This window comes from Pseudomonas sp. LFS074, from assembly GCF_047978165.1.
Taxonomy (GTDB): Bacteria; Pseudomonadota; Gammaproteobacteria; order Pseudomonadales; family Pseudomonadaceae; genus Aquipseudomonas; species Aquipseudomonas putida_P.
Genome location: NZ_JBFPFV010000001.1, coordinates 1,370,017 through 1,426,019, shown reverse-complemented (window position 1 = coordinate 1,426,019; position 56,003 = coordinate 1,370,017). Strand labels below are relative to the sequence as shown.

Below are 56,003 nucleotides of genomic sequence, written 5' to 3'. Positions count from 1 at the left end.
CGTCACCCGGCGCAGGTGCTGGGCGATGGCAAGCACAGTGTGCGCCAGTTGATCGAGGCCCAGAGCCGCCGGCGCCAGGCCGCCACCAGTGGCGAAAGCCGCATCCCGCTGGACGACGAAACCGAGCGCACCTTGCGCGCGGCGGGCTTGGGCTATGACGACGTGCTGCCTGCCGGCCAGCGTCTGGCCGTGCGGCGCACCGCCAATCTGCACACCGGCGGCACCCTGGAAGACGTCACCGAGCGCCTGCACCCGGTACTGGCCGACGCTGCTGTGCGCGCTGCTCGGGCGCTGGAAATTCCGGTGGTGGGGCTGGACTTCATGGTGCGTGACGCCGGGCAGCCGGAGTACGTGATCATCGAGGCCAACGAACGTGCCGGCCTGGCCAACCATGAACCGCAGCCAACGGCCGAGCGCTTTATCGACTTGCTGTTTCCGCATAGCCGACCTTTGGCCTGACAACTGCTCGGCGTTTTGTAGGAGCGGCCTTGTGTCGCGAAAGGGCCGCAAAGCGGCCCCAGCAATCTAAGCAGCGAAGCTGAAATCCTGGGGGCGCTTCGCACCCCTTTCGCGACACAAGGCCGCTCCTACAAAGACCGCGCCACAGCCTGGAATATCAACCCGACCGGAGGCCTGGACATGTCCGAACGACTCCCCGAACCCGATCTCGACTACCTCAAACGTGTGCTCCTGGAAATGCTCGCCATCCCCAGCCCCACCGGGTTCACCGATACCATCGTGCGCTACGTTGCCGAACGCCTGGACGAACTGGGCATCCCCTTCGAGCTGACCCGCCGTGGCACCATCCGCGCCACCCTCAAGGGCCGGCAAACTTCACCCGACCGGGCCGTGTCCGCCCACCTCGACACCATCGGCGCCAGTGTGCGCCAGCTGCAGGACAACGGCCGCCTGGCCCTGGCGCCAGTGGGTTGCTGGTCCAGCCGCTTCGCCGAAGGCAGTCGCGTCAGCGTGTTCACCGATACCGGGGTGTTCCGCGGCAGCGTTCTGCCGCTGATGGCCAGCGGGCATGCCTTCAACACCGCCATCGACCAGATGCCTATCAGCTGGGATCATGTGGAAGTACGCCTGGACGCCTACTGCGCCACCCGCGCCGACTGCGAGGCACTGGGCGTGAGCATCGGTGACTTCGTGGCCTTCGACCCTTTGCCCGAGTTCACCGAAAGCGGCCACATCAGCGCCCGCCATCTGGACGACAAGGCTGGCGTAGCCGCATTGCTGGCAGCATTGAAGGCCGTGGTGGAAAGCGGCCGGCAACCTTTGATCGATTGCCACCCGCTGTTCACCATCACCGAAGAAACCGGCTCAGGGGCAGCCGGTGCCCTGCCTTGGGACGTCAGCGAGTTCGTCGGCATCGACATCGCCCCGGTGGCGCCCGGGCAGGCGTCCAGCGAGCATGCCGTGAGCGTGGCCATGCAGGACTCGTCGGGGCCTTACGACTACCACCTGTCCCGGCACCTGCTGAAACTGGCCGGCGACCACGACTTGCCCGTGCGGCGTGACCTGTTCCGCTATTACTTCAGCGACGCCCATTCGGCCGTGACGGCGGGGCACGATATTCGCACTGCGCTGGTGGCGTTTGGCTGCGATGCCACCCATGGGTACGAGCGTACCCATATCGACAGCCTGGCAGCGCTGAGCCGGTTGTTGTCGGCGTACCTGTTGAGCCCACCGGTGTTCGCCAGCGATTCGCAACCGGCCAATGCGTCGCTTGAACGCTTCAGCCATCAGCTGGAGCATGATGCGCAGATGGAGAGCGATACGCGGGTGCCGACGGTGGATAGCCTGGTTGGCAATAAAGGCTGAAGGCCCTGGGGCTGTTATGCAGCCCCAAAACTCGAATGTTTCGCGTAGCATGGCCACACCTACTTCAGACACCACCCACCATGCTGATCCCCTACGAGCAACTGCAAGCCGAAACCCTGACCCGCCTGATCGAGGACTTCGTCACCCGCGACGGCACCGACAACGGCGACGACACCCCGCTGGAAACCCGTGTGCTGCGGGTGCGCCAGGCCCTGGCCAAAGGCCAGGCGTTCATCCTGTTCGACCCGGAAAGCCAGCAGTGCCAGTTGCTGGCCAAGCACGATGTGCCCCGTGAGCTGCTCGACTAGCAGCTCTTGCCTTGTTTGGCCTCCTGGATGCGCTTGTATACCTCGGCCCGATGCACCGGGACCTCGCGCGGCGCATCCACGCCAAAGCGCACCACCCCCTCACGGGTTTCCACCACCCTGATGCGAATATCATCGCCAATCACGATGGTCTCACCCACTTCGCGTCCTATTACCAGCATGGTCCGGTCCTCCACCGAAAGGGAAAACCGGAGCCTGCCGTGTCGGCATTCCCCTACTCAATAGCTCTGCAGTGAATCAGAAGAACCCTACTCCGCCAGGTAAAATCTCCTACAGATTATTCATCGCGCCTGGGCCTTGGTGCGCATTTTCACCGCCATTTCCGCCATCTCGTCATACAGCCGCTCGGGGGCCTGGCGCTTCAATTGCCAGGCTTGGCGCCCTGCTTCGTGGGGCAGTATCAGAAACTCACCCGCGGCGACCTGCTGATGGATGTAATCGGCAATGTCCGCCGCGCTGATCGGCGAGCCTTCCAACAGCTTGCCAACCTGCGCCTTCATCGCCGGGTTCGGCCCACGGAACGAGTCCAGCAGGTTGGTCTGGAAGAACGACGGGCACACCACATGCACGGCCACTTCCAGCTGGCGCAGCTCCACCAGCAGGCTCTCTGAGAGTGCCAGCACGCCGGCCTTGGCTACGTTGTAGTTGCTCATGCCCGGGCCCTGCATCAACGCGGCCATCGAGGCGACGTTGATGATGCGCCCCTTGCTGCGCTCCAGCAGCGGCAGGAACGCCTTGCAGCCCTTGACCACGCCCATCAGGTTGACCGCGATCTGCCAGTCCCAGTCCTCAAGAGACAGCTCGGCGAAGAATCCGCCCGAAGCGACCCCGGCGTTGTTGACGATCACGTCGATGCCGCCGAACTGCTCGGTGCAGGCCTGGGCCAGTGCGGTGAGCTGGCTGTAGTCGCGTACGTCGCAACGCTGGACAAACCCTTCGCCGCCGGCTTCGCGCACCCGCTCCAGGGTTCCGCGCAGGCCGCTTTCGTTGACATCGGCCAGCGCCAGGCGCCAGCCCTCGCGCGCCCAGCGCAGGGCGATCTCGCGACCGAGGCCGGACCCGGCGCCGGTGATCATGATGCGGTTTTGCATGGTGGCTGGCCTTGTTTCAAGTGGTTGTGCCACGAGTCTAATCAAGGCCGAGTAGGCAGGCAGGGTTCATCAGGGTAGTGAATGGCCGGGCATGACCATGCGGTCAGTCCCGGCCCAGCCAGCGACAGGGCCAGTGCAGGCAGCACACAGATGGAATCTTTCATAAGCGGCACCGGTCCGAACATACAAGAGGCCAGCAGTCCGAGGCCCTTGACCCTCAACCACGCAAGGATTCTGTCATGACCACGATTCTGATCATCATCCTGATCCTCCTGCTGATTGGTGGCTTACCGGTCTTCCCGCACTCGCGCAGTTGGGGTTATGGCCCGTCGGGCATCGTTGGTGTGGTGCTGGTGATTCTGCTGGTGTTGTTGTTGCTTGGCATGATTTGACGCCACACCTGGCGCAGGACCAAAACGACAACGCCCCGATTGACGGGGCGTTGTGTTCAAGCAAGAAGCGTTTTTTTAGTGGGACACCGCCCCACTGGCACCCAGGCCCGTCTGCGAACGCACGAACTGCGGGTAGAACAGCGCACGCTCGTCATCAGCAGCCTTGGACTTGTCGGTGACCGAGAAGAACCAGATGCTGACGAAGGCAATGGCCATCGAGAACAGCGCCGGGTACTCGTACGGGTAGATTGGCTTCTCGTGGCCAAGGATCTGCACCCAGATGGTCGGGCCGAGGATCATCAGCGTCACCGCACTCACCAGGCCCAGCCAGCCGCCGATCATGGCGCCGCGGGTGGTCAGTTTCTTCCAGTACATCGAAAGCAACAGTACCGGGAAGTTGCAGCTGGCGGCGATGGAGAAGGCCAGGCCTACCATGAAGGCGATGTTCTGCTTCTCGAACAGGATGCCCAGGCCGATCGCCAGCACGCCCAGCGCGACGGTGGTGATCTTCGACACGCGGATCTCGTCCTTGTCGTTGGCCTTGCCCTTGCGCCAGACGCTGGCGTACAGGTCATGGGACACCGCCGAGGCACCGGCCAGGGTCAGGCCGGCAACCACCGCCAGGATGGTGGCGAAAGCCACCGCCGAGATGAAGCCGAGGAACACGCTGCCACCTACCGCATTGGCCAGGTGCACCGCTGCCATGTTGTTGCCACCCAACAGTGCGCCGGCGGCGTCTTTGAAGTCCGGGTTGGTGCTGACCAGCAGGATCGCGCCAAAGCCGATGATGAAGGTGAGGATGTAGAAGTAGCCGATGAAGCCGGTGGCGTACAGCACGCTCTTGCGCGCTTCCTTGGCATCGCTGACGGTGAAGAAGCGCATCAGGATATGCGGCAGGCCAGCGGTACCGAACATCAGAGCCAGGCCCAGCGAGAACGCCGAGATCGGGTCTTTGACCAGGCCGCCGGGGCTCATGATCGCCTCGCCCTTGGCATGCACCTTGATGGCTTCGGAGAACAGCGTGTTGAAGTCGAAGCCCACGTGCTTCATCACCATCAGCGCCATGAAGCTGGCACCGGACAGCAACAGCACAGCTTTGATGATCTGTACCCAGGTGGTGGCCAGCATGCCGCCGAACAGCACGTACAGGCACATCAGGATACCGACCAGGATGACCGCCACGTGGTAGTCCAGGCCGAACAGCAGCTCGATCAGCTTGCCGGCACCCACCATTTGCGCGATCAGGTAGAAGGCCACCACCACCAGCGAACCGGAGGCCGACAGGGTGCGGATTTCCTTCTGCCCGAGGCGGTACGAGGCCACGTCGGCAAAGGTGTACTTGCCCAGGTTGCGCAGGCGTTCGGCAATCAGGAAGAGGATGATTGGCCAGCCGACCAGGAAACCGATCGAGTAGATCAAGCCGTCGTAGCCAGAGGTGAACACCAACGCGGAAATACCCAGGAACGAGGCCGCCGACATGTAGTCGCCAGCAATCGCCAGGCCGTTCTGGAAGCCGGTGATCTTGCCGCCGGCCGCGTAGTAGTCCGCTGCCGACTTGTTGCGTTTGGAGGCCCAGTAAGTGATGCCGAGGGTGAAGGCGACGAAGGCCACGAACATGGCGATGGCGGAAACGTTCAGCGGTTGTTTCTGCACCTCGCCGGTCAGGGCATCGGCGGCCCACACGGCGGGTGCGAAGGCTCCGCAGGCCAGTACGGCCAGGGCTTTGGCGTGGCGAATCATTGTTGCGCCTCCTTCAGGATTTCCTTGTTCAGCTCATCGAATTCGCCGTTGGCGCGGCGTACGTAGATGGCGGTCAGGACGAATGCCGAAACGATCAGGCCGACGCCCAGGGGAATGCCCCAGGTAATCGACGACTCAGGGCTGAGCTTGGCGCCCAGTATGTGAGGACCGTAGGCGATCAGGAGGATGAAGGCGCAGTACAGGCCGAGCATGATCGCCGAGAGCACCCAGGCGAACCGTTCGCGTTTGGTAACCAGCTCCTTGAAACGGGGGCTGTTTTGTATCGAGAGGTAAATGCTGTCGTTCATTGTTTTTGTCCTAGCAGCACAGATAGGGGATGGAACCCACGCCCTTACTTTATGCGGCTGTTGAACGCCAACCAGACGACCTTAGTCTTAGATGCAACGGTGTTTTACCGATTGCGTAACAAAGTGGCGGCCCTTTCGCGGGTAAACCCGCTCCCACAGGGATCACACAGGCGTTGAAACCTGCGCAGTACCTGTGGGAGCGGGTTTACCCGCGAAGAAGCAAAATTGGCAGTAACGGGTTGTTACTTGCCAGTCCACTCCTTCACACGATCAGGGTGCTTGGCCACCCAATCCTTGGCCGCGGCTTCAGGCTTGGCACCTTCCTGAATCGCCAGCATCACCTCGCCAATCTCGTCCTTGGACTGCCAGTTGAACTTCTTCAGGAACTCCGCCACTTCCGGAGCCTTGGTCGCCAGTTCCTTGCTGCCGATGCTGTTCACGGTTTCCGCCGCGCCATACACACCTTTCGGGTCTTCGAGGAACTTCAGCTTCCACTTGGCGAACATCCAGTGCGGAACCCAACCGGTCACCGCAATCGACTGCTGCTTGGCGTAGGCACGGCCCAGTTCCGCAGTCATCGCGGCGCCCGAGCTGGCCTGCAGCTTGTAGCCGGTCAGGTCGTAGTCCTTGATCGCCTGGTCGGTTTTCAGCATCACACCGGAGCCTGCGTCAATGCCGACGATCTTCTGCTTGAAGCTGCTATCGGTCTTGAGGTCGGCGATGCTCACCGCCTTGACGTACTCGGGGACGATCAGGCCGATCTTGGCATCCTTGAAGTTCGGGCCGTAGTCGACCACGTTGTCCTTGTTCTTGGTCCAGTACTCGCCATGGGTCACCGGCAGCCAGGCCGACAACATGGCATCGAGTTTACCGGTTGCCACGCCCTGCCACATGATCCCCGTGGCCACGGCCTGCAACTTCACGTCGTAGCCGAGCTTTTGCTTGATCACTTCGGCGGCCACGTTGGTGGTCGCCACGCTGTCGGCCCAACCATCCACGTAACCTATGCTTACTTCTTTAGCCATTGCCTGTGCAGCGCTCATGGCCATTACCAGGGCGGTGCCCACACCCAGGAAACGTCGCATTTTTTTCAAAGTCGCCATCAAAGCATCCCCTCGTCAGGTCTTGGAGATTGCATCATCTTCCTGCAACACAGGTCGACCTGATCCAGCTGCGACCTGCACCCGCCCCATATGCGACAGCACTGTGCCATTAGCGCCATCGGCCTACGCCGGCCTGCGCGATCCTTGCATGCCAAAGCATTGGCGCCGGGCTACTATCTACCCTTTTGCGCCTGACGATGGACCGCCCGATGCCCAGTTCTGCCCGCCTGCTGTTGCCGTTGTACCTGCTTGCCTGCCTGTTGGCCCTGCTTGGGCTTGGAGGGCTCTGGTACGGGCTGGGTAAGCCGGTACACCTGGCCGATGCGGCCAGCCCGACGCACAAGCTGCAGTGCGCCTCGTACACGCCGTTCGACAAAGACCAGTCACCCTACGACCAGCCATTACAGCTGCGCCCGGCACGGATGGACGCCGACCTTGCTTTGCTGGCTGAGCGATTCCAGTGCATCCGCACCTATTCCATGAGCGGCCTTGAGGCAATCCCGGCGCTGGCACGCAAGCATGGCCTGAAGGTGATGTTGGGCGCCTGGGTCAACGCTCACCCGGCCGACACCGACAAGGAAATCGACCTGCTGATCGCCACCGCCAACGCCAACCCGGATGTGGTCAGCGCGGTGATCGTCGGCAACGAGACACTGCTGCGCAAAGAGGTGACCGGTGCACACCTGGCCAAGCTGATCGCCCGAGTGAAGCAACAGGTCAAAGTGCCGGTGACCTACGCCGATGTCTGGGATTTCTGGCTGCAGCACCCGCAGGTGGCACCGGCGGTGGACTTCCTGACCATCCACCTGCTGCCCTACTGGGAGGACGAACCGCGCGGCATCGACGATGCCTTGGCCCACGTTGCCGACGTGCGCCGGGTGTTCGGCACGCGCTTCGCGCCCAAGGACATCCTGATCGGCGAAACCGGCTGGCCCAGCGAAGGCCGCCAGCGCGAGACCGCTGTGCCCAGCCGAGCCAACGAGGCGCGCTTCATTCGCGGCTTTGTGGCCATGGCCGAAAGCAACGGCTGGCGCTACAACCTGATCGAAGCCTTCGACCAGCCGTGGAAGCGTGCCAACGAAGGTGCTGTAGGCGGTTACTGGGGGCTTTACGATGCCGACCGGCAGGACAAGGGCGTGCTCGAAGGGCCGGTGAGCAACCTGCATTACTGGCCACAGTGGTTGCTGGCGAGTGCGGTGTTGATGTTGGTCATGTTGATGCTCGCCGGGCGCCCCGCGACTGTGCAGGCGGCAGTGTTGCTGCCACTGCTGGCGGCGTTTGGCGCGGTTTGCCTGGGGCTGTGGGGCGAGTTGATGCGCACCCATGCACGCTTTGTCGGGGAGTGGGTGTGGGCGGTGGCACTGGCCGGGCTGAACCTGCTGGTATTGGCCCATGCGCTGCTGGCCTTGGCGCAACGGGCCGGCTGGCGCGAACGTTTATTCGCCTGGCTGCAGGCGCGGGCCGGCTGGCTGTTGCTGGCGGCGGGTTTTGCCGCAGCGGTGAGCATGCTGGCGATGGTGTTCGACCCGCGCTACCGCAGCTTCCCCAGCGCTGCGCTGGCGTTGCCGGCGCTGGTGTATGTGCTGTGGCCGGTAAGGGCGCGGCGGGCGGAGGTGGCGCTGCTGGCGTTCATCGTCGGCGCCGGGGTGGCGCCGCAGCTGTTCGTGGAAGGGCTGGAGAACCAGCAGGCCTTGATCTGGGCGGTAGTGAGTGTGCTGATGACAGCAGCGTTGTGGCGGAGCTTGCGAATGACTCGAAAAGCCTGAAAACACAGGTAACTGTAGGAGCGGCCTTGTGTCGCGATGGGCCGCAAAGCGGCCCCAGAATTCGAGAAGCAGCACAGATTGCCGGGGCCGCTGCGCGGCCCATCGCGACGCAAGGCCGCTCCTACACAGACCGCGTCGCCTTGGCTTTTCTTACAAGCCGCAGCCCCGCTAGCACCAGCGCAAACACGGCAATGCTGGCGGTGTACAACACCAGCGCAGGCACCGCGAACACCAATGCCACCACCGCCAGCCACCAGCCGGCGCGGCCGGAAACCACCTGTGCCAGCAGCGCCAACGCCAACCCACTCCAGGCCAACACCTGATGATGAATACCCAAGCCCAGCAGCGCGCGTACTTCACACTGCCAATACGCCGCAGGCGACGTGCACAGCCCTACCCACTGGCCATCCTCCATCAGCCCATAGCGCACGCCGTAACTGGCCGCGAGCCACAACCCCAGAAGCAGTACCAGCAGCGCAGCCGGCAGCGAACGAGACATCCAGTTCTCCAATAGCGGTAATCGAATTCATCCATGATCGCTTAAGCCCGGTTGTAAGGCAAAATCACAAACCTGCAGCTATGTTGCAGATAACCAGCACACCAAAGGCCACCGCGCCAGGCAACTTTGCCTGCGTTGATGTGGTCCTAGCCTGCACACTGCTCGACCTTGCGTTCTTTTGGGGGATTACATGCTTCGATCTTTGCGCCTCGCTGCCTTGCTCGGCAGCCTGCTTATGGCTGTGGCCGCTTCAGCGCGGGATATCGACGCCGCGAGCTACGGCTACCCCTTGACCAACCCGTTCGAAGCCACCATCGCCACCACGCCGCCGGACCAGCGCCCGACCCTGCCCAGCGACGACGAAATCAACCAGTCCGACTACAGCCTCAACCTGCGCCCGGAGCGCGAGTTCACTCTGCCCGACAACTTCTGGGCGGTGAAAAAGCTCAAGTACCGCCTGGCCCGCCAGGATCACGAGGCACCACTGATTTTCATCATTGCTGGCACCGGTGCGCCCTACAGCAGCAGCATCAACGAGTACCTGAAGAAGCTGTTCTACCAGGCTGGTTTCCACGTGGTGCAGCTGTCGTCACCCACCAGCTACGACTTCATGAGCGCCGCCTCGCGCTTTGCCACCCCCGGCGTCAGCCAGGAAGACGCCGAAGACATGTACCGGGTCATGCAGGCCGTGCGCGCCCAGCACCCACGCCTGCCAATCAGCGAGTTCTACCTCACCGGCTACAGCCTGGGCGCGCTCGACGCCGCCTTCGTCAGCCACCTGGACGAAACCCGCCGCAGCTTCAACTTCAAGCGCGTGCTGCTGCTGAACCCGCCGGTCAACCTGTACACCTCGATCAACAACCTGGACAAACTGGTGCAAACGCAGGTCAAGGGCATCGACCGCAGCACCACGTTCTATGAGCTGATGCTGCAAAAACTCACTCGCTACTTCCAGGACAAGGGCTACATCGACCTGAACGACGCCCTGCTGTATGACTTCCAGCAGTCGCGCCAGCACCTGTCCAACGAGCAGATGGCCATGCTGATCGGCACCTCGTTCCGTTTCTCGGCGGCCGACATTGCCTTCACCTCCGACCTGATCAACCGCCGTGGCCTGATCATTCCGCCGAAGTTCCCGATCACCGAAGGCAGCAGCCTCACGCCGTTCTTCAAACGCGCCTTGCAGTGCGACTTCGACTGCTACATGACCGAGCAGGTGATCCCCATGTGGCGTGCGCGCACCGATGGCAACAGCATCCTGCAACTGGTGAACCAGGTCAGCCTGTATGCCCTGGAAGACTACCTGCGCAGCAGCGACAAGATCGCCGTGATGCACAACGCCGACGACGTCATCCTCGGCCCGGGCGACATCGGCTTCCTGCGCCAGGTGTTCGGTGACCGCCTGACCCTTTACCCCCACGGCGGCCACTGCGGCAACCTCAATTACCGCGTCAACAGTGACGCCATGCTGGAGTTCTTCCGTGGTTAACAAACTCCTCTTCGCCACTGCCCTGCTGGCCGCCGGCCCAGCCCTGGCCGCCGAAACCGCCCCTCGGGCCAGCGTGATCGAGGCCGACCCGCAAGTGACCGCCGCACCACTGGCGCCCGAAGCCGACGGTTTTCTCGACCCGCTGCGCGAACTGAAATTCAACCCGGGGCTGGACCAGCGCGAGTTCGAGCGCTCCACCCTGGAAGCGTTGAACGTGTACGACCCGCTGGAGTCGATCAACCGGCGCGTCTACCACTTCAACTACCGGCTGGACCAATGGGTACTGCTGCCGCTGGTGAGTGGTTACCAGTACGTCACCCCGCGCTTCGTGCGTACCGGGGTGAGCAACTTCTTCAACAACCTGGGCGATGTGCCGAACCTGTTCAACAGTGTGCTGCAGCTCAAGGTCAAGCGCTCGGCAGAGATCACTGCCCGGCTGATGTTCAATACCATCATTGGTGTGGGCGGGCTATGGGACCCGGCGACCAGCATGGGCCTACCACGCCAGAGCGAAGACTTTGGCCAGACCCTGGGCTTCTACGGTGTGCCAGACGGGCCCTACCTGATGCTGCCGGTGCTGGGGCCATCGAACCTGCGCGATACCACCGGGCTGGTGGTGGACTATGCGGGCGAGCAGGCCATCAACTACCTGAACGTGCCCGAAACCAGCACCGACCACCCGGAAATTTTTGCCCTGCAGGTGGTGGATAAGCGCTACACCACCAAGTTCCGCTATGGCCAGCTGAACTCGCCGTTCGAGTATGAAAAGGTGCGGTATGTGTATACCCAGGCGCGCAAGTTGCAGATAGCCGAGTAACCTGTGCCGGCCCATTCGCGGCGGTTCGCCGCCTCGATGAACCCGCGAATGGGCCGTAACTGACAACGTCAAATCCCCAGGAACTGACACAACTCCCGCTTCTTGGCCAAAGCATCCCGTCGCCCCAACTCGATCAGTTCACTGCAATAACTCGCCTCGAACAGCAGATAGCTCAACACCCCCGCTCCACTGGTCCGCGTAGCCCCCGGCCCGCGCAGGAACAAGCGCAACGCCGCCGGCAGCTCACGCCGGTGCCGGGCGGCGATTTCGTCCAGCGGCTGGCTGGGCGCCACGACCAGCACCTCGACCGGCGCCAGCCCCAGGCGCCGGGCATCCAAGTGCGCTGGCAGCAAGCGGCTCAGGTGGTTGAGCCGCTGCAGCAACTCGATGTCGTCTTCCAGGCTGTCGATGAACGTGCTGTTGAGCATGTGCCCACCGATCTGCGCCAGGCTCGGCTGCTGGCCACTGAACACGCGCTGAGTGGGCAACGGCGGTGCCGGCCGCTGCGGGTTGCCGCTGACCCCGACCACCAGCACCCGGCTGGCGCCCAGGTGCAGGGCCGGGCTGATCGGCGCCGACTGGCGCACCGCACCGTCACCGTAATATTCGTCGCCCAACTGCACCGGGGCAAACAGCAGCGGAATGGCCGCGCTGGCCAGCAGGTGGTCGATGGTCAACGGCGTGGGCACGCCGATGCGGCGATGGCGCAGCCAGGCTTCGATGGTGCCGCGCCCTTGGTAGAAGGTGACCGCCTGGCCGGACTCGTAGCCGAAGGCGGTGACGGCCACGGCGCGCAACTGCTCGGCCGCCAGAGAATGGCCGATACCATCCATGTTCAAGTGTGCCTCCAGCAGGCTGCGCAGTGGGCTGCTGTCCAGCAGCGCCACCGGCGCCTGGCCACCCAGGCCCAGCAGGCTATGGCCAACGAAACGGCTGGCTTGGCGAACGACTCCGGGCCAGTCACTGCGTATGACCAGATGGCTGCGAAAGTTCTGCCAGAAGGCAGTAAGCCGTTGCACGGCCTCGTTGAAATGAGTGGCGCCGCTGGCCAGGGTAACGGCGTTGATGGCACCGGCAGAGGTACCGACAATGACCGGGAACGGATTATGTGCGCCGGCAGGCAGCAACTCGGCAATGCCGGCAAGGACGCCAACCTGATAGGCGGCGCGGGCGCCGCCGCCAGAAAGGATAAGACCGGTTACCGGGGGTGGGGCCATGAAGTCCTTCCTGGATCAGCTATTTTTCAGCGCTTTTTCTTCTCATACAGCCGTGGTGCACCCTCGGGCCGTGACTTGAACCGGCGGTGCGCCCACAGGTACTGCTCCGGACACTCGCGCAACACACCCTCGACCCACTGGTTGATACGCAGGCAGTCGGCCTCTTCGCTTTCGCCTGGGAAATCCGCCAGTGGCGGGTGGATTACCAGACGATAGCCGCTGCCATCCTCCAGGCGCTTCTGGGTGAACGGAATAACCTGCGCCTTGCCCAGCCGGGCGAACTTGGTGGTGGCGGTTACCGTGGCTGCGGGGATGCCGAACAGCGGCACGAAAATGCTCTGTTTGGCGCCGTAGTCCTGGTCGGGTGCGTACCAGATCGCCCGGCCCGAACGCAGCAGCTTGAGCATGCCACGCACGTCTTCGCGCTCCACTGCCAGCGAGTCAAGGTTATGCCGCTCACGGCCGCTGCGCTGGATGAAATCGAACAACGCGTTGCCATGCTCGCGGTACATGCCGTCGATGGTGTGCTGCTGGCCCAGCAGCGCGGCGCCGATTTCCAGGGTGGTGAAGTGCACCGCCATGAGGATGGCGCCCTGCCCCGCCTGCTGGGCGGCCTGCAGATGCTCCAGCCCCTCGATATGGGCCAGGCGCGCGAGCCTGGCCTTGGGCCACCACCAGCTCATGGCCATTTCGAAGAAGGCGATGCCGGTAGAGGCGAAGTTGGCCTTGAGCAAACGCTGCCGTTCGTCGACCGACAGTTCCGGGAAGCACAGCTCCAGGTTGCGCGCGGCGATGCGCCGACGCTCACCGGCGAAGCGGTACATCACGGCACCCAGTGCGGCACCGATTTTCAACAGCACCCGGTACGGCAACTGGACCACCAGCCACAGCAGGCCCAGGCCCAGCCACAGGCCCCAGAACTTGGGGTGAAGGTAATAGGGACGAAAACGCGGGCGTTCCATTGAAGCATCCGGAAAGACAAAGGCCGCGCATTCTACAACGGATCAGCGCATGTTGCGGGCAACCGGTGTTCTCGTTATAAGTCAGGGCACTTTTTTCGCAGCAAGCCGTCTATGCAGACCATGAGCCCAAACCACACACCCGACACCGCCTCCGTGTTCCAGCTCAAGGGCAGCATGCTCGCCATTACAGTACTGGAACTGGCGCGCAATGACCTTGAAGCCCTTGACCGCCAGTTGGCGGCCAAAGTCGCCCAGGCACCGAACTTCTTCAGCAACACGCCGCTGGTGCTGGCGCTGGACAAGCTGCCGGCCGACGAAGGGGCAATCGACCTGCCCGGCTTGATGCGCATCTGCCGCCACCATGGCCTGCGTACCCTGGCCATCCGCGCCAACCGCATCGAGGACATCGCCGCCGCCATCGCCATCGACCTGCCGGTGCTGCCACCGTCCGGCGCGCGCGAACGGCCGCTGGAGCCCGAGCCCGAGGTGGTCAAAAAGCCCGAACCCGCCCCGACGCCACCACCGGCCCCCGAACCCGAAGTGCGCCCGACCCGCATCATTACTGCGCCAGTACGCGGCGGCCAGCAGATCTATGCTCAGGGTGGCGACCTGATCGTTACCGCCTCGGTCAGCCCGGGTGCGGAACTTCTGGCCGATGGCAACATCCATGTGTACGGCGCCATGCGTGGCCGCGCCCTGGCCGGCATCAAAGGCAATACCAAGGCGCGGATCTTCTGCCAGCAGATGACCGCCGAAATGGTTTCAATCGCCGGCCAGTACAAAGTCTGCGAAGACCTGCGCCGCGACCCGCTGTGGGGTACCGGCGTGCAAGTCAGCCTGTCTGGTGACGTGTTGAACATCACCCGTCTTTAACGGATACTTGCCAGCATTTTTAGAGCAACTTTTTTACCGTTGCCGTCATTTACGCTATTTCAGTTATTTGCAGGGACTTGTGTCCCGACTATTTTAGGGGTGAAACACCTTGGCCAAGATTCTCGTGGTTACTTCCGGCAAGGGGGGTGTGGGCAAGACCACCACCAGCGCCGCCATTGGTACCGGCCTCGCACTGCGCGGCCACAAGACCGTCATCGTCGACTTCGACGTGGGCCTGCGTAACCTCGACCTGATCATGGGCTGCGAACGCCGCGTGGTGTACGACTTCGTCAACGTGGTCAACGGCGAAGCCAACCTGCAGCAAGCCCTGATCAAGGACAAGCGCCTCGAGAACCTGTACGTGCTGGCCGCCAGCCAGACCCGTGACAAGGACGCGCTGACCCAGGAAGGCGTGGAAAAGGTATTGATGGAGCTGAAGGAAACCTTCGACTACGTCATCTGCGACTCGCCGGCCGGTATCGAGAAAGGCGCGCACCTGGCCATGTACTTCGCCGACGAAGCCATCGTGGTCACCAACCCCGAAGTGTCCTCGGTACGTGACTCTGACCGCATGCTGGGCATTCTGTCGAGCAAGTCGCGCCGCTCCGAGAACGGCGAAGAGCCAATCAAGGAACACCTGCTGATCACCCGCTACCACCCAGAGCGCGTGGAAAAGGGCGAAATGCTGAGCATCGCCGACGTCGAAGAAATCCTGGCGATCAAGCTCAAGGGCGTGATTCCCGAGTCCCAGGCAGTGCTGAAGGCCTCCAACCAGGGTATCCCGGTCATCCTCGACGACCAGAGCGATGCCGGCCAGGCCTATAGCGATACCGTCGACCGTCTGCTGGGCAAAGAAAAGCCCCTGCGGTTCATCGAAGTGCCGAAGCAAGGATTCTTCGCGCGACTGTTTGGAGGCAAGTAAACCATGAACCTTTTTGACTTCTTTCGTGGCAGACAGAAACAGACCAGCGCGTCGGTAGCGAAAGAGCGTCTACAGATCATCGTGGCGCACGAGCGCGGCCAACGCAGCGAGCCGGACTACCTGCCGGCGCTGCAGAAAGAACTGCTGGAGGTGATCCGCAAGTATGTGAACATCGGCAACGATGACGTGCATATCGAGCTGGAAAACCAGGGCAGCTGCTCGATTCTGGAGCTGAACATCACCCTGCCGGATCGCTGATCAGGCTAAAAGCTGGGGCTGCGTTGCAGCCTTTCGCGACACAAGGCCGCTCCCACAAGGGTTATGCACTCCCCTGTGGGAGCGGCCTTGTGTCGCGAAAGGGCCGCAAAGCGGCCCCAGCGTTTTCTGCTACTTTCGTGAGAACTGCAATGCCGCTGTCGAATGTCCAGATCCTCTTCGAAGACGCCGCCATCCTGGTGATCAACAAGCCGACCCTGCTGCTGTCGGTGCCCGGCCGCGCCGAGGACAACAAGGACTGCCTGATCACCCGCCTGCAGGAAAACGGCTACCCCGACGCACTGATCGTGCACCGTCTGGACTGGGAAACCTCCGGCATCATCCTGCTGGCCCGCGATGCCGACAGCCACCGCGAGCTGTCGCGCCAGTTCCACGACCGCGAAACCGAAAAATCCTACACCGCCCTGTGCTGGGGCCAACCCGCGCTGGACAGCGGCAGTATCGACCTGCCGCTGCGCTACGACCCGCCAACCAAGCCACGGCATGTGGTGGACCACGAGCAGGGCAAGCATGCCCTGACGTTCTGGCGCATCGTCGAGCGCTGCGGCGACTACTGCCGTGTGGAGCTGACGCCGATTACCGGGCGTTCGCACCAGCTGCGCGTGCACATGCTGTCCATCGGCCACCCGCTGCTGGGTGACCGGCTGTATGCCAACCCCGAAGCGCTGGCGGCCCATGAACGGTTGTGCCTGCATGCGTCGATGCTGAGCTTTACCCACCCGGTCTCGGGGGAGCGGTTGAAGTTCGAGTGCCCTGCACCCTTCTGATTTTTGGCTGGCTGTTCCGGCCTCTTCGCGGGCTTGCCCGCGAAGAGGCAGACACAAATTGTCGACATTCTGCGCTAAACTCGCGCCACTGCTGTCTGGAGTGAGCTATGCGCGACGCACTGAATACTGGCCTTATCGACTTCCTCAAGGCCTCCCCCACGCCCTTCCACGCCACCGCCAGCCTGGCCCAGCGCCTCGAGGCTGCCGGCTACCAGCGCCTGGACGAACGCGACAGCTGGGCCACCGTGCCTGGCGGCCGTTATTACGTCACCCGTAACGACTCTTCGATCATCGCCATCAAGTTGGGCAAGCAGGCCCCACTGTTGAACGGCATCCGCATGGTCGGCGCCCACACCGACAGCCCGTGCCTGCGGGTCAAGCCACAGCCCGAACTGCAGCGCCAGGGCTTCCTGCAACTGGGCGTGGAAGTGTATGGCGGTGCCTTGCTGGCGCCGTGGTTCGACCGCGACCTGTCGCTGGCCGGACGCGTCACCTACCGCCGTGACGGCAAAGTCGAAAGCCAGCTGATCGACTTCAAGCTGCCGATCGCGATCATCCCCAACCTGGCCATTCACCTGAACCGCACCGCCAATGAAGGCTGGGCGATCAACCCACAGAACGAGCTGCCGCCCATCCTGGCCCAGGTCGCCGGTGACGAACGTATCGACTTCCGCGCCCTGCTCACCGAGCAACTGGCCCGCGAGCACGAGCTGATCGCCGACGTGGTCCTGGACTACGAGCTGAGCTTCTACGACACCCAGGACGCCGCGTTGATTGGCCTGCACGGCGACTTCATCGCTGGCGCCCGCCTGGACAACCTGCTGTCGTGCTATGCCGGCCTGCAGGCCCTCTTGGCCGCTGACAGCGACGAAACCTGCGTGCTGGTGTGCAACGACCACGAAGAAGTCGGCAGTTGCTCGGCCTGCGGTGCCGACGGCCCGATGCTGGAGCAGACCCTGCAGCGCCTGCTGCCCGATGGCGACTCCTACGTGCGCACCGTCCAGCGCTCGCTGATGGTGTCGGCCGACAATGCCCATGGTGTGCACCCCAACTACGCCGACAAGCACGACGGTAACCACGGGCCCAAGCTCAATGCCGGCCCAGTGATCAAGGTGAACAACAACCAGCGTTACGCCACCAACAGCGAAACCGCCGGCTTCTTCCGCCACCTGTGCATGGCCGAGGAAGTACCGGTGCAAAGCTTCGTGGTGCGCAGCGACATGGGCTGCGGCTCGACCATCGGGCCGATTACCGCCAGCCACCTGGGCGTGCGCACGGTGGATATCGGTTTGCCTACCTTTGCCATGCATTCCATTCGCGAGCTGTGTGGCAGCCACGACCTGGCGCACCTGGTGAAGGTACTGACCGCCTTCTACCGTAGCCGCGAATTGCCTTGATGCAGGCAGGTGCAAGCAGGCCCGGGCCTGCTTACACCTGCTCAAGGTCAATCCCGCCTCGCTTGCCAAGCGCTATGCTTGTTACATGGCCCCACTGCATAAGGATTGCTGTCCATGTCCCCGTTCCTGTCCCTGTTCGTGCCGGTGTTCCTGTTCCTGCTGCTGCTGACCATCGGCTTCAGCATGCGCGAGCGCAATATCGGTGTGCTCATGATGTGGATCGGCACTTTGGGGATCTTCGGCCTCACCTGCTGGAAGATCCTCGAGAAACTGCCGACATAAACCTCTACACTCGGTCAATCGTTTGACCTGAGGTAGATTTGCCAGTGCCTGCCCTCCTGCGTTACCTGTTCCTGCTGCTAGTGCTGTTCATCACCCCGGTACAGGCGGCGGGCCTGCCCGGCCTGCTGGGCGGCAGTGCGCCCGCGCAACCGGAGGCCACCGAGCCGCTGGGCAAGTCGCTGGACGAGGTGATCAAAAACCTTGAAAACGATCAGCAACGGGCCAAGCTGCTGGCCGACCTGAAAAAGCTGCGCGACGCCACGAAGCAATCGCAACCCAGCGTCGAGCAAGGCGTGCTCGGCCTGATCGGCGGCGCCCTGCATGACTTTGAGAAACAGTTCAGCGGCGATGCCAGCCCGTTCCACCGCTGGGCCGCGGAAATCGAACAAGCCCAGGCCGAGCTGAGCGAGCTGATGGTGCCGGTGCACCAGTGGCCTGCGATCCTGTTCGGCTTTGCTGCAGTGATTGCCGTGTGGAGCGTGCTGGCCTACGCCTTCAACTGGGTCGGTCACCGGGTACGCCTGCGCTTTGGCCTGAGTGAAGAACTGCCACAGCACCCGCGCACCTGGGACCTGGTGCGCTTCGCCCTGCGCAAGCTCGGCCCCTGGCTGGTGGCGCTGGTGTTCACCGTGTACCTGAGCTTCGTGCTGCCACCGTCGCTGGGCAAATCGCTGGCGATGGTGTTGGCCTACGCGCTGGTGGTCGGTACCTGCTTCTCGGCCATCTGTGTCATCGCCTTCTCGCTGCTGGACGGCCCACACCGCCACCGCGCCCTGCACATCCTGCGGCACAAGGCGTTCCGCCCACTGTGGCTGATCGGCAGTTTCGCCGCCTTTGGCGAGGCAATGAGCGACCCACGCATGCTGGTGGCCCTCGGTACCCACCTGGCCCACGCCCTGGCCACCCTGGCCAACGTGGTTGCAGCACTGTGCACCGGGCTGTTCATCCTGCGCTTTCGCCGCCCGATCGCCCACCTGATCCGCAACCAGCCATTGTCGCGGCGCCTGACCCGCCGCACCCTCAGCGACACCATCGAGATCCTCGGCAGCTTCTGGTTCATCCCAGCGCTGATCCTGGTGGCCATTTCGCTGTTCGCCACCTTCGTCTCCGCCGGTGACACCAGCACCGCCCTGCGCCAGTCGCTGATGTGCACGGTGCTGGTGGTGGTGTGCATGGTGCTCAACGGCCTGGTTCGCCGCCACGCCGCCAACCCCAAACGCGCCAACAAACGCCAGGCGGTGTACACAGAGCGCCTGCGCAACTTCGGCTATTTGCTGGTGCACCTGTTCATCTGGCTGGTGTTCATCGAACTGGGCCTGCGCGTGTGGGGCGTGTCGATGATCAGCTTCGCCGAAGGCGACGGCCACGACATCAGCCTGCGCCTGCTGGGCCTGGCGGGCACGCTGATCGTCGCCTGGCTGGTGTGGATCCTGGCCGACACCGCCGTACACCATGCCCTGGTGCGCTCGCGCCGGGGGCTGGCCAATGCCCGCGCGCAAACCATGATGCCGCTGATCCGCAACGTGATGTTCGTGATCATCTTCATCATTGCGGTGATCGTCGCCCTGGCCAACATGGGCATGAACGTCACACCGCTGCTGGCCGGTGCCGGTGTCATCGGCCTGGCCATCGGTTTTGGTGCGCAGTCGCTGGTGGCCGACCTGATCACCGGTCTGTTCATCATCATCGAAGACTCGCTGGCCATCGACGACTACGTGGATGTCGGCGGGCACCTGGGCACGGTGGAGGGGCTGACCATTCGTACCGTGCGCCTGCGCGATATCGACGGCATCGTGCATACCATCCCGTTCAGCGAAATCAAGAGCATCAAGAACTACTCGCGGGAGTTCGGCTACGCGATCTTCCGCGTGGCCATCCCGCACAGCATGAACATCGACCAGGCGATCACGCTGATTCGGGAAGTGGGGCAAAAACTGCGCAATGACCCGCTGATGCGCCGCAACATCTGGTCGCCGCTGGAGCTGCAGGGGGTGGAGAGCTTCGAGTCGGGTTCGGCAATCTTGCGGGCACGCTTCAAGACCGCACCGATCAAGCAATGGGAAGTGTCGCGGGCGTTCAACCTGGCGCTCAAGCGGCAGCTGGATGAGGCGGGGCTGGATCTGGCGACGCCGCGGCTGTCGGTGCAGGTGGTGACGGCCGGTGGAGGAACAGTCGCAGACTCCGGTTCCTCCAGTTAGGGCGTCCTAGCCAGCCAGGGCGCGGATGCGGATGGCATCATGCCGCCAGTACTCCAGGTCACAGTCGATCAGGTGCCCATGCTGGTCGCTGTTGACCCGAGTGATGTGCAACCCCGGGCTACCCACCGACACCTTCAACGCCCCCGCCGCCTCCACCGGCAACGCCGTCGGCAAAATTTCAAAGCACACCTGCCCATACTCGATGCCATACACTCGCCCATAAATCTCCGTCAGCGACTGCGCCAGATCCTGTTCGAGAATCTCCGGGAAATACCGGGGGTTGAGGTAGTGCTCGGCATACAGCACCGCCCGCCCGTCAATCCGCCGCAAGCGGCAGATAAGCACCACGCTGGACAACGCCGGCAACTGCAAGCGCGCGCAGATGGCCGCCGAAGCCGGCTGCAGCCGCGCCGACAGCAGTTCGGTACTGGCCACCCGACCCTGCTCGCGCACCATGGCATGGAAGTGACTGCGCTCGATCAGGTCGTAGGTCAACCGCTCGGGCGCGACAAACCAGCCGCGGCGCTCTTCGCGGTAGATCAAGCCCTGGGCCTCCAGCTGGGCTAGCGCCTCGCGCAGGGTGATACGCGTGGTGTCGAACACCTCGCTGAGCCGGCGCTCGGCCGGCAGCTTGCCGCCCGGCGCCAACAGGCCGTGCTCGATCTGCTCCTGCAGGGCATGGCAGATGGCTGTTACCGCTCGCGGTGGCATCGGCTGCATCAAGGGTTACCTATCTGGACTATTCCAGCCCCAGAACAGGGCATTTGGAGAATAGTGCAAGCCTAGGCAGGGCTGATGAACATCCTGTGACAAGGTTGCGCCCAGAGCACTGCCAGAATCGGGCCAGCCCAGCAAAACCGGGGCTGCGCCATGGTCTACGCTGTATTGCCAGGAGCCCTCGGCCACCTGCGCGGGCCCTTCCCTACATCAAACTGTCACGCAAGCGGCCTACCTTGGCTCAAGGTTTGCTGACCTAGACCAAAGGTTCCAGGCAACGGTTTCACTCATAACAACGATCGGTAAAAGGCACCCACCCAAGGAGCTACGGATGAAAAAGTTGTTCATGGCGTCACTGCTCGGCTCTGCCATCGCGTTCTGCACCTCGGCCATGGCCGCGGACCTCAAGGCCCTGGAAGATGCCGCCCGCAAGGAAGGCACGGTCAACAGCGTGGGCATGCCCGATGCCTGGGCCAACTGGAAAGGCACCTGGGAAGACCTGGCCAGCAAGTACGGCCTCAAGCACAGCGACACCGACATGAGTTCGGCGCAGGAGATCGCCAAGTTCGAAGCCGAGAAGGACAACGCCAGCGCCGACATCGGCGACGTGGGTGCCGCCTTCGGCCCGATCGCAGTGACCAAGGGCGTCAGCCAGCCCTACAAGCCAAGCACCTGGGACCAGGTGCCGGAGTGGGCCAAGGACAAGGACGGCCACTGGGCACTGGCCTATACCGGCACCATCGCCTTCATCATCAACAAAGACCTGGTCAAGGAAGGCGAACGCCCGACGTCCTGGCATGACCTGGAAAAAGGCAAGTACAAGGTCGCCATCGGCGACGTCGGCACCGCCGCCCAGGCCGCCAACGGCGTGCTGGCCGCGGCCATTGCCTACAAAGGCGACGAGAGCAACGTGGCGCCGGGCCTGCAGCTGTTCACCAAGCTGGCCCAGCAGAAGCGCCTGTCGCTGGCCAACCCGACTATCCAGACGTTGGAAAAGGGCGAAGTGGAAGTTGGCGTGGTGTGGGACTTCAACGGCCTGAGCTACCGTGAACAGATCGACCCCAAACGTTTTGAGGTGCTGATCCCGTCGGACGGTTCGGTGATTTCCGGCTATACCACGGTCATCAACAAGTACGCCAAGCACCCCAATGCGGCCAAGCTGACCCGCGAGTACATCTTCAGCGACGCCGGGCAGATCAACCTGGCCAAGGGGCATGCGCGGCCGATCCGTGCCGAGCACCTGAAGCTGCCAGCGGATGTGCAAGCCAAGTTGCTGCCTAACGAGCAGTACGGTGCTGCCCAGCCGATCAAGAACGCCGAAGCCTGGGAAGCCACCTCGAAGAAACTGCCGCAGATGTGGCAGGAGCAAGTGATCATCGAAATGGAGTAAGGCAGGACCATCCTGGGGCTGCTGCGCAGCCCATCGCGACGCAAGGCCGCTCCTACAGGGCCCGCGTCGCCCCAGAGGTTTTCGCTGTCCCTGTGGGAGCGGCCTTGTATCGCGAATGGAGGGCGAAGCCCTCCCCGGTTCCTTTGCGGAGTATTGAATGAGCCACAACGTCATCCTGGTCCTGCTGGACGGCCTCAACTACCAGGTCGCTCACCACGCCATGGGCCACCTGCACGCTTACGTCGAGGCCGACCGCGCCGCGCTATACCGGGTGGAATGCGAGCTGCCGTCGCTGTCGCGGCCGCTGTACGAATGCATCCTCACCGGCGTGCCGCCGATCGACAGCGGCATCGTGCACAACAACATCAACCGCCTGTCCAACCAGCGCAGCGTGTTCCACTACGCCCGCGAGGCCAACCTGGGCACCGCAGCCGCGGCCTATCACTGGATGAGCGAACTGTACAACCGCTCGCCCTTCGACCCGCAGCGCGACCGCCACACCCATGCGCCCAAGCTGCCGATCCAGCACGGGCTGTTCTACTGGGACGACCGTTACCCCAACTCGCACCTGCTGGCCGACGGCGAGTACCTGCGCCGCCGTCACGCCCCCAACTTCCTGCTGGTGCACCCGATGAGCGTTGACGACATCGGCCACCGTCACGGCCTGGACAGCAGCCAGTACCGCAACGCTGCGCGCAGCGTGGATATTTTGCTGGCCGACTACCTGCCGGGTTGGCTCGAAGAGGGCTATCAGGTATTGGTTACCGCCGACCATGGCATGAACAACGACCGCTCGCACAACGGCCTGCTGGCCGAGGAGCGCGAAGTGCCGCTGTTCGTGTTTGGCGACGCCTTCAGCCTGGACCCGGCCGCCAAACCGCTGCAGACCGAGCTGTGCGGCACCATCTGCGAGCTGCTGGGCGCCGCGCACGACAAAACGGTTTGCCGGGAGTTGCTGAAGTGAATGGCGGCGCCCGTGGCCGCTACCTGGCCCTGCTCTGCCTGCTGCCGTTCGCCGTGTTCTTCGTCATCTTCCAGGTCGCCCCGCTGGCCTGGGTGGCGACCAACAGCCTGCAATCGGACGCCGGCTGGGGCATCGACAACTTCAGCAAGGTATTCGCCTCGAAGTTTTACCTGCAGGCATTGCAACGCAGCCTGGAAATCAGCTTCTGGTCGAGCCTGTTCGGCATCGTCATCGCCACCCTCGGCGCCTATTCACTGCGCCGGGTGGACTCGAAGCTGCGCGACTTCGTCAGTGCCTTCGCCAACATGACCAGCAACTTTGCCGGGGTGCCGCTGGCCTTCGCCTTCATCATCCTGCTGGGTTTCAACGGCGCACTGACCCTGCTGCTGAAGCAGGTCGGCCTGCTGGAAGACTTCAGCATCTATTCCAAGAGCGGGCTGATCCTGGTGTACACCTACTTCCAGATCCCGCTGGGCGTATTGCTGCTGTACCCCGCCTTCGACGCGCTGCGTGAAGACTGGCGCGAGTCGGCCGCACTGCTGGGCGCCAACCACTGGCAGTACTGGCGGCACATCGGCCTGCCGGTGCTGACCCCGGCACTGCTGGGCACGTTCGTCATCCTGCTGGCCAACGCCCTCGGTGCCTACGCCACCGTGTACGCACTGACCACGGGTAATTTCAACGTACTGCCGATCCGTATCGCCGGCCTGGTGGCCGGCGACATCAGCCTCGACCCGAACCTGGCCAGCGCCCTGGCCATGGTGCTGGTGGGGCTGATGACGCTGGTCACGGTGGTGCATCAATGGCTGCTGAAGAGGAGCTACCATGCGCGCTGACGCCCTTTCCGGCGGCTGGTACCATCGCGTGGTGGTGTACCTGCTGTTCCTGATCCTGCTGCTGCCATTGGCCGGCACCCTGCTCTACTCGCTGGCCACCAGTTGGTCGGCCAGCCTGCTGCCCAGTGGCCTGACCCTGAAATGGTATGCGGCATTGTGGAGCGAGCCGCGCTTTCTGGCAGCCTTCGGCCAGTCACTGCTGGTGTGCGTGGGCGCGCTGTTGCTGTCGGTGGTGCTGATATTGCCGCTGCTGTTCGTGGTGCACTACCACTTCCCCAAACTCGACGCACTGATGAACATCCTCATCCTGCTGCCCTTCGCGGTACCGCCGGTGGTGTCGTCGGTGGGGTTGCTGCAACTGTACGGCAGCGGGCCGATGGCCATGGTCGGCACACCGTGGATCCTGATCGGCTGCTACTTCACCATCGCGCTGCCGTTCATGTACCGGGCCATTACCAACAACCTGCAGGCCATCAACCTGCGCGACCTGATGGACGCCGCGCAGTTGCTCGGCGCCAGCACCTGGCAGGCAGCACTGCTGGTGGTGCTGCCCAACCTGCGCAAGGGCTTGATGGTGGCGTTGCTGCTGTCGTTCTCGTTCCTGTTCGGCGAATTCGTATTCGCCAACCTGCTGGTCGGCACCCGCTACGAGACCCTGCAGGTGTACCTGAACAACATGCGCAACAGCAGCGGCCACTTCAACAGCGCACTGGTGATCTCCTACTTCGCCTTCGTGCTGATACTGACCTGGGTCGCCAACCGCCTGAACAAGGACAAGACCTGACATGAGCTTCGTCAGCGTACAGAAACTGCAGAAGAGCTACGCCGGCAGCCCGGTATTCGAGAACATCGACTGCCACATCGAACGCGGCGAGTTCGTCACCTTGCTGGGCCCGTCCGGCTGCGGCAAATCCACCCTGCTGCGCTGCATCGCCGGGCTGACCCCGGTGGACAGCGGGCAGATCCTCCTCGACGGCCACGACATCGTGCCGCTAAGCCCGCAAAAACGTGGCATCGGCATGGTGTTCCAAAGCTACGCACTGTTCCCCAACATGACCGTGGAGCAGAACGTCGCCTTTGGCCTGCGCATGCAGAAAGTCAAAGCCGACGAAAGCCAGCTGCGAGTGCGCGAGGCCCTGGAGCTGGTTGAGCTGGGCACATTCGCCGGGCGCTACCCGCACCAGTTGTCTGGCGGCCAGTGCCAACGCGTGGCCCTGGCCCGCTCGCTGGTCACCCGCCCGCGCCTGCTGCTGCTCGACGAGCCGCTGTCGGCACTGGATGCGCGTATCCGCAAGCACCTGCGCGAGCAGATTCGCGCCATCCAGCGCGAGCTGGGGCTGACCACCATCTTCGTCACCCACGACCAGGAAGAGGCGCTGACCCTGTCCGACCGCATCTTCCTGATGAACCAGGGCCGCATCGTCCAGAGTGGTGATGCCGAAACTCTGTACACAGCGCCTGTGGACCTGTTTGCCGCCGGCTTCATCGGCAACTACAACCTGCTCGACGCCGACAGCGCCAGCCGCCTGCTGCAGCGCCCGGTGGCCAGCCGCCTGGCGATCCGCCCGGAGTCGATCACCCTGGGCGTGAACGGCGAACTAGACGCAGAAGTGCGTAGCCACAGCCTGCTGGGCAACGTGATTCGCTACCGCGTAAAGGTGCGCGAAGTGGAGCTGGTGGTCGATGTGCTCAACCGCTCGCCGGCAGACCTGCACGCGGACGGAAAACGGGTAAGCTTGTCGATCGACCCCACGGCGCTGCGGGAAGTGGCCTAAGGAGACTCAACACAATGGCACTGGCAATTTTCGATCTGGACGAAACCCTTATCCACGGCGACTGCGCGTCGCTGTGGAGCGAGCAGATGGCCCGGCTGGGCTGGGTCGACGGCAAGGATTTCCTGCGCCGCGACCATGAACTGATGGAAGCCTACGGCAAGGGCCACCTGCAGATGGAGGACTACATGGCCTTCAGCCTGGAGCCGATTGCCGGGCGTACCCTGGAAGAAGTCGAGCACCTGGTGGAGCCGTGGGTGGAAGACGTGATCGAACCGATCATCTATGGCGACGCCTGCCGCTGCATTGCCGAACACCGCAAGCGTGGCGATCGCATTCTGATCATTTCTGCTTCGGGGACGCACCTGGTGGGGCCGATTGCGGCGCGGCTGGGGGTGGACGAGTACCTGGCAATCGAGCTGGAGGCGGTGAACGGGGTGTATACCGGCAAGACCCACGGGGTGCTGACCTACCGCGAGGGCAAGATCACCCGGCTGCTGGAGTGGTTGGATCAGGAGCAGGAAAATCTGGAGGGGGCGAGTTTCTATTCCGACTCACGCAATGACCTGCCGTTGTTACTGAAGGTGGACCATCCGCATGTGGTGAACCCCGATGCGGTATTGCGTGAACATGCCCAGACCAATGGCTGGCCGATCCTGAGCTGGACCTGAAAGTACTTCATTGCCTGTTCTGGCCTCTTCGCGGGTGAACCCGCTTCCACGAAAGGGTGCGATCCCTGTGGGAGCGGGGTACCCGCGAAGGGGCCAGGCCTGCTTACACCAGGCTCGCGTCGATCACCATCACCAGCTTTCCTGACACCTGATTGGTCTCAAGCTCGGCATACGCCGCCTGGGCAAACTCCACCGGGTAGGTATCGACCAGCTGCGGCGACAAGCGCCCTTCGGCAAACAGCGGCCACACCTGCTGCTGCAACTCACTCAGCAGTTCGGCCTTGAAGCCGTCATCACGGTTACGCAGCGTGGAGCCGGTAATCTCCAGGCGCTTGCCCAGCACCTGCGCCAGGTCCAGCTCGAACTTGCGCCCGCCCATCAGGCCGATGATCACCCAGCGCCCGTCACGGGCCAGCAGCTTCAGGTTGAGCTCACCGTAGCTGGCGCCCACCGGGTCGAGAATCACGTCGAACGGGCCAAAACCTTCCAGCGCGTCCAGGTTCTCGTTACGTACCACACCACCCGCGGCACCCAGCGCTTGGCAATAAGCCAGGCGGTCCTGCGAACCGACGCTGACCCACACCGGGCTGCCAAACGCCTTGCACAGCTGGATGGCGGCCGAGCCAACGCCACTGGCACCGGCGTGCACCAACACCTTCTCGCCAGCCTTCACAGCACCGAGCTGGAAGATGTTCAGCCAGGCGGTGGCATACACCTCCGGCAACGCCGCTGCTTCCTGCAGGCTCAGGCCTTCGGGCACCGGCAGTACGTGACGGGCATCGACCACCACTTCCTCGGCCATCGCGCCGCTGGCCAGCAGCGCGCAAACGCGGTCGCCCACCCGCCAATCGGCACCCGCACCTACCTCTTCAACCACCCCGGCACACTCCAGGCCCATGTACGGGCTGGCCCCTGGTGGTGGCGGGTACAAACCTTTCATCTGCAGCAGATCAGCGCGGTTCAGCCCCGCTGCGGCCACGCGAATGCGCACTTGGCCCGCGTCACAGGCCGGGCGTTCGGCCTCGACCCACTCCACATGTCCGTCAACGCCTTGCAATGCCTTCACAGTGCCTCCATAGTTGAATCATGACTGGGCCTGGGGAACGCACACCCCAGGCTTTTTGCAGTATTTGCCCGGTTCCATGGAACCGGCAACGGAAAAGACGGCCTACTATGCGTGATCAATTGCCTCCACGTCGAATCAGCATGAAGCATTTCCTCCCAAGCACCGCCCTCGCTGTCATGATCGGCCTGGGCAGCCTCACGCTCGGCGGCAATGCGGCGGCCGCCAACAAGTGGGACAGCCTGCAACCGGACCGCGACGAGATCGTCGCCAGCCTCAACGTGGTGGAATTGCTCAAGCGCCACCACTACAGCAAGCCCCCCCTGGACGATGCCCGCTCGGTCATCATCTACGACAGCTACATCAAGCTGCTGGACCCGGCGCGCAGCTACTTCACCGCTGCCGACATCGCCGAGTTCGACAAGTGGAAAACGCAATTCGACGATTTCCTCAAGAGCGGTAACCTGGACCCAGGCTTCACCATCTACAAACGCTACCTCGACCGCGTCAAGCAACGCCTGGACTTCGCCCTGGCCGAGCTGAACAAAGGCGTGGACAAGATCGACTTCACCACCAAGGAAACCTTGCTGATCGACCGCAAGGACGCACCGTGGATGAAGGACCAGGCCGAGCTCGACGACCTGTGGCGCAAGCGCGTGAAAGACGAAGTGCTGCGCCAGAAAATCGCCGGCAAGGAACCCAAGCAGATCCAGGAAACCCTGACCAAGCGCTACAAGAACCAGCTGGCGCGCCTGGACCAGACCCGTGCCGAGGATATCTTCCAGGCCTACATCAACACCTTCGCCCAGTCCTACGACCCGCACACCAACTACCTGTCGCCGGACAACGCCGAAAACTTCGACATCAACATGAGCCTGTCGCTCGAAGGCATCGGCGCGGTGCTGCAAAGCGACAACGACCAGGTCAAGATTGTGCGCCTGGTGCCGGCAGGCCCGGCCGCCAAGACCAAGCAAGTGGCCCCGGCCGACAAGATCATCGGCGTGGCCCAGGGCAACAAGGAAATGGTCGACGTGGTCGGCTGGCGCCTGGACGAAGTGGTCAAGCTGATCCGCGGCCCGAAAGGTTCGGTGGTGCGCCTGGAAATCATCCCGGCCAGCAACGCACCTAGCGACCAGACCAGCAAGATCGTGTCGATCACCCGTGAAGCGGTGAAGCTTGAAGAGCAGGCAGCGAAAAAGTCGGTACTCAAGCTCAAGCAGGACGGGCGTGACTACAAGCTGGGCATCATCGAGATCCCGGCCTTCTACCTGGACTTCAAGGCCTACCGTGCAGGTGACCCGGAGTACAAGAGCACCACGCGTGACGTGAAAAAACTGCTCACCGAACTGCAGAAGGAAAAAGTCGACGGCGTGGTCATCGACCTGCGCAACAACGGCGGCGGCTCGTTGCAGGAAGCCACTGAGCTGACCAGCCTGTTCATCGAGAAAGGCCCAACCGTGCTGGTGCGCAACAGCGATGGCCGCGTCGACGTGCTGGAAGACGAAAACCCAGGTGCCTTCTACAAAGGCCCGCTGGCGCTGCTGGTGAACCGGCTGTCGGCCTCGGCTTCGGAGATCTTCGCCGGCGCCATGCAGGACTACCACCGCGCACTGATCATCGGTGGCCAGACCTTCGGCAAAGGCACCGTGCAGACCATCCAGCCACTCAACCATGGCGAACTGAAGCTGACCCTGGCCAAGTTCTACCGGGTTTCTGGGCAAAGCACCCAGCACCAAGGCGTGCTGCCGGACATCGACTACCCGTCGATCATCGACACCAAGGAAATCGGCGAGAGCGCGCTGCCCGAAGCCATGCCGTGGGACACCATTCGCCCGGCGATCAGGCCGGCGTCCGACCCGTTCAAGCCGTTCCTGGCCCAGCTCAAGGCGCAGCATGAAGCACGCAGTGACAAGGATGCCGAGTTCACCTACATCCGCGACCGGCTGGCCCTGACCCAGAAGCTGATGAATGAAAAAACCGTCAGCCTCAACGAACAGGAACGCCGTGCACGCCATGATGAAATCGAGGCCAAGCAACTGGCGCTGGAAAACGTCCGCCGCAAGGCCAAGGGTGAAGAGCCGCTGAAAGAGCTGAAGAAAGAGGATGAAGACGCGCTGCCGGCCGAAGATGAAAACACCAAGCCGGAAGACGACGCCTACCTGTCGGAAACCGGTCGCATCCTGATCGACTACCTCAGCGCCAGCACCAAGGTGGCCAAGAAGTAAGGCAACGCGGCAATGATGGCAAATTAATGTGACCTGTCATCAAACAGTCATCGCGCTGTCGTGAAATACGAGGGCCGGGCATGCAGATGCCCGGCCCTTTCATTTTCAGGATTACGTCATGACCGTTGCCGAACAGCTCGATGCCTTGAGTGCCATCCTGGCTCAACGCAGTATCCACAGCTTGTTCCAGCCGATCATGTGCCTGAGCGAGCAACGGGTGTTCGGCCATGAAGCGCTGACCCGTGGCCCTTCCAACAGCCCGCTGCACGCGCCGCTGAACCTGTTTACCATCGCCCGCCAGGCCGGCCGCCTGACCGAGCTGGAGGCCGCCTGCCGGGAGAGTGCCTGCCGACGCTTCAGTGAGCAGCAACTGCAAGGCAAACTGTTTCTCAACATCTCGCCCGAATCGCTGCTGGAGCCACACTACCCCTCCGGCCTGACCCTTAAACTGCTCGAACAGGTCGGGCTGCCCCCCAGCCGGGTCGTGATCGAGTTGACCGAACACACCCCCACCGACGACTTCCAGCTGCTGTCCAATGCCCTGCACCATTACCGCGATATGGGCTTTTCGATCGCCATCGACGACCTGGGGGCGGGCTATTCGAGCTTGCGCCTGTGGTCGGAGCTGCGCCCCGAATACGTGAAGATCGACCGGCATTTCATCGACGGTATCCACCGCGACCCGCTCAAACGCGAGTTCGTCGGCTCAATCTTGCAGATCGCCCGGGCGTCAAAGGCGCAGGTGATTGCCGAAGGCATCGAGCTGGCGGAGGAACTGGCGGTGCTGAGGGAGATGGGGGTAGACCTGGTGCAGGGTTACCTGCTGGGACGGCCGCAGGAGCTGGGGGTGCGGGAACTACCGGCGCTGACGAGCCTGCCGCCGGCCGAGCAACCGACAGTGCGCTTGAATGCCACGATCGGGCAATTGCTGGAGCTGCTTGGACGGCATCAGCACCTGAATGTACTGGAGGTGGTGGATGCGGACGGCAGGGCCTGCGGATTGATCCACAGGGATGCACTGCTTGTTACGGCCTCTTAACAGACCGATTCACCCGTGAAGAAGCCTGATCAGGCAGACTCGGGGTAGCTGTACTCGAACACCCGGACCACCTCGGAGGCATGCCAAGAAGCGGCCTCCATACCATCGACCGGCCCGGTAAACCGCCCCAGCCGCTCGACACACTCAAAAAAGCCAGTACGCGGCAAACGGCTGGCGCCCTGGCTGATCACCAGCGAACTGCGCAAGGGCTGCTCGGCACGGGCATCCAACACGGCCAGGTATTCCAGCGCGGCGGTCAGCGTCTGCATGGCCGGGCTGGGTAGTTGCAAGCGCTCGATCAACGCTCGGTACGTCAGCAGGTGACGTTGTCGACGGGCCAGGTCAAGCTCGCCCAGCAGGTTATCCCAGTGCTGACGGCTGATCCTGACCTGGCTCATGATGGCTCGCTCCAGCCAGCCACCCCAAGATGCCAGGCCAAGGCGCGGCGGATGGCAGCATCCGGTTGGCGCTCGCCCGATTCGATCATGGCCAGATACGCCGGGCTCACCCCGACATTGCGCGCCAGTTGCTCAGGGGCAATGCCCTTGGCCTGGCGAATCTGGGCGACTTCGCTGAAGGCCGGTAATGGCGCACTGGCTGCCCCCACCTGCGCTTCACTGACAACCGCCTCGGCAGGTGCCTGCCCCGCAGCCTTGAGCAAGGCCTGGTATTGCTCCCAGGGAACGACTGCGTACTCGGGCTGACCGTCCCGGCTGATGACCTGAATACCCATTACAAACCCCTTTAAAAAGGATTACAGCATGTAATCCGTAGGCATAACCCTTATGCCAATTATATTACCAACTCTGGGGTCTGTGCAGTTGAGGTGCAGTGAAGGCTCAGGCCGCTCTTAGTGCGTATTGCGTTCCAGCCGCAGCGCCTGCGGGGTGGCTGGCAGGCGCTCGACCACGCGCAGCCGTTCGGGCGCCTGGCTATCGCGCCAGGCTTTGAAGCGCGCCAGCTCGTCGGACACGGTTTTCAGCACCCAGCCCAGCACCGCGATGTCATCAAGAAAACCCACCCCCAGCAGCCAGTCGGGGATGGCATCGATGGGGCTGACGAAATACAGCAGGCCAGCCACGATGGTGACCAGCGCCCCAGGGCTGATGGCGCGGTACTCGCCGCGCCACCAGGCCAGGCACAGCGACTGTAACAGCTTCACATCTTCACGCAGCTGGCCGAGGCGCGGGCCTTTGCGCGCCACCGCGAACAGCAAGGCCGGCAAGCGGCCGCGGCTGAGCAGGCGCTCGGCCAATGGCAGAAAGCGGGCGAAATTCCAGGGTGCGCTCATGGAGCCTCCGAGAGGAAAAGGTTATCCACATTTATTGTGGATAACCTTGTGAACAGGGCGATATTTCTGACCTCCGGTGCCTGCCAGGCAAGGGTCCCGGTCAGATCGGGCGTTTTTTACACAGTCGTTTCACACCGGGGCTGGCTAAGCCGCAAACGATTTGCGTCAGAAACGTCCTACATCTTTACGCTTCATCTCCTCGGACAGTATCAGCTGTTGCAGGTTCGTCCAATCGGCACAAACGAAAACGCCCCGTCAGTGCGGGGCGTTTGCGACTACCAGCCAATGTTACTTGGCAGGTGCTTCCGTAGGCGCTTCGGCCGGGGCCTCACCTTCAGGCTCGGCACCTTGCAGCTGGGCCGGGTCCTTGATGGCGATCAGTTCCAGGTCGAACACCAGTACCGAGTTGGCAGGGATCAACGGGCTCGGGCTTTGTGCGCCGTAGGCCAGTTCAGCCGGAATGAACAGCTTGTATTTCTCGCCAACGTGCATCAGCTGCAGGCCTTCGACCCAACCTGGGATCACGCCGCTGACCGGCAGGTCGATCGGGCTGCCACGCTCTACGGAGCTGTCGAATACCTTGCCATCGATCAGCTTGCCTTCGTAGTGGACAGTGACCACGTCAGTCGGCTTAGGCTGCGGGCCGTCGGCCTTCTTGACCACTTCGTACTGCAGGCCCGAAGCGGTGGTGACCACGCCTGGCTTCTTGGCGTTTTCTTCGAGGAATTTCTTGCCGGCGGAGGCGGCTTCTTCGCTGGCCTTGGCCAGGCGCTCTTCGGCGCGCTTCTGCAATGCGGTGAACGCTTCTACCAGCTCTTCATCCTTGATGCGCTGCTCTTTCTTGCTGACGGCGTCTTCGATGCCGAGGGCGACTGCTTTGGAATCAAGGTCTTCCATGCCTTCCTGAGCCAGGCTCTTGCCCATGTTCAGGCCGATACCGTAGGAGGCTTTCTGCGCCGGAGTCTTCAGCTCGGGGCTGCTGGCCTGTTGGTCACAGCCAGCCAGTACCAGGCCTACCAGGGCAACCGCAGCCGCCAAACGATGCTGTTTCATGCTATTTCCTTGTTCATGCGCCATAAGGGCAATCAGGGTAAAGCCGCGAGCTTAGCAGGCGGCCATGACCAATGGCTACCGGCATAGGAGCGGGTTTTAGTAAGGAAGTTCAGTTGTTAAACGCTTATTAATGTGAGCGTTTGCAGCCATTGGCCAGTATTGACCCGTTGTGCCGTTTTTGCGCGGTCCAACCAGGGATTTATTTCGCTGGATTCTGAAAAGCCTGCAATCAGGGGTATTGACCCTCGCGATACTCCCCTGCCACCTCACGCAGTACCTCGCACACCCATTGCCCCGGCAAGCTTTGCGGCAGGGCGGCGTTACGGCAGATGCCGACCGAACCGCCCGGCTCGCGCACGCCCAGGTCGAGCTCGACCAACTCGCCATGGCGCAGGTCCAGCAAGACCGCGTCGCGGGGCGCCACCCACAGTCCATCACTGCCCAGCAGGTAACGCCGGCTCAGGGCCAGCGACAAGGTTTCCAGGCGCTGCGCCGGCATCTGGATACCGCATTGCACAAACAGGCTGTCGGCATGCTGGCGGATGGTGGTGCCCGCCGGTGGCAGCACCAACGGGTAACGCCCCACCTGGGCTCGCTCCACCGGCGCGCTGGCCAGCAGCGGGTGACCGGGGCGTACCACCAGGCTCATCGATTCGCTGTACAGGTGCTCGAACGACAGGCCCTGGATCTGCGGGCTGTCGGTCATGCGCCCGACCACAAGCTCCAGTTCGCCCAGGTGCAGTTGGCCGAGCAGCTGAGCACTGACCCCGGTGACCACACTGATCACCAGCGCGTCATGGCGCTGGTGCAGGCGGCACAACACCTCGGGCATGAGCAGGCCCTCGACCGTGGACAGCACGCCTATACGCACCTGTGACGGCGCCCGCGCTTCGCCACGCAAACTGCTGACACCATCGCGCAGGGCCTGCACGCTGGGCCCGGCATAACGCATGAAGCGCGTCCCGGCGGGGGTCAGCTCGACACCCTGACGGCTGCGCGCGAACAAGCGCGCCTCCAACAGGTCTTCAAGTTCCTTGAGGGTTTTGGAGATGGCCGGCTGGCTGATCGCAAGCACGTCGGCAGCCCTGGCCAGGCTGCCCTGCCGGGCAATCTCCAGGAAGCACAGCAGGTGGCGGTATTTAATGCGGGTATCGAGGTTCATGCGGCAAGCTTAACGCATCGCCGCAAGCAGCAGCTGAACATCAGGCCACCGCCAACTCCACCGCCTCGCCATTGAATCGCACCGACCACACCCGAAGCTGTTGCCCGGCATCCTCCAGGCACTCGCCGCTCTGCAGGCTGAAATGCTGCTTGTACAACGGCGCCGCCACCACCAACTCACCCTGCACACTGCCTACCAACCCACGGCCGATGATGTTGGCGCCGGAACGCGGGTCGCGGTTGTCCACGGCATACAGCGGCTGGGCCTGCCCCGGCAGGTAGAACAGCGCCACCTGGGTGCCATCCAGCCACACGACCACCCCGGACTCGGCTACCAGGTCTTGCACCCGGCACACCACCTGCCAGGTCGCTTGGGTTTTCACAGCAGCATTGGACAGGTTCATCAGACAGCCTCCTCGACAGTTGGAATCAGGTGCAGCGGCGCAGCAGGCCGGCGTTGTTCGCGTTCGCGCACGAAGTGCATGTCCGGGTCGGCACGCCGGTCATTGACGAAGGTGCGGAAGCGCTTGAGCTTCTCCGGGTCGTTGAGGGCGTTGGCCCATTCGCATTCGTACTGGTCGACCACATGCTGCATCTGCGCTTCCAGCTCGCTGGCCAAGCCCAGGCTGTCGTCGATGATCACCTGCTTCAGGTAGTCCAGCCCACCGTCCAGGCTCTCGCGCCAAACCGAGGTGCGCTGCAGCTTGTCGGCGGTACGGATGTAGAACATCAGCACGCGGTCGATCAGGCGTACCAGGGTTTCGTCGTCCAGGTCGGTGGCGAACAGTTCAGCATGCCGTGGGCGCATGCCGCCGTTGCCGCACACGTACAGATTCCAGCCCTTGTCAGTGGCGATCACGCCGATGTCCTTGCTCTGCGCCTCGGCACATTCGCGGGTGCAGCCGGACACGGCGAACTTGAGCTTGTGCGGGCTGCGCAGGCCTTTGTAGCGGTCCTCCAGGCGCAGGGCCATGCCGACACTGTCCTGCACGCCGTAACGGCACCAGGTGCTGCCCACGCACGATTTCACCGTGCGGGTCGATTTGCCGTAGGCGTGGCCGGTTTCGAAGCCGGCTTCGATCAGCTCGCCCCAGATCAGCGGAAGTTCATGCAACTGGGCACCGAACAGGTCGATGCGCTGGCCGCCGGTGATTTTGGTGTACAAATCGTACTTCTTGGCCACCTGGCCAATGACGATGAGCTTGTCGGGGGTAATTTCCCCCCCCGGTATGCGCGGCACCACCGAGTAGGTGCCGTTTTTCTGCATGTTGGCCATGAAGGTGTCGTTGGTGTCCTGCAGCGGCACCAGCGCCGGGTCCATGATCGGCTGGTTCCAGCACGAGGCGAGAATATTGCCCACCGCCGGCTTGCAGATGTCACAGCCAACGTGGCCTTTGCCGTGGCGTTCGAGCAGTTCGCCGAAGGTGCGAATACCCTCAACCCGCACCAGCCCGTAGAGTTCCTGACGGGTGTAGGCGAAGTGCTCGCACAGGCTCTTGTCCACCGCCACGCCGCGGGCGGTCAATTCATGCTCGAACACCTGCTTGAGCAGGGCCGCGCAACCACCGCAACCACTGGCAGCCTTGGTGCAGCCCTTGACCGCCGCAAGATCGCTGCAACCGCTGTCGATGGCCGCGCACACCGCGCCCTTGCTGACGTTGTGGCAGGAGCAGATGGTCGCGCGGTCGGGCAATGCGTCAGCGCCCAAGGCCGGTGCGCCACCGCCTTGCGGCAAGATCAGCGCTGCCGGGTCGGCCGGCAAGGCAATGCCGTTCTGGGCGTATTGCAGCAGGGTGTCGTAATAGCTGTTGTCGCCCACCAGCACCGCGCCGAGCACATGCTTGCCGCTGGCGTCCACCACCAGCCGGCGGTAGGCGCTGTTGGCCTCGTCGATGAAGCGGTAGCTGCGCGCGCCAGGGGTGGCGCCGTGGGCATCACCGATCGAGCCGACATCCACACCCAACAACTTGAGCTTGGTCGACATGTCGGCGCCGGTGAACGCGACCGCCGCCTCCCCCATCAGCAACGCCGCCAGGTTGCGGGCCATGCCGTAGCCTGGGGCAACCAGGCCGAAAACGCTGCCGTTCCACGAGGCGCACTCTCCAATGGCAAAGATGCGTGGGTCGCTGCTGCGGCAGTGATTGTCGATCACCACACCGCCGCGCGCGGCGATCTCCAGGCCGCAGGCTCTGCCCAAGGCATCCTGTGGGCGGATACCAGCGGAGAACACGACCAGGTCGGTTTCCAGGTGCTCGCCGCCGTCGAAGTTCATGCGATAGCGGTAGCTTTCACCGTCGTTGATCGACTGGGTGGCACGTGACAGGTGCACCCCCACGCCCAGCGCCTCGATCTGCGCTTTAAGCGCGGCACCGCCCTCACCGTCCAACTGCACCGGCATAAGCCGTGGAGCGAATTCAACGACGTGGGCCTCCAGGCCCAGCGACTTGAGGGCGTTGGCGGCTTCCAGGCCAAGCAGGCCGCCACCGACCACCACGCCACGACGCGCACCGGCTGCGGCAGCGCGAATGCCATCAAGGTCGTCCAGGGTGCGGTACACCAGCCGGGCATTGCCGCTGGAGCCTTCGATCGGCGGTACGAAGGGGTAGGAACCGGTGGCCAGCACCAGTTGCTCGTAGCCGTATCGGCCCTCGGCGGTGACCACCTCGCAGCGCTCGCGGTCGATCTCCAGCACAGCCTCACCCAGGTGCAGGTGCACGCCGTTGGCGTTGTAGAAATCGTGCTCGCACAGGGCCAGGGTTTCGGCACAACTGCCACCGAAGTATTCGGACAGGTGCACGCGGTCGTAGGCGCGTTGGCGCTCTTCGCCGAACACCCGCACCTCGAAGCGCTGCAGGGCGCCACGGCTGACCAGTTGTTCGACGCAATGGTGGCCGACCATGCCGTTGCCGACGATGACCAGTCGCTCTCGTTGCCCGCTGCTCACTGTTGCCTTCATAAGCCGATCCTCGATCAAAAAAAAGGCGCCTGGAGCCGAAGCTCCAGGCGCCTTTGCCTGTATTCATCACGGTAGGGGCCCGGGTTGATCGCCGTTGATCAGCGGGGCTTGTTGTATTGGAGATAAAGCAGGGACTGTGCCAATTGCTTTATCTGTGCCGGTCTCTTCGCGGGTAAACCCGCGCCCACAGGGATCTCCAAAGGTCGGCAGACTTGTACGGTACCTGTAGGAGCGGGTTCACCCGCGAAGAGGCCGGCACAGGTATGCACATTCACAGTGCACAACAGCCCATCCCGGTGCGCTCAGTACACATCGCGCCTATACCGCTTGGCCTTGTTCAATGTTTCGACATAGGCATCCGCATCCACTTTCCCGTGCACGGCAATGACTTCACGTAACGCCGCATCCACATCCTTGGCCATGCGCTGGGCATCCCCGCAGACATAAAAATACGCGCCTGCCTCCAGCCATTGCCATACCTGTGCTCCCTGCTCTCGCAGGCGTTGCTGTACATAGATCTTCTCGGCCTGGTCGCGGGAAAACGCTGTATCCAGCCGTAGATGACCACCTGCCTGCCAGGCCTGCAATTGTTCCCGGTAATAGAAGTCGGTTGCCGCGTACTGCTCGCCAAAGAACAGCCAGTTACCGCCTTTCGCCCCCCGCGCCTCCCGTTCTTCGAGGAAGGCGCGAAACGGCGCAATACCAGTGCCAGGGCCAACCATGATTACCGGCACATTGTCGTCCTCGGGCAGGCGAAAGTGCTTCGACACCTGCGGGAAAATTGCCACCTTGAGTGCCTGCGCACGGTCAGCAAGGAAGCTTGAACACACGCCTTTACGTTTGCCATAACGCACCGTGGAAACCGTCAGGTGCACCTGCTCCGGGTGCGCCAGCGGGCTGGAGCTGATCGAGTAGAGCCGCGGCTGCAACGGCTTGAGCAGCTCCAGCCAGTGGGCCAGTGGCAACTGCTGGGGGAAGGCGCGCAGCACATCGGTCAACTGCCGGCCCCACAACCAGTCCTGCAGCTCGGCCTTGCACGCGGGCTGCAGCAGGCGCTGCAGGTCGGGCGCATTGCCTGCAAATGCTTGCAGCTGTTGAGGGCTTACCTTGGCAATTTCCAGATGCGCCTGCAGGGCTTCGGCCAGTGGCATGGCAGGCTGGCCTTTCAACTCGACCAAGGCCTGGCCATCAAGCTGCGTCAGTGCCAGCAGCTCGTCGACCAGAGCCGGGCAATTGCGCGGCCACACGCCCAAGGCGTCACCGGCGGCGTAGGTGAATCCGCTACCGCTCAGGTCGAAGACCAGCTGGCGGGTTTCCTTGCTGGCACCGGGGCCATTGAGCAGGCGATTTTCCCGCAAGGTGGCAGCCCAGGGTTGTTGCTTGCTGTAGGCCGCCACGGGTGCGGGGTCGCTGGCCGGTAGTGGCGCCGTGGCACTGCCCAGCTCGGCTAGCAATGCCTCGAGCCAGCCCGCAAAGGCTTCGTCAAAATCCGGCTCGCAGTCCACCCGTTGCAGCAGGCGCCGCCCTCCCAGCTCGGCCAGACGCAGGTCGAGCTTGCGGCCAAAGCCACAGAACTGATCGTAACTGGAGTCGCCCAGGGCCAGCACGGCATAGGGCAGCTCGGCGCAGTGGGCGCCCCCCTCGCCCTGCAGTGCCTGCCAGAATGCCGCCGCGCTGTCGGGTGCATCGCCATCGCCAAAGGTACTGGCAATCAACACCACACTGGCAGCGCCCTGCAGCTGGCTTGGGCTGACCGCCTCCATGCAGCGCAGTTGCACACTCAGGCCGGCACCGCGCAGGCGCTCGGCACAGCGTTCGGCCAGCAGCTCGCCGTTGCCGGTCTGCGAGGCCCACAGCACCTGATGCAGTGGCACTGTCAGCGCCGCTGGGGGCGCAGTGGCGGGCTGGGCGAACAGCCCGGCCAGCAAACCGTCGACGAACAGCCGCCGGTTGGCAGCCAGCGGCGCACTGGCCGGCAGGGCGGGCACGCCCTCGGCGCGGGCTTGGTCCAGGCCCAGCAGGAAACCTTGCAGGTAATGGCGCTCTTCTTCGGCCAGCACCGGGGTCGGCAGGGTGTCCAGGCCAAGCAGACGGGACAGGGTGGCGGTCGGCATGCGAGCAGGCTCCGAAGTGGCAGTGTTCAGGTCAAGGGCATCGATGCGCTCACTTGCGACCCGCTCCAGGGCCACGGCGCAATGTTTGAAGGCAGGCTGCAGTGACAACGGGTCGACCGCATCGCAGGTCACGGCATTGATTGCCAACTGCTCGCCGATCAGGTCGTTCCAGTGAAACGGCGCGAAGCAGTTGCCCGGCATGACCCGGTCGCTGATACGCGCCGGTAGCACGGCTTGACCACGTCGCGAGCGAATGGCCACCTGGTCCTTTTCTGCCACTCCCAACCGGGCAGCATCTTCGGGGTGGATTTCGACAAAGGGACCAGGCTCCAACTTGTTCAGCGCCGGCACCTTGCCGGTCTTGGTGAGGGTGTGCCATTGGTGCTGCACGCGGCCGGTATTCAGCACCATGGGGTAGTCGTCATTCGGCAACTCCGGCGCCGGCAGCCAAGGCCGAGCGAAGAAGCGCGCCTTGCCGCTGGCGGTCGGGAAGGCCAGGGCCGGCCGCTGCCCCTGGGCATCGAGCAACAGCGCCTGGCTGCTGCCGTCGTTGAGGTAGCGCAGTGGGCTTCGCGCCTGTTCACGGCCCGGCGCACAGGGCCACTGGCGCGGTTGCGTACGCAGTTCGGCATAGCCGATGCCGCGCAGATCGTAGCCGGTCAGCGGGTTGTGGAAGCGGCGAATTTCCTCGTACACCGCTTCGGCATCGGGGTAGTCGAATGCGTCGGCATAGCCCATGGCACAGGCCACACGGGCAATGATCTGCCAGTCGGGCAGGCTTTGCCCTGGCGGCTGGACGGCGCGCGGCATCAGCGTCAGGTTGCGTTCGCTATTGATCATCACACCCTCGCCTTCGGCCCACAGCGCGGCCGGCAGCAAGATGTCGGCGTAGCGGTTGGTTTCGGTGTCGAGGAATGCATCCTGGGTAATCACCAGTTCGGCCTCGCGCAGCCCGTCGATTACTTGCTGGCGGTTGGCGACACTGGCCACTGGGTTGCTGCAGATGATCCAGCAGGCTTTCACTTCTCCGGCCTTCATCTGCTCGAACAGCGCCACCGTGCCCTCACCGCCTTCGCTGCGCAGGCTGCCCGGCGCCAGCTGCCACTGCTGCTCGACAAAGGCGCGGTCCGTTGCCACCAACGCCGAGCGCTGGCCTGGCAAGCCAGGCCCCATGTAGCCCATCTCGCGGCCGCCCATGGCATTGGGCTGGCCGGTCAGCGAGAACGGGCCGCTACCGGGGCGGCAGATGGCGCCCGTGGCCAGGTGCAGGTTGCAGATGGCGTTGCTGTGCCAGGTGCCGTGGATGCTCTGGTTAAGGCCCATGGTCCAGCAGCTCATCCAGTTGCTGGCGCTGCCGATCCAATCGGCGGCCTGGATGATATCGGCCTCCGCCAGCCCGGTGATGGCGGCTACGCGCTCGGGGGTATAGTCGTCGAGGAAGGGTGGCAGTTCGTCCCAGCCTTCGGTGTGGCGGGCGATGAAGTCGGGGTTGGTGTGGCCGTTGCGCTGCAGCAAGTGCAAAAAGCCGTTGAGCAAGGCCATGTCGCTGCCTGGGCGTACTTGCAGGAACAGGTCAGCCTTGTCGGCGGTAGCGCTGCGCCGGGGGTCGACGACGATCAGCCTGGCCCCGGCCTTGACCCGGTCGAGCAGGCGCAGGAACAGAATGGGGTGGCAGTCGGCCATGTTGGCGCCGATCACCAGGAATACGTCGGCGTGCTCGAAGTCCTGGTAGCTGCCGGGTGGGCCATCGGCGCCCAGCGACAGCTTGTAGCCGCTGCCGGCGCTGGCCATGCACAGGCGCGAGTTGGACTCGATATGGCGGGTGCGGATAAAGCCTTTAGCCAGCTTGTTGGCCAAGTACTGGGCCTCCAGCGACATTTGCCCGGACACGTACAGCGCGACGGCGTCAGCGCCGTGCTGGTCGATGATGCCGCGCAGGCGCATGGCAGTGTCGGTGATGGCCTGGTCCATGCTGGTGCGCACCGGCGGCTGGCTACGTTGCTGGCGCACATAGGCGTCAGCCATGCGCCCGGCGGCGCTCAGCGGCAGGTGTGCGGTGAGGCCTTTGGTGCACAGGCGGCCGAAGTTGCTGGGGTGCTGCTTGTCGCCACTGATCTTGCCGACCTTGCCATCGGCAACGCTCATGACGATGCCGCAGCCAACGCCGCAGTAGGGGCAGACGCTGCGCACTTCGCTGTTGGCCATGGGCGGGCTCCTGTGGGGAACGCAAAAAGGCGCCGGCTGCTCCGGCTTGCGCAAGCAAGCGGGGCAACACGGCGCCTTTGTCGTGAGGTTGTGTGGGCTGTCGACGTTGACCGCCCTGGATGGGAGGTAAGTCAGCAATTAATGGGCCAGCCGCCTCACGCTCCCACAAAGGCCGTGCTGTGGCCTATCTTGCGCACCATGCGGTGGCAACTTCACAGCCCCAGGCGCTATGCTGGGGCACATTCCAGCATGAGCAACTGCCCTCCCCCTATGTCTCAGGTGATCATCAAGACCCCCGCCCAACTCGACCTGATGCGCCGCGCCGGCCAACTGCTGGCCCAGGTGTTCGCCGACCTCGACAGCTTCATCCGCCCCGGTGTCACCACCATGCAGATCAACGATCGCGCCGAGGCATTCATCGTCAATACACTCAAGGCGCGGCCAGCGAGCAAAGGCCAGTATGGCTTCCCCTACTCGCTCAATACCTCGGTGGACCATGTGGTGTGCCACGGCATACCCAAAGTCGATGAAGTGCTCAAGGAAGGCTCGATCATCAACGTCGACATCACCCTGGAACAGGGCGGCTACATTGCCGACTCTTCGAAGATGTATGGCATCGGAGCGATCAGCGATGAAGCCCGGCGGTTGGTCGACACTACCTACGACGCATTGTGGAAAGGCATCGAGCAGGTGCGCCCTGGGGCGACGCTGGGTGATATCGGCCATGCCGTGCAGGCCCATGCCGAGGCTGCGGGCTACAGCGTGGTACGCGAGTATTGCGGGCACGGCATTGGCCAGCAGATGCATGAGGGGCCCGAGGTGCTGCACATTGGCCAGCGCGGCATGGGCATGAAGCTGAAGCCGGGCATGGTGTTTACCATCGAGCCGATGATCAACCAGGGTAAGCGTGGCACGCGAGAAATGAAGGACGGCTGGACGGTGATTACCCGTGACCACAGCCTGTCGGCGCAATGGGAGCACACCGTGGCAGTGACCGAGCAAGGGTTCGAGGTGCTGACGCTGCGGGAGGAAGAGCGCTGACGCTGAAACTGCAGGCACAAAAAAAGCGACCCTAAGGTCGCTTTCTTTGTTACTTCCGGGTGTTCAGTGGGCCCTGGAAGTGGAATATGGCGCAGCGGACGGGACTCGAACCCGCGACCCCCGGCGTGACAGGCCGGTATTCTAACCGACTGAACTACCGCTGCGCTATACATCGAGTGGTGGGTGATGACGGGATCGAACCGCCGACCCTCTGCTTGTAAGGCAGATGCTCTCCCGGCTGAGCTAATCACCCATGTCTCTCGGTGTGGCGCGCATTCTACGGGCGACTTTGCGCTCTGGCAAGCACTTATCGAAGTTTTTTCAAACTTGGATCAAACAGCAAAATACAGGCACAAAAAAAGCGACCCTAAGGTCGCTTTCTTTGTTACTTCCGGGTGTTCAGTGGGCCCTGGAAGTGGAATATGGCGCAGCGGACGGGACTCGAACCCGCGACCCCCGGCGTGACAGGCCGGTATTCTAACCGACTGAACTACCGCTGCGCTATACATCGAGTGGTGGGTGATGACGGGATCGAACCGCCGACCCTCTGCTTGTAAGGCAGATGCTCTCCCGGCTGAGCTAATCACCCTTCGTCTCGGTGTGGCGCGCATTCTACGGACGGCCCCATACCCTGGCAAGCACTTTTTAAACTTTTTTCAAAAAAAACCTCATGCCTTTCAAAGACCTAGCGTTGGCGTGCGTTTCTTTCCCGCATTAGTCACTGCTGGCCCTGTGACAGGGCTGGCCTCAGATCAGCGCACGGAGAATAATGCCCGCCTTATGCATTAAGGAGAGATTGCCCCTCATGTGGTTCAAGAACCTGCTGACCTACCGCCTGACCCAGGAAGTTCCGTTCGAGCCTGAAGCGTTGGAAGCCGCCCTGGCCAGCAAGCCGGCCCGCCCATGCGCCAGCCAGGAGCTGACCACCTACGGTTTCGTCGCGCCGTTCGGCAAAGGCGAAGACGCTCCCCTGGTGCATGTCAGCGGCGAGTACCTGCTGATTGCCGCACGCAAGGAAGAACGCATCCTGCCTAGCAGCGTGGTCAACGACGCGGTCAAGGAAAAGGTCGAAGAGATCGAGACCGAGCAAATGCGCAAGGTCTATAAAAAGGAACGCGACCAGATCAAGGACGAGATCATCCAGGCCTTCCTGCCGCGCGCGTTCATCCGCCGCTCGATGATCTTCGCCGCCATCGCCCCGCGCCTGGGCGTGATTCTGGTCAACTCGGCCAGCGCCAAGCGTGCCGAAGACCTGTTGTCGACCCTGCGTGAAGTGATGGGCTCGCTGCCGGTGCGCCCTGCCACGGTAAAAGTTGCACCGGTTGCCACCATGACCGACTGGGTCAAGTCGCAGCAAGCCGCCGAAGGCTTCCATGTGCTGGACGAATGCGAGCTGCGCGACACGGCCGAAGACGGCGGTATCGTGCGCTGCAAGCGCCAGGACCTGACGGGCGAGGAAATCCAGCTGCACCTGAGCACTGGCAAGGTAGTGACCCAGCTGGCCCTGGCCTGGCAGGACAAGCTGTCGTTCATTCTCGACGACAAGATGGTCATCAAGCGCCTGAAGTTCGAAGAGCTGCTGCAAGAGCAAGCCGAGCAGGACGGTGGCGATGAAGCTGCGCAGCAGTTCGATGCCAGCTTCCAGCTGATGATGATGACCTTTGCCGAGTTCCTGCCGGTGCTGTTCGAGGCACTGGGTGGAGAAGAGATTCCGCAAGGGGTCTGATGTTCTCTTGAAGGACCGGTGCTGGCCTGGAAGTGATTTTTTGCCTGCACCGGCCTCTTCGCGGGTAAACCCGCGAAAGGGCCAATAAAATCCACACAGCTATAAAAAGAAAAGGAATTGCCCATGCGTGCCCTCGCCGCCTTAAGCCGCTTCGTCGGCAATACCTTCGCCCTGTGGGTGCTGGTTTTCGCCGTGCTGGCTTTCCTGCAACCGCAATGGTTCATCGCCCTCAAGGTGGCCATTGTGCCGCTGCTGGGGCTGGTGATGTTCGGCATGGGCCTTACCCTCAAGCTCGACGACTTCGCCGCCCTCGCCCGCCAGCCTTGGCGGGTGATGTTGGGCGTGGTCGCGCACTTCGTGATCATGCCCGGCATGGCCTGGCTGCTGTGCCAGCTGTTCCACCTGCCGCCGGAAATTGCCGTGGGCGTGATCCTGGTTGGTTGCTGCCCAAGCGGCACGGCATCGAACGTGATGGTCTGGCTGTCGCGTGGCGACCTGGCGCTGGCCGTGGCGATCGCTGCGGTCACCACCCTGCTGGCACCGCTACTGACCCCGGCGCTGATTTGGTTCCTGGCATCGGCCTGGTTGCCGGTGTCCTTCATGGACATGTTCTGGTCGATCCTGCAGCTTGTCATGCTGCCGATCGTGCTCGGCGTGCTGGCCCAGCGCTTGCTCGGTGCCCGCGTGCAGGCGGCGGTGCAGGTGCTGCCACTGGTGTCGGTGGTGAGTATCGTGATGATCGTGTGTGCGGTGGTGGCGGCCAGCCAGGCGAAAATCGCCGAGTCGGGGTTGCTGATCATGGCGGTGGTGATGCTGCACAACAGCTTCGGCTATTTGCTGGGGTACCTGACCGGCAAGCTGTGCAAGCTGCCGCTGGCCCAGCGCAAGTCACTGGCACTGGAGGTGGGCATGCAGAACTCCGGGCTTGGCGCGGCACTGGCAGCAGCGCACTTCTCGCCACTGGCGGCGGTGCCGAGCGCCTTGTTCAGTGTTTGGCACAATATTTCCGGGGCGCTATTGTCCACCTGGTTCCGGCGGATGAATGAGCCGGCGGTGGAAACCGAAGCAGTGGAACCCGCCCGCACAGGCTTGCCCTGAAACCTTCAGGTGTGCACCATAGTGGCCACTGTGAGGACGACCTCACGACGCACCGCGTGACCATTCCGGGGACGGCCCCATCATTCAAACGATGGAGACACACTCATGTCCTGGATCATCCTGTTCTTTGCCGGCCTGTTCGAGGTCGGCTGGGCCGTCGGCCTGAAATACACCGACGGCTTCAGCAAGCCGATTCCCACCGTACTTACCGTCGGCGCCATGGTCATCAGCCTTGGCCTGCTGGGCCTGGCCATGAAGGAGCTGCCACTGGGCACCGCCTATGCCATCTGGACTGGCGTCGGTGCCGTGGGCACGGTGATCGCTGGCATCATCCTGTTCGGCGAATCGATGGCCCTGGTACGGCTGGTCAGCGTGGCACTGATCGTCTGCGGCCTGGTCGGCCTTAAAGTCAGCGCCAGCTAACCCCCTCCCCTAGCGCAGGTTACCGCGCAAACGGCTGACCTGCTCGCGCAACAACTCTGGCTGCGCCGCCTCCACTGGGATGGCGGCGCCTGCCACAATGGTCACCCGCGACCACAGGCGCTTGAAAAAGCCCTTGGCCGGGTCGCGGCTGAAGAAGCTGCCCCACAGCCCCTGCAAGGCCAGCGGAATCACCGGCACCGGCGTTTCTTCGAGGATGCGGTTGACGCCGCCCTTGAACACATCGATTTCGCCATCACCGGTCAACTTGCCTTCCGGGAAGATGCACACCAGCTCCCCCTCGGCCAGGTACTGGGCAATTCGCGCGAAGGCGCGCTCGTAGGTCGCCAGGTCTTCGTTACGCCCGGCTATCGGGATGGCGCCAGCGGTGCGGAACACGAAGTTGAGCACCGGCAGGTTGTAGATCTTGTAGTACATGACAAAGCGGATCGGCCGGCGGATAGCCCCACCCAGCAGCAGCGCATCGACGAATGAAACGTGGTTGCACACCAGCAACGCCGCGCCTTCGTCAGGGATGCGTTCAAGGTCGCGATGCTGCACGCGATACATCGAATGGCTGAGCAACCAGATCAGGAAGCGCATGGTGAACTCGGGCACGATCCTGAAGATGTAGGCGTTGACCGCGATGTTGAGCAGCGACACCACCAGGAACAGCTGCGGGATGGTAAAGCCTGCCAGCCCCAGCAGGCCAATGGTGAGCACCGCCGACACCACCATGAACAAGGCATTGAGGATGTTGTTGGCCGCGATCACCCGGGCCCGCTGGTCTTCGGCCGTGCGGGCCTGGATCAACGCATACAACGGCACGATGTAAAAGCCGCCGAATACCCCCAGACCGACGATCGACAACAAGATCCACCAGGCCTGGCTCATGCCCAGCAGCGCCAGCCAGTCGTGCGGCGCCGCCGCAGCCGGAACATCACCGGAATGCCACCACCACAGCAAGCCGAACAGGGTCAGGCCGAACGAGCCGAACGGCACCAGGCCAATCTCCACCTTGCGCCCGCTAAGGCGCTCGCACAGCAATGAGCCCAGGGCGATACCCACCGAGAACAGCGTCAGCACCAGGGTCACCACCGTGCCGTCACCGTGCAGCCAGTCCTTGGCGTAGGCCGGGATCTGCGTAAGGTAGATGGCGCCGACGAACCAGAACCACGAGTTGCCGACGATCGAGCGCGACACCGCTGGCGGCTGGCCCAGGCCCATGCGCAGAATCGCCCAGGACTGCTTGAAGATGTTCCAGTCCAGTGTCATCTGCGGCGATGCGGCGGCAGCCCGGGGGATCCAGCGGCTGGCCAGGTAGCCGAGCACCGCCGTGCCGACCACGCCACCGGCCACCACCGAGGCGTAGCTGTCGGCCGACATCATCACCCCGGCACCGATGGTGCCAGCGAGGATGGCGAGGAAGGTGCCGGTTTCCACCAGCCCATTGCCGCCAACCAACTCTTCCTCACGCAGGGCCTGCGGCAGGATTGAATACTTCACCGGGCCAAACAGTGCCGAATGGGTGCCCATGCCGAACAGCGCCACCAGCATCAACGCCAGGTGGTTGGTGATAAAGCCCAGCGCACCCACTGCCATGATCGCGATTTCGGCCAGTTTGATCGCGCGGATCAACGCGTCCTTGGCGAACTTTTCACCGAACTGCCCGCCCAGTGCCGAGAACAGGAAAAACGGCAGGATGAACAGCAAGGCGCACAGGTTGACCCAGATCGACCGGTCGCCGTCGCCCAGGCTGAGCCTGAACAGGATCGCCAGAATCAGCGACTGCTTGAACAGGTTGTCGTTGAAGGCACCCAGCGACTGGGTGATGAAAAACGGCAGGAAACGCCGCTTGCCGAGCAAGGTGAATTGCGAGGAGTGACTCATCGTCCATGGTCCTGAGGGCTTTTCAATTGGAGGCGCGCCGGGCACGCCAGGCCACAAATCTGCATGGGAAATGCGTTGACTGGCAAGCCGAGCCTTCAGAACAGGTACTGCATCACTCGAAACCGAACAACGCCTGCGCGGTATCCAACAACAAGGCCCGGCGCAACTGCGCCGAACAGCCCAGGGCGTCGAACTGCTCGACAGCGGTGCCGAAACTCACTGCCGATTCATGCTGGGTATGCGGCCAGTCACTGCCCCACATCAACCGCTGCGCCCCGTAATGGGCTTCCAGCGCGCATAGCGTCTGACGGGCGAATGAAAGGTTCTCCTCGGGCGAACCTTCCAGCCGATAGATGCCAGACACCTTCACCCAGACCTTGCCCCGTCCGCCCAGGGTCAGCAGCTCGGCGAACCCCGGCTGGCCGAGGCCACGGCGGGCATCGGGCCGGCCAAAATGGTCGATCACGATGTCCAGCCCATAGGGTTCGAGGGCCCGCACCAACGCCGGTATGTCGGCCACTTGCCGATGCAGCTCCAGGTGCCAGCCCTGCTCGCCAATGCGCTCCAACATAGGCCGCCATTCGGCGCCGGTCAGGTCAGGCAAGGCCTGCCCCATGAGGTTCAAGCGCACACCCCTCACGCCCAACCTTGCCATTTCGTCCAGGCTCGCCCGTTCGACATTTCGCTCCAGCATCACCACCCCGCGCAATTGCCCCGGCACGGTCTGCAAGGCACTGAGCAGGTAACGATTGTCGGTACCGAGGAAGCTGGGCTGAACCAGCACGCCATGGCTGAAACCATGGGCCAGCAACTGGCCCAGGTAGTCGCCCAGCGGCGCATCGTAGCTGGGCGCGTAACGCCGCACGCTGGCCAGGTTCAACCCACGGCTGAATACGTGGGCGTGGCTGTCGATGGCAGTCAGGTGTAAAGCAGGAGCGTCGGGCATGGTTCTCATACAAACAAGGTCAGGTTACTTGGCAGCAGCACCGGCCATTTCCGGCGCGGGTGCAGATTCAAGGTTACGGCCACGGGTTTCCGGCAGGCACAGGGCAGCGATCACCGCCACGCCATAGGCAATGCCAGCATCGATGCCAATGGCACTGCCCAGCGACATCGACTCACTCATGTGGCCGACCAGGAACGGGAATACCGCCGACAGCACGCGGCCAAAGTTGTAGCAAAAGCCCACCCCGGCCCCGCGCACATCAGCTGGGTACAGTTCATTGAAGAACGCGCCCAGGCTGGCCGGGATGCCGGCAGCGAAGAAGCCCAGCGGGAAGCCGAGGAACAGCATCTGGGTATTGGTCAGCGGGAAGAACACATAGGCCTGCACGGTCAGCACGCAGCACAGCGCGAACAGCAGGATGTTCTTGCGGCGCCCAATGCGGTCGATCAGCAGGCCACTGACCACGCAGCCGCACCAGAAGGCCAGGATGATCACCGCCAGGTAACCGCCGGAGTTCAGCACTGAAAGGTTGCGTTCGGTTTTGAGGAAGGTCGGCAACCAGGTCATCACCGCGTGGTAGCCACCGTGAGCACCCAGGCCGAGCAAGCCGCCCAGCAGGGTCACGCGCAGCAGTTCCGGGCGGAAGATGCCAGCCATCGACTGCAGGAAGCGGGTGGGGATGGCGTTTTCTTTCTGCAGGCGCTGGAAGCTGTCCGGCTCGGGCACATTGCGGCGTACCCAGATGATCAGCAGTGACGGCAGCAGGCCGACGAAGAACATGACCCGCCAGGCGAATTCCTGCGGCACCAGCGAGTAGATCAACGTGAACAGCGCCACCGCCAGGCCCCAACCCACGGCCCAGGCGCTCTGTACCGTGCCCATGACCTTGCCACGATATTTCGGGTTGATGGTTTCGGCCATCAACACCGCGCCGGCCGCCCATTCGCCACCGATGCCGAAGCCTTGCATGGCCTTGACGAACAGCAGCGGGTAAAAGCCGGTGACGAATGCCGAGAGGAAAGTGAAGAAGGAGAACCAGAGAATCATCCATTGCAGGGTTCGCACACGGCCGTAACGGTCGGACAGCGTGCCGCCCAGCCAGCCACCGATTGCCGAGGTCACCAGGGTCAGGCCACTGATCAGGCCGGCATCGCCCTTGCTCAGGGAGAACGCAGCGATCAACGCAGGGATAGCCAGGCCGAACATCTGCACTTCAAGCGCATCGAGCGACCAACCGCCGAAGCAGGCCCAGAACGTCTTGCGTTCCCGTGAAGTGATCTGGCGATACCAACTGAACATGATTGTTATCCTTTTAGTGTGTTGCGGGCAGGCGAAGCCACTGCGCCGTGGCAAAGCGGCGCAGACGGGTAACGGGGGTGAAGCGGCCGGCTTAGCGGATGTCGATGCGGTAGCGGAAGTGCTGCGCATGGCCGCGCGAGCGGCGCCATTCCAGCGGCTGGCCGGCGTAGTCACGGGCCAGGCGCTCGATCACCACCACCGGGCTGTCGACTGGTAGTTGCAATAGGCGGCCATGCACCGCGTCGACCGCTTCGGCAGTCAGGGTCTCTTCGGCGTAGGCGACTACCTGGCCGCACAGTTCTTCGTAGATCGGGTACAGCAGCGGGCCCTTGCTGTTCAACTCCACATCCAGCAACGGCTGGAAGGTCTGGCGCGGCAGCCAGATTTCCTCCGCCAGCACGGGCTGGGCGCCAAGCAGACGGGTACGAACGATGCGGATCACATCGGTTTCGAGCGCCAGGCCCAGGGCCTCAGCCACCGCCGATGGCGCCGCCAGCGGCTCGATGGACAGGATGCGGCTTTCTGGCACCACGCGCTCGCCATTGGCGGCCTCGAAGCGAAAGAAGCGAAACAGCGAAGACTGGAACTGTGGGCGGCGGATAAAAGTGCCGCGGCCCTGCTGGCGTTCCAGCACGCCTTCGGCCACCAGCACATCGACGGCCTTGCGCACGGTGCCGACCGACATATCGAATTCGGAAGCCAAGGCTGCTTCGGTCGGGATCGCTTCGCCGGGGCGCCAGCGGTTGTTGGCGATCTGCTCGACCATGTGGTCGCGCAGTTGTTGGTAGCGGGGCAGTCGAGCATCACCGGTCAATGGGTGCATGGGTCTCGCTCTCGTCTTGTTATATAAACATATATATGAATTTTTCGTGAGTATTCCCCGTGGCATACGGGTTGTCAATCCTCCGCCTGTCGCCAGGCACCGCGCCTGGCTTATGCTTGTGCCTGGGAACACCAGAACAACAAGGACGTGGCAATGCTCGCCGCCATCAAACGCTACCCGCACACCGTACGCCTGCTGCTGCTCACCACCTTCAGCCTAACCGTCGCCCGCGCCCTCACCCTGCCCTACCTGGTGGTGTACCTGGCCGACAACTTTCAGCTGCCGATCAGCCAGATCGGCCTGCTGATCGGCGGCGCGCTGATCATTGCCTCGCTGCTGAGCCTGTATGGCGGCCATCTGGTCGACACCTTGCGCAACCACACGCTGGTCAGCGCCAGCACACTGCTGTTCGCCCTGGCCTTCATCGGCGCGGTCGCCAGCCGTTCGGCGCTGTTGTTCTTCTTGTGCCTGGTGCTGATCAACCTGGCCCTGGCAGTGGTCGACATCGCCGCCAAGGCGGGCTTCTGCGCGTTGCTGCCGGTGGAGGAGCGGGCCGAGGTGTTCGCCATCAAGTACACCCTCAGCAACGTCGGCTACGCCGCCGGCCCGCTGTTGGGCGTGGCCATGCTGGAGCTGAACGACCATATGCCGTTCATCGCCTCTGCCGTGCTTGGCCTGGTCATGTGCGTGGCTTACTGGCGCCTTGGCGACCGCAGCCTGCAGGCCAGCGCACCCGAAAAGCCTGCGGCCGGCTTCGGCCAGGTGGCGCTGGGGCTGGCGCGTGATCGCCGGCTGGTGTGCTTCACCCTGGGCGGGGTGCTCAGCGCGGTGGTGTTCGGCCAGTTCACCGCCTACCTGTCCCAGTACCTGGTGGTAACCAGCAGCCCGGCCGAAGCGGCGCGCCTGGTCGGCTACCTGGTGACCACCAACGCGGTGACGGTGATTGCCCTGCAGTACCTGATTGGGCGCCGCATCAGCCGCCAGCGCCTGATGCCCTGGCTGCTGGCCGGCATGGGCCTGTTCATTGCCGGGCTGCTGGGTTTCGCGCTGGCCGGCTCGGTACTGGCCTGGTGCCTGGCGATGCTGGTGTTCACCCTGGGCGAGATCATCGTGATCCCGGCCGAGTACATGTTCATCGACCTGATCGCACCGGAACACTTGCGCGGGGTGTATTACGGTGCGCAGAACCTGTCCAACCTGGGGGCGGCGCTGGGGCCGGTGATGGTGGGGTTCGCCCTGGTGCATCTGTGGCCGGGGGCGATCTTCTACCTGCTGGTGTTGTCGGTGATACTGGCGGGCGTGTTTTATGGGATGGGCACCCGAAAAGATTGATGTTTTGTTTCAGATCAATCACGCGCAAGCTCAGGCCTACAACCATCGTCTGCGCTGACGAAGCGGCACCTGCGTGCCAGACTGATTGATCGGGACCGCGTTACCTTTTTTGCTTCGGAGTCTTCATGTCGTTGTCCAGCGGGCTGATCGCCGTGGTCGCCCTGGCCTATATGGCCATCATGTTCGCCATCGCCTTCTATGGCGACCGCCGCAGCACGCCGTTGCCGCCGAAGCTGCGTGCCTGGGTGTACAGCCTGTCGCTGGCCGTGTACTGCACCAGCTGGACCTTCTTCGGCGCCGTCGGCCAGGCCGCCGAACAGCTCTGGGCGTTCCTGCCCATCTACCTGGGTCCGGTGCTGCTGCTGATCTTCGCGCCTTGGGTGCTGCAGAAGATGGTGCTGATCAGCAAACAGCAGAACATCACCTCGATCGCCGACTTCATCGCCGCGCGCTATGGCAAGTCGCAGACACTGGCGGTGGTGGTGGCGCTGATCTGCCTGATCGGCGTGCTGCCGTACATCGCCTTGCAGCTCAAGGGCATCGTGCTGGGCGTGAACCTGCTGATCGGCGCCAACGCTGATGCAACCGGTACCCGCGTGCAGGACACCGCGCTGGTGGTGTCGCTGGTGCTGGCACTGTTCGCCATCGTGTTCGGCACCCGCAGCCTGGACGTGACCGAACACCACCGTGGCATGGTCCTGGCGATTGCCTTCGAATCGCTGATCAAGCTGCTGGCCTTCCTCGCCGTCGGTATCTTCGTGGTCTTCAACCTGTATGACGGTTTCGACGACCTGTTCAGCCAGGCCCGCCAGTCGATCCACCTGCAGGACTATTGGCAGGAGACCATCAACTGGCCGTCGATGGTGGTGCAAACCGCCGTGGCGATGATGGCGATCATCTGCCTGCCACGGCAATTCCATGTGACCGTGGTGGAGAACATCGAACCCCAGGACATGCGCCTGGCGCGCTGGGTCTTCCCAATGTACCTGGCACTGGCCGCGCTGTTCGTGGTGCCGATTGCCCTGGCCGGGCAGATGCTGCTGCCAGGCACGGTGATTTCCGACTCGTTCGTCATCAGCCTGCCACTGGCCGAGGCGCACCCAAGCCTGGCCCTGCTGGCGTTCATCGGCGGCGCCTCGGCGGCCACCGGCATGGTCATCGTCGAGGCCGTGGCGTTATCGACCATGGTGTCCAACGACATGCTGCTGCCCTGGCTGCTGCGGCGCAACAACGCCGAGCGGCCGTTCGAAGCGTTCCGCCACTGGATGCTTTCGGTACGCCGGGTGACCATCGTGGTGATCCTGCTGCTGGCCTATGTCAGCTATCGCCTGCTGGGCTCTACCGCCAGCCTGGCGACCATCGGCCAGATCGCCTTTGCCGCCGTGACTCAGCTCACCCCAGCCATGCTCGGCGCGCTGTACTGGAAGCAGGCCAACCGCCGTGGCGTGTTCGCCGGCCTGGCCGCTGGCATTTTCCTGTGGTTCTACACCTTGGTGCTGCCAATCGCCGCGCACAGCCTGGGCTGGTCGCTGCAGCTGTTCCCAGGGTTGGCGTGGCTGCACGGCAACCCGCTGAACCTGCCGATCAGCCCGCTGACCCAGGGCGTGGTGCTGTCACTGGCGGGCAACTTCACCCTGTTCGCCTGGGTGTCGGTGCTGTCGCGCACGCGGGTTTCCGAACACTGGCAGGCCGGCCGCTTCATCGGCCAGCAAACCAGCGCCCGGCCCAGCAGCAAGCCGCTGCTGGCGGTGCAGATCGACGACTTGCTGACCCTGGCCTCGCGCTTTGTCGGTGAGGAGCGCGCGCGGCAGAGCTTCATCCGTTTCGCCTACCGCCAGGGCAAGGGCTTCAACCCCAACCAGAACGCCGACGGTGACTGGATCGAGCACACCGAACGGTTGCTGGCCGGGGTGCTCGGCACCTCGTCGACCCGCGCTGTGGTCAAGGCCGCCATCGAAGGCCGCGACATGCAACTGGAAGACGTGGTGCGCATCGCCGACGAAGCCAGCGAGGTGCTGCAGTTCAACCGCGCCTTGCTGCAAGGCGCCATCGAGAACATCAACCAGGGCATCAGCGTGGTCGACCAGAACCTGCATCTGGTGGCCTGGAACCGTCGCTATCTGGAGCTGTTCAACTACCCCGACGGGCTGATCAGCGTCGGCCGGCCTATTGCCGACATCATCCGCTACAACGCCGAACGTGGCCTGTGCGGTCCGGGCGAGGCCCAGGTGCATGTGGCGCGTCGTCTGCACTGGATGCGCCAGGGCCGCGCGCACTCCTCCGAGCGGCTGTTCCCCAATGGCCGCGTGATCGAACTGATCGGCAACCCGATGCCCGGCGGCGGCTTTGTCATGAGTTTCACCGACATCACCCCGTTCCGCGAGGCCGAACAGGCCCTGCGCGATGCCAACGAAGGCCTTGAGCAACGGGTGGCGGAGCGCACCCACGAGCTGTCACAACTGAACCAGGCACTGTCCGAAGCCAAGAGCCAGGCCGAAGCGGTAAGCAAGTCCAAGACCCGCTTCCTGGCGGCGGTCAGCCATGACCTGATGCAGCCACTGAACGCCGCCAGGCTGTTCTCCGCCGCCTTGTCGCAGCAGGCCGAGGGCATGAATGAAGAAGCCCAGCAACTGGTGCAGCACATGGACAGCTCGCTGCGCTCGGCCGAAGAGCTGATCAGCGACCTGCTGGACATCTCACGCCTGGAGAATGGCAAGATCACCCCGGATGCCAAGCCGTTCGCCCTCAACGAACTGTTCGACACCTTGGGGGCCGAATTCAAATTGCTGGCGGCGGAAAAAGGCCTGGAGTTCCGCCTGCGCGGCAGCCGCCTGCGGGTGGACAGCGACATGAAACTGCTGCGCCGGGTGCTGCAGAACTTCCTCACCAATGCCCTGCGCTACGGCAAGAGCCCAATCCTGCTGGGCGCGCGCCGACAGGGCGAGCGCCTGTGGCTGGAGGTATGGGACCGCGGCCCGGGCATTGCCGACGACAAGCTGCAGGTGATCTTCCAGGAGTTCAAGCGCCTGGACAGCCACCAGACCCGCGCCGAGAAGGGCCTGGGCCTGGGCCTGGCGATCGCCGACGGCCTGTGCCGGGTGCTGGGGCACCCGCTGGAAGTGCGCTCATGGCCGGGCAAGGGCACGGTGTTCCGCGTCAGCGTGCCGATTGCCCGCCAGGCCGCCCCGGTGCCAAGTGCCCCGGTGGAGCAACAAGGCGGCCAGCCACTGGCCGGGCTGCAAGTGCTGTGCGTGGACAACGAAGACAGCATCCTGATTGGCATGAACAGCCTGCTCAGCCGGTGGGGTTGCCAGGTATGGACCGCGCGTAACCAAGCTGAATGCGAAGCCCTGCTGGCCAAAGGCATGCGCCCGCACCTGGCGCTGGTGGACTACCACCTGGATGACGGTGAAACCGGCACCGGGCTGATGGGCTGGCTACGGGCGCGCCTGGGTGAACCGGTGCCCGGTGTGGTGATCAGTGCCGACGGCAGCAAGGAAACCATCGCCCTGGTGCATGCATCGGGCCTGGATTACCTGGCCAAGCCGGTGAAGCCAGCAGCCCTGCGCGCCATGCTCAATCGCCATCTGAGCCTGGTTCAGTAACCGCCTCGTCAGGCAGTGCCTCGTCGGACAGCGCCCGCTCCAGCAGGTCTGCCGGCAGGCTCTTGCTGGCCCGGGCGCCCAGCAACTTCAGCTGTTCGCTGCGGCTGACCAGGTTGC

At 63.3% G+C, this 56,003-nt stretch carries 51 protein-coding genes and 4 tRNA genes (2 of these 55 only partly in view); 28 read left to right on the top strand and 27 right to left on the bottom strand.

Going from position 1 to position 56,003, the window contains the following annotated elements; translation table 11 throughout:
• The 3 genes from ngg to ACNQP3_RS06595 form a co-directional block, all read left to right on the top strand.
• Nucleotides 1-459 carry the final stretch of an N-acetylglutaminylglutamine synthetase gene (ngg, locus tag ACNQP3_RS06605; RefSeq protein ID WP_416470122.1) on the top strand. It extends 1,281 nt beyond the left edge of the window, so 459 of the gene's 1,740 nt are visible here — the last part of the coding sequence; its start codon lies beyond the left edge, outside the window; its stop codon occupies nt 457-459.
• A 180-nt stretch (nt 460-639) separates the two neighbouring features.
• Nucleotides 640-1,824 carry an osmoprotectant NAGGN system M42 family peptidase gene (locus ACNQP3_RS06600; RefSeq protein ID WP_012271019.1) on the top strand — a complete coding sequence of 395 codons (1,185 nt, stop codon included), beginning with the start codon at nt 640-642 and terminating at the stop codon, nt 1,822-1,824.
• Nucleotides 1,825-1,904: 80 nt separating this feature from the next.
• The gene (locus tag ACNQP3_RS06595) at nt 1,905-2,132 is read left to right on the top strand and encodes a YheU family protein (RefSeq protein WP_009682864.1); all 228 of its coding nucleotides are present in this window, start codon (nt 1,905-1,907) and stop codon (nt 2,130-2,132) included.
• Here the strand turns inward: ACNQP3_RS06595 and csrA are convergent.
• Together csrA and ACNQP3_RS06585 are read right to left on the bottom strand one after the other, a co-directional pair.
• Nucleotides 2,129-2,311 carry a carbon storage regulator CsrA gene (csrA, locus tag ACNQP3_RS06590; protein WP_012271018.1) on the bottom strand — a complete coding sequence of 61 codons (183 nt, stop codon included), beginning with the start codon at nt 2,309-2,311 and terminating at the stop codon, nt 2,129-2,131. The two genes, ACNQP3_RS06595 and csrA, sit on opposite strands and share 4 nt — an antisense overlap.
• A 120-nt stretch (nt 2,312-2,431) precedes the next feature.
• Nucleotides 2,432-3,241 carry an SDR family oxidoreductase gene (locus tag ACNQP3_RS06585; protein ID WP_012271017.1) on the bottom strand — a complete coding sequence of 270 codons (810 nt, stop codon included), beginning with the start codon at nt 3,239-3,241 and terminating at the stop codon, nt 2,432-2,434.
• 239 nt (nt 3,242-3,480) lie between these two features.
• Here ACNQP3_RS06585 and ACNQP3_RS06580 point away from each other — a divergent pair, with 239 nt between their 5' ends.
• Nucleotides 3,481-3,633, top strand: a complete 153-nt coding sequence (locus ACNQP3_RS06580; RefSeq protein WP_012271016.1) for a DUF3309 family protein — start codon at nt 3,481-3,483, stop codon at nt 3,631-3,633.
• A gap of 75 nt (nt 3,634-3,708) precedes the next feature.
• Here ACNQP3_RS06580 and ACNQP3_RS06575 read toward each other — a convergent pair whose 3' ends face one another.
• The 3 genes from ACNQP3_RS06575 to ACNQP3_RS06565 form a co-directional block, all read right to left on the bottom strand.
• Nucleotides 3,709-5,373, bottom strand: a complete 1,665-nt coding sequence (locus ACNQP3_RS06575) for a cation acetate symporter (RefSeq protein WP_012271015.1) — start codon at nt 5,371-5,373, stop codon at nt 3,709-3,711.
• Nucleotides 5,370-5,681, bottom strand: coding sequence for a DUF485 domain-containing protein (locus ACNQP3_RS06570; RefSeq protein ID WP_012271014.1), 312 nt, complete (start codon nt 5,679-5,681; stop codon nt 5,370-5,372). The genes ACNQP3_RS06575 and ACNQP3_RS06570 overlap by 4 nt, the downstream gene beginning before the upstream one ends.
• A gap of 242 nt (nt 5,682-5,923) precedes the next feature.
• Nucleotides 5,924-6,784 carry a glycine betaine ABC transporter substrate-binding protein gene (locus ACNQP3_RS06565; RefSeq protein WP_012271013.1) on the bottom strand — a complete coding sequence of 287 codons (861 nt, stop codon included), beginning with the start codon at nt 6,782-6,784 and terminating at the stop codon, nt 5,924-5,926.
• 197 nt (nt 6,785-6,981) lie between these two features.
• Here ACNQP3_RS06565 and ACNQP3_RS06560 point away from each other — a divergent pair, with 197 nt between their 5' ends.
• On the top strand, nt 6,982-8,550 hold the full coding sequence (locus tag ACNQP3_RS06560; protein ID WP_012271012.1) for a beta-1,6-glucan synthase: 1,569 nt from the start codon (nt 6,982-6,984) through the stop codon (nt 8,548-8,550).
• 121 nt (nt 8,551-8,671) lie between these two features.
• Here the strand turns inward: ACNQP3_RS06560 and ACNQP3_RS06555 are convergent, their stop codons facing one another.
• A complete protein-coding gene (locus ACNQP3_RS06555; protein WP_012271011.1) occupies nt 8,672-9,049 on the bottom strand; it encodes a hypothetical protein in 378 nt (125 codons plus the stop codon).
• Between the two features lie 190 nt (nt 9,050-9,239).
• Here ACNQP3_RS06555 and ACNQP3_RS06550 point away from each other — a divergent pair, with 190 nt between their 5' ends.
• Nucleotides 9,240-10,538, top strand: coding sequence for a serine protein kinase PrkA (locus ACNQP3_RS06550; RefSeq protein ID WP_012271010.1), 1,299 nt, complete (start codon nt 9,240-9,242; stop codon nt 10,536-10,538).
• Entirely contained in the window at nt 10,531-11,355 is an 825-nt protein-coding gene (locus ACNQP3_RS06545; protein WP_012271009.1) for a VacJ family lipoprotein, read from the top strand. Before ACNQP3_RS06550 ends, ACNQP3_RS06545 begins: the two co-directional genes overlap by 8 nt.
• Nucleotides 11,356-11,423: 68 nt before the next feature.
• Here ACNQP3_RS06545 and ACNQP3_RS06540 read toward each other — a convergent pair whose 3' ends face one another.
• Together ACNQP3_RS06540 and ACNQP3_RS06535 are read right to left on the bottom strand one after the other, a co-directional pair.
• Complete coding sequence (locus ACNQP3_RS06540; protein WP_012271008.1) at nt 11,424-12,572, bottom strand: patatin-like phospholipase family protein; 1,149 nt, start codon at nt 12,570-12,572, stop codon at nt 11,424-11,426.
• A gap of 26 nt (nt 12,573-12,598) precedes the next feature.
• Nucleotides 12,599-13,534 carry a lipid A biosynthesis lauroyl acyltransferase gene (locus ACNQP3_RS06535; protein WP_012271007.1) on the bottom strand — a complete coding sequence of 312 codons (936 nt, stop codon included), beginning with the start codon at nt 13,532-13,534 and terminating at the stop codon, nt 12,599-12,601.
• 111 nt (nt 13,535-13,645) lie between these two features.
• On the opposite strand from ACNQP3_RS06535, the gene minC reads away from it, so the two are divergent.
• The 7 genes from minC to ACNQP3_RS06500 all read left to right on the top strand — a co-directional run bounded on the left by minC (nt 13,646) and on the right by ACNQP3_RS06500 (nt 20,249).
• Nucleotides 13,646-14,407: a septum site-determining protein MinC gene (gene minC, locus ACNQP3_RS06530; protein ID WP_012271006.1), complete on the top strand. Its 762-nt coding sequence runs from the start codon at nt 13,646-13,648 to the stop codon at nt 14,405-14,407.
• A gap of 109 nt (nt 14,408-14,516) precedes the next feature.
• A complete protein-coding gene (minD, locus tag ACNQP3_RS06525; protein WP_012271005.1) occupies nt 14,517-15,329 on the top strand; it encodes a septum site-determining protein MinD in 813 nt (270 codons plus the stop codon).
• Between the two features lie 3 nt (nt 15,330-15,332).
• Nucleotides 15,333-15,587: a cell division topological specificity factor MinE gene (gene minE, locus ACNQP3_RS06520; protein WP_003252572.1), complete on the top strand. Its 255-nt coding sequence runs from the start codon at nt 15,333-15,335 to the stop codon at nt 15,585-15,587.
• A gap of 149 nt (nt 15,588-15,736) precedes the next feature.
• The gene (locus ACNQP3_RS06515) at nt 15,737-16,372 is read left to right on the top strand and encodes an RluA family pseudouridine synthase (protein WP_012271004.1); all 636 of its coding nucleotides are present in this window, start codon (nt 15,737-15,739) and stop codon (nt 16,370-16,372) included.
• Nucleotides 16,373-16,479: 107 nt separating this feature from the next.
• The gene (locus tag ACNQP3_RS06510; RefSeq protein WP_012271003.1) at nt 16,480-17,769 is read left to right on the top strand and encodes a M18 family aminopeptidase; all 1,290 of its coding nucleotides are present in this window, start codon (nt 16,480-16,482) and stop codon (nt 17,767-17,769) included.
• 114 nt (nt 17,770-17,883) lie between these two features.
• Nucleotides 17,884-18,051: a hypothetical protein gene (locus ACNQP3_RS06505; protein ID WP_012271002.1), complete on the top strand. Its 168-nt coding sequence runs from the start codon at nt 17,884-17,886 to the stop codon at nt 18,049-18,051.
• A gap of 44 nt (nt 18,052-18,095) precedes the next feature.
• Nucleotides 18,096-20,249 carry a mechanosensitive ion channel family protein gene (locus ACNQP3_RS06500; RefSeq protein WP_012271001.1) on the top strand — a complete coding sequence of 718 codons (2,154 nt, stop codon included), beginning with the start codon at nt 18,096-18,098 and terminating at the stop codon, nt 20,247-20,249.
• Nucleotides 20,250-20,255: 6 nt separating this feature from the next.
• Here the strand turns inward: ACNQP3_RS06500 and ACNQP3_RS06495 are convergent, their stop codons facing one another.
• Nucleotides 20,256-20,969, bottom strand: coding sequence for a UTRA domain-containing protein (locus ACNQP3_RS06495; protein WP_012271000.1), 714 nt, complete (start codon nt 20,967-20,969; stop codon nt 20,256-20,258).
• Between the two features lie 328 nt (nt 20,970-21,297).
• Between ACNQP3_RS06495 and ACNQP3_RS06490 the strand changes: the two genes are divergently transcribed.
• The 6 genes from ACNQP3_RS06490 to ACNQP3_RS06465 all read left to right on the top strand — a co-directional run bounded on the left by ACNQP3_RS06490 (nt 21,298) and on the right by ACNQP3_RS06465 (nt 26,599).
• The gene (locus ACNQP3_RS06490; protein WP_012270999.1) at nt 21,298-22,356 is read left to right on the top strand and encodes an ABC transporter substrate-binding protein; all 1,059 of its coding nucleotides are present in this window, start codon (nt 21,298-21,300) and stop codon (nt 22,354-22,356) included.
• A gap of 157 nt (nt 22,357-22,513) precedes the next feature.
• Complete coding sequence (locus tag ACNQP3_RS06485; protein ID WP_264316878.1) at nt 22,514-23,320, top strand: alkaline phosphatase family protein; 807 nt, start codon at nt 22,514-22,516, stop codon at nt 23,318-23,320.
• On the top strand, nt 23,317-24,156 hold the full coding sequence (locus ACNQP3_RS06480) for an ABC transporter permease (protein ID WP_012270997.1): 840 nt from the start codon (nt 23,317-23,319) through the stop codon (nt 24,154-24,156). Before ACNQP3_RS06485 ends, ACNQP3_RS06480 begins: the two co-directional genes overlap by 4 nt.
• Nucleotides 24,146-24,940, top strand: a complete 795-nt coding sequence (locus ACNQP3_RS06475) for an ABC transporter permease (protein ID WP_012270996.1) — start codon at nt 24,146-24,148, stop codon at nt 24,938-24,940. The genes ACNQP3_RS06480 and ACNQP3_RS06475 overlap by 11 nt, the downstream gene beginning before the upstream one ends.
• A 1-nt stretch (nt 24,941) precedes the next feature.
• Entirely contained in the window at nt 24,942-25,931 is a 990-nt protein-coding gene (locus ACNQP3_RS06470) for an ABC transporter ATP-binding protein (RefSeq protein ID WP_012270995.1), read from the top strand.
• Nucleotides 25,932-25,945: 14 nt separating this feature from the next.
• The gene (locus ACNQP3_RS06465; protein ID WP_012270994.1) at nt 25,946-26,599 is read left to right on the top strand and encodes an HAD family hydrolase; all 654 of its coding nucleotides are present in this window, start codon (nt 25,946-25,948) and stop codon (nt 26,597-26,599) included.
• Between the two features lie 103 nt (nt 26,600-26,702).
• Here ACNQP3_RS06465 and ACNQP3_RS06460 read toward each other — a convergent pair whose 3' ends face one another.
• Nucleotides 26,703-27,665, bottom strand: a complete 963-nt coding sequence (locus ACNQP3_RS06460) for an NAD(P)H-quinone oxidoreductase (RefSeq protein WP_060492600.1) — start codon at nt 27,663-27,665, stop codon at nt 26,703-26,705.
• Between the two features lie 140 nt (nt 27,666-27,805).
• On the opposite strand from ACNQP3_RS06460, the gene ACNQP3_RS06455 reads away from it, so the two are divergent.
• Nucleotides 27,806-29,887, top strand: coding sequence for a carboxy terminal-processing peptidase (locus tag ACNQP3_RS06455; RefSeq protein ID WP_171577290.1), 2,082 nt, complete (start codon nt 27,806-27,808; stop codon nt 29,885-29,887).
• 118 nt (nt 29,888-30,005) lie between these two features.
• Nucleotides 30,006-30,926 (top strand): EAL domain-containing protein, encoded by a 921-nt coding sequence (locus ACNQP3_RS06450; RefSeq protein ID WP_012270991.1) that lies wholly within the window; start codon nt 30,006-30,008, stop codon nt 30,924-30,926.
• A gap of 29 nt (nt 30,927-30,955) precedes the next feature.
• Here ACNQP3_RS06450 and ACNQP3_RS06445 read toward each other — a convergent pair whose 3' ends face one another.
• From ACNQP3_RS06445 to ACNQP3_RS06410, 8 genes are all read right to left on the bottom strand, one after another.
• Complete coding sequence (locus ACNQP3_RS06445; protein WP_012270990.1) at nt 30,956-31,324, bottom strand: hypothetical protein; 369 nt, start codon at nt 31,322-31,324, stop codon at nt 30,956-30,958.
• A complete protein-coding gene (locus ACNQP3_RS06440) occupies nt 31,321-31,659 on the bottom strand; it encodes a helix-turn-helix domain-containing protein (protein WP_012270989.1) in 339 nt (112 codons plus the stop codon). Before ACNQP3_RS06440 ends, ACNQP3_RS06445 begins: the two co-directional genes overlap by 4 nt.
• A 117-nt stretch (nt 31,660-31,776) precedes the next feature.
• A complete protein-coding gene (locus ACNQP3_RS06435; protein ID WP_012270988.1) occupies nt 31,777-32,217 on the bottom strand; it encodes a YkvA family protein in 441 nt (146 codons plus the stop codon).
• A 288-nt stretch (nt 32,218-32,505) separates the two neighbouring features.
• Nucleotides 32,506-33,270 carry an FKBP-type peptidyl-prolyl cis-trans isomerase gene (locus ACNQP3_RS06430; protein ID WP_012270987.1) on the bottom strand — a complete coding sequence of 255 codons (765 nt, stop codon included), beginning with the start codon at nt 33,268-33,270 and terminating at the stop codon, nt 32,506-32,508.
• Between the two features lie 229 nt (nt 33,271-33,499).
• Entirely contained in the window at nt 33,500-34,432 is a 933-nt protein-coding gene (gene pcaQ, locus ACNQP3_RS06425) for a pca operon transcription factor PcaQ (RefSeq protein ID WP_012270986.1), read from the bottom strand.
• A 40-nt stretch (nt 34,433-34,472) separates the two neighbouring features.
• The gene (gene nirD / locus ACNQP3_RS06420; protein WP_012270985.1) at nt 34,473-34,835 is read right to left on the bottom strand and encodes a nitrite reductase small subunit NirD; all 363 of its coding nucleotides are present in this window, start codon (nt 34,833-34,835) and stop codon (nt 34,473-34,475) included.
• On the bottom strand, nt 34,835-37,387 hold the full coding sequence (nirB, locus tag ACNQP3_RS06415) for a nitrite reductase large subunit NirB (RefSeq protein ID WP_012270984.1): 2,553 nt from the start codon (nt 37,385-37,387) through the stop codon (nt 34,835-34,837). Before nirB ends, nirD begins: the two co-directional genes overlap by 1 nt.
• Before the next feature lie 302 nt (nt 37,388-37,689).
• A complete protein-coding gene (locus tag ACNQP3_RS06410; RefSeq protein WP_012270983.1) occupies nt 37,690-41,706 on the bottom strand; it encodes a bifunctional nitrate reductase/sulfite reductase flavoprotein subunit alpha in 4,017 nt (1,338 codons plus the stop codon).
• Nucleotides 41,707-41,955: 249 nt separating this feature from the next.
• On the opposite strand from ACNQP3_RS06410, the gene map reads away from it, so the two are divergent.
• Nucleotides 41,956-42,747, top strand: coding sequence for a type I methionyl aminopeptidase (gene map / locus ACNQP3_RS06405; protein WP_012270982.1), 792 nt, complete (start codon nt 41,956-41,958; stop codon nt 42,745-42,747).
• An 87-nt stretch (nt 42,748-42,834) separates the two neighbouring features.
• Here map and ACNQP3_RS06400 read toward each other — a convergent pair.
• The 4 genes from ACNQP3_RS06400 to ACNQP3_RS06385 all read right to left on the bottom strand — a co-directional run bounded on the left by ACNQP3_RS06400 (nt 42,835) and on the right by ACNQP3_RS06385 (nt 43,336).
• Nucleotides 42,835-42,911: transfer RNA gene (locus ACNQP3_RS06400), tRNA-Asp, on the bottom strand.
• Between the two features lie 13 nt (nt 42,912-42,924).
• Nucleotides 42,925-43,000 (bottom strand) — tRNA-Val (locus ACNQP3_RS06395).
• 170 nt (nt 43,001-43,170) lie between these two features.
• Nucleotides 43,171-43,247, bottom strand: a tRNA-Asp gene (locus ACNQP3_RS06390).
• Nucleotides 43,248-43,260: 13 nt separating this feature from the next.
• Nucleotides 43,261-43,336: transfer RNA gene (locus tag ACNQP3_RS06385), tRNA-Val, on the bottom strand.
• A 216-nt stretch (nt 43,337-43,552) separates the two neighbouring features.
• Here ACNQP3_RS06385 and rdgC point away from each other — a divergent pair.
• The 3 genes from rdgC (at nt 43,553) to sugE (ending at nt 45,994) form a co-directional block, all read left to right on the top strand.
• Nucleotides 43,553-44,473 (top strand): recombination-associated protein RdgC, encoded by a 921-nt coding sequence (rdgC, locus tag ACNQP3_RS06380; RefSeq protein ID WP_012270981.1) that lies wholly within the window; start codon nt 43,553-43,555, stop codon nt 44,471-44,473.
• Between the two features lie 123 nt (nt 44,474-44,596).
• Nucleotides 44,597-45,571 carry a bile acid:sodium symporter family protein gene (locus ACNQP3_RS06375; protein WP_012270980.1) on the top strand — a complete coding sequence of 325 codons (975 nt, stop codon included), beginning with the start codon at nt 44,597-44,599 and terminating at the stop codon, nt 45,569-45,571.
• A gap of 105 nt (nt 45,572-45,676) precedes the next feature.
• A complete protein-coding gene (sugE, locus tag ACNQP3_RS06370; RefSeq protein ID WP_012270979.1) occupies nt 45,677-45,994 on the top strand; it encodes a quaternary ammonium compound efflux SMR transporter SugE in 318 nt (105 codons plus the stop codon).
• Between the two features lie 9 nt (nt 45,995-46,003).
• On the opposite strand, the gene ACNQP3_RS06365 is transcribed toward sugE, so the two are convergent.
• From ACNQP3_RS06365 to ACNQP3_RS06350, 4 genes are all read right to left on the bottom strand, one after another.
• Nucleotides 46,004-47,881: a 1-acyl-sn-glycerol-3-phosphate acyltransferase gene (locus ACNQP3_RS06365; protein WP_012270978.1), complete on the bottom strand. Its 1,878-nt coding sequence runs from the start codon at nt 47,879-47,881 to the stop codon at nt 46,004-46,006.
• A 112-nt stretch (nt 47,882-47,993) separates the two neighbouring features.
• Nucleotides 47,994-48,827, bottom strand: coding sequence for an amidohydrolase family protein (locus tag ACNQP3_RS06360; protein ID WP_012270977.1), 834 nt, complete (start codon nt 48,825-48,827; stop codon nt 47,994-47,996).
• Between the two features lie 24 nt (nt 48,828-48,851).
• Nucleotides 48,852-50,126: an MFS transporter gene (locus ACNQP3_RS06355; RefSeq protein WP_012270976.1), complete on the bottom strand. Its 1,275-nt coding sequence runs from the start codon at nt 50,124-50,126 to the stop codon at nt 48,852-48,854.
• 91 nt (nt 50,127-50,217) lie between these two features.
• Nucleotides 50,218-50,949 (bottom strand): GntR family transcriptional regulator, encoded by a 732-nt coding sequence (locus ACNQP3_RS06350; protein WP_012270975.1) that lies wholly within the window; start codon nt 50,947-50,949, stop codon nt 50,218-50,220.
• A gap of 153 nt (nt 50,950-51,102) precedes the next feature.
• Between ACNQP3_RS06350 and ACNQP3_RS06345 the strand changes: the two genes are divergently transcribed.
• Nucleotides 51,103-52,281: an MFS transporter gene (locus tag ACNQP3_RS06345; RefSeq protein WP_012270974.1), complete on the top strand. Its 1,179-nt coding sequence runs from the start codon at nt 51,103-51,105 to the stop codon at nt 52,279-52,281.
• 125 nt (nt 52,282-52,406) lie between these two features.
• A complete protein-coding gene (locus ACNQP3_RS06340) occupies nt 52,407-55,886 on the top strand; it encodes a PAS domain-containing hybrid sensor histidine kinase/response regulator (protein ID WP_012270973.1) in 3,480 nt (1,159 codons plus the stop codon).
• On the opposite strand, the gene rmuC is transcribed toward ACNQP3_RS06340, so the two are convergent.
• A protein-coding gene (gene rmuC / locus ACNQP3_RS06335; RefSeq protein WP_171577275.1) for a DNA recombination protein RmuC crosses the window boundary here: on the bottom strand, nt 55,858-56,003 show its 3' portion. It continues 1,228 nt past the right edge of the window; 146 of the gene's 1,374 nt are visible here — the last part of the coding sequence; its start codon lies off the right edge, out of view; it ends in the stop codon at nt 55,858-55,860. The two genes, ACNQP3_RS06340 and rmuC, sit on opposite strands and share 29 nt — an antisense overlap.

What these genes read in the sequence shown, in the direction of transcription:
- ACNQP3_RS06600 (WP_012271019.1), top strand. Translation starts at nt 640, where the DNA reads ATGTCCGAACGACTCCCCGAACCCGATCTCGACTACCTCAAACGTGTG.
- ACNQP3_RS06595 (WP_009682864.1), top strand. Translation starts at nt 1,905, where the DNA reads ATGCTGATCCCCTACGAGCAACTGCAAGCCGAAACCCTGACCCGCCTG.
- csrA (WP_012271018.1), bottom strand. Translation starts at nt 2,311, where the DNA reads ATGCTGGTAATAGGACGCGAAGTGGGTGAGACCATCGTGATTGGCGAT.
- ACNQP3_RS06585 (WP_012271017.1), bottom strand. Translation starts at nt 3,241, where the DNA reads ATGCAAAACCGCATCATGATCACCGGCGCCGGGTCCGGCCTCGGTCGC.
- ACNQP3_RS06580 (WP_012271016.1), top strand. Translation starts at nt 3,481, where the DNA reads ATGACCACGATTCTGATCATCATCCTGATCCTCCTGCTGATTGGTGGC.
- ACNQP3_RS06575 (WP_012271015.1), bottom strand. Translation starts at nt 5,373, where the DNA reads ATGATTCGCCACGCCAAAGCCCTGGCCGTACTGGCCTGCGGAGCCTTC.
- ACNQP3_RS06570 (WP_012271014.1), bottom strand. Translation starts at nt 5,681, where the DNA reads ATGAACGACAGCATTTACCTCTCGATACAAAACAGCCCCCGTTTCAAG.
- ACNQP3_RS06565 (WP_012271013.1), bottom strand. Translation starts at nt 6,784, where the DNA reads ATGGCGACTTTGAAAAAAATGCGACGTTTCCTGGGTGTGGGCACCGCC.
- ACNQP3_RS06560 (WP_012271012.1), top strand. Translation starts at nt 6,982, where the DNA reads ATGGACCGCCCGATGCCCAGTTCTGCCCGCCTGCTGTTGCCGTTGTAC.
- ACNQP3_RS06555 (WP_012271011.1), bottom strand. Translation starts at nt 9,049, where the DNA reads ATGTCTCGTTCGCTGCCGGCTGCGCTGCTGGTACTGCTTCTGGGGTTG.
- ACNQP3_RS06550 (WP_012271010.1), top strand. Translation starts at nt 9,240, where the DNA reads ATGCTTCGATCTTTGCGCCTCGCTGCCTTGCTCGGCAGCCTGCTTATG.
- ACNQP3_RS06540 (WP_012271008.1), bottom strand. Translation starts at nt 12,572, where the DNA reads ATGGCCCCACCCCCGGTAACCGGTCTTATCCTTTCTGGCGGCGGCGCC.
- ACNQP3_RS06535 (WP_012271007.1), bottom strand. Translation starts at nt 13,534, where the DNA reads ATGGAACGCCCGCGTTTTCGTCCCTATTACCTTCACCCCAAGTTCTGG.
- minC (WP_012271006.1), top strand. Translation starts at nt 13,646, where the DNA reads ATGCAGACCATGAGCCCAAACCACACACCCGACACCGCCTCCGTGTTC.
- minE (WP_003252572.1), top strand. Translation starts at nt 15,333, where the DNA reads ATGAACCTTTTTGACTTCTTTCGTGGCAGACAGAAACAGACCAGCGCG.
- ACNQP3_RS06515 (WP_012271004.1), top strand. Translation starts at nt 15,737, where the DNA reads ATGCCGCTGTCGAATGTCCAGATCCTCTTCGAAGACGCCGCCATCCTG.
- ACNQP3_RS06510 (WP_012271003.1), top strand. Translation starts at nt 16,480, where the DNA reads ATGCGCGACGCACTGAATACTGGCCTTATCGACTTCCTCAAGGCCTCC.
- ACNQP3_RS06505 (WP_012271002.1), top strand. Translation starts at nt 17,884, where the DNA reads ATGTCCCCGTTCCTGTCCCTGTTCGTGCCGGTGTTCCTGTTCCTGCTG.
- ACNQP3_RS06495 (WP_012271000.1), bottom strand. Translation starts at nt 20,969, where the DNA reads ATGCAGCCGATGCCACCGCGAGCGGTAACAGCCATCTGCCATGCCCTG.
- ACNQP3_RS06490 (WP_012270999.1), top strand. Translation starts at nt 21,298, where the DNA reads ATGAAAAAGTTGTTCATGGCGTCACTGCTCGGCTCTGCCATCGCGTTC.
- ACNQP3_RS06485 (WP_264316878.1), top strand. Translation starts at nt 22,514, where the DNA reads ATGAGCCACAACGTCATCCTGGTCCTGCTGGACGGCCTCAACTACCAG.
- ACNQP3_RS06475 (WP_012270996.1), top strand. Translation starts at nt 24,146, where the DNA reads ATGCGCGCTGACGCCCTTTCCGGCGGCTGGTACCATCGCGTGGTGGTG.
- ACNQP3_RS06470 (WP_012270995.1), top strand. Translation starts at nt 24,942, where the DNA reads ATGAGCTTCGTCAGCGTACAGAAACTGCAGAAGAGCTACGCCGGCAGC.
- ACNQP3_RS06465 (WP_012270994.1), top strand. Translation starts at nt 25,946, where the DNA reads ATGGCACTGGCAATTTTCGATCTGGACGAAACCCTTATCCACGGCGAC.
- ACNQP3_RS06455 (WP_171577290.1), top strand. Translation starts at nt 27,806, where the DNA reads ATGAAGCATTTCCTCCCAAGCACCGCCCTCGCTGTCATGATCGGCCTG.
- ACNQP3_RS06450 (WP_012270991.1), top strand. Translation starts at nt 30,006, where the DNA reads ATGACCGTTGCCGAACAGCTCGATGCCTTGAGTGCCATCCTGGCTCAA.
- ACNQP3_RS06445 (WP_012270990.1), bottom strand. Translation starts at nt 31,324, where the DNA reads ATGAGCCAGGTCAGGATCAGCCGTCAGCACTGGGATAACCTGCTGGGC.
- ACNQP3_RS06440 (WP_012270989.1), bottom strand. Translation starts at nt 31,659, where the DNA reads ATGGGTATTCAGGTCATCAGCCGGGACGGTCAGCCCGAGTACGCAGTC.
- ACNQP3_RS06435 (WP_012270988.1), bottom strand. Translation starts at nt 32,217, where the DNA reads ATGAGCGCACCCTGGAATTTCGCCCGCTTTCTGCCATTGGCCGAGCGC.
- ACNQP3_RS06430 (WP_012270987.1), bottom strand. Translation starts at nt 33,270, where the DNA reads ATGAAACAGCATCGTTTGGCGGCTGCGGTTGCCCTGGTAGGCCTGGTA.
- pcaQ (WP_012270986.1), bottom strand. Translation starts at nt 34,432, where the DNA reads ATGAACCTCGATACCCGCATTAAATACCGCCACCTGCTGTGCTTCCTG.
- nirD (WP_012270985.1), bottom strand. Translation starts at nt 34,835, where the DNA reads ATGAACCTGTCCAATGCTGCTGTGAAAACCCAAGCGACCTGGCAGGTG.
- nirB (WP_012270984.1), bottom strand. Translation starts at nt 37,387, where the DNA reads ATGAAGGCAACAGTGAGCAGCGGGCAACGAGAGCGACTGGTCATCGTC.
- ACNQP3_RS06410 (WP_012270983.1), bottom strand. Translation starts at nt 41,706, where the DNA reads ATGGCCAACAGCGAAGTGCGCAGCGTCTGCCCCTACTGCGGCGTTGGC.
- map (WP_012270982.1), top strand. Translation starts at nt 41,956, where the DNA reads ATGAGCAACTGCCCTCCCCCTATGTCTCAGGTGATCATCAAGACCCCC.
- rdgC (WP_012270981.1), top strand. Translation starts at nt 43,553, where the DNA reads ATGTGGTTCAAGAACCTGCTGACCTACCGCCTGACCCAGGAAGTTCCG.
- ACNQP3_RS06375 (WP_012270980.1), top strand. Translation starts at nt 44,597, where the DNA reads ATGCGTGCCCTCGCCGCCTTAAGCCGCTTCGTCGGCAATACCTTCGCC.
- sugE (WP_012270979.1), top strand. Translation starts at nt 45,677, where the DNA reads ATGTCCTGGATCATCCTGTTCTTTGCCGGCCTGTTCGAGGTCGGCTGG.
- ACNQP3_RS06365 (WP_012270978.1), bottom strand. Translation starts at nt 47,881, where the DNA reads ATGAGTCACTCCTCGCAATTCACCTTGCTCGGCAAGCGGCGTTTCCTG.
- ACNQP3_RS06360 (WP_012270977.1), bottom strand. Translation starts at nt 48,827, where the DNA reads ATGCCCGACGCTCCTGCTTTACACCTGACTGCCATCGACAGCCACGCC.
- ACNQP3_RS06355 (WP_012270976.1), bottom strand. Translation starts at nt 50,126, where the DNA reads ATGTTCAGTTGGTATCGCCAGATCACTTCACGGGAACGCAAGACGTTC.
- ACNQP3_RS06350 (WP_012270975.1), bottom strand. Translation starts at nt 50,949, where the DNA reads ATGCACCCATTGACCGGTGATGCTCGACTGCCCCGCTACCAACAACTG.
- ACNQP3_RS06345 (WP_012270974.1), top strand. Translation starts at nt 51,103, where the DNA reads ATGCTCGCCGCCATCAAACGCTACCCGCACACCGTACGCCTGCTGCTG.
- ACNQP3_RS06340 (WP_012270973.1), top strand. Translation starts at nt 52,407, where the DNA reads ATGTCGTTGTCCAGCGGGCTGATCGCCGTGGTCGCCCTGGCCTATATG.